At 72.5% G+C, this 57671-nt stretch carries 48 protein-coding genes (2 of these 48 only partly in view); 27 read left to right on the top strand and 21 right to left on the bottom strand.

All coding sequences use genetic code 11. From position 1 onward, the window contains the following. Positions 1-271 carry the beginning of a phosphotransferase gene (locus AB6L24_RS04700; RefSeq protein WP_405652408.1) on the bottom strand. The gene continues 671 nt to the left of window position 1, outside the view, so 271 of the gene's 942 nt are visible here — the first part of the coding sequence; it begins with the start codon at positions 269-271; the stop codon falls past the left edge of the window. A gap of 96 nt (positions 272-367) precedes the next feature. Beyond that, positions 368-1396, bottom strand: coding sequence for a LacI family DNA-binding transcriptional regulator (locus AB6L24_RS04695; protein WP_405652406.1), 1029 nt, complete (start codon positions 1394-1396; stop codon positions 368-370). A gap of 440 nt (positions 1397-1836) precedes the next feature. Here AB6L24_RS04695 and AB6L24_RS04690 point away from each other — a divergent pair, with 440 nt between their 5' ends. The 5 genes from AB6L24_RS04690 (at position 1837) to AB6L24_RS04670 (ending at position 9594) form a co-directional block, all read left to right on the top strand. After that, complete coding sequence (locus tag AB6L24_RS04690) at positions 1837-3075, top strand: extracellular solute-binding protein (protein WP_405657033.1); 1239 nt, start codon at positions 1837-1839, stop codon at positions 3073-3075. An 11-nt stretch (positions 3076-3086) separates the two neighbouring features. Further along, positions 3087-4034, top strand: coding sequence for a carbohydrate ABC transporter permease (locus AB6L24_RS04685; protein ID WP_405652404.1), 948 nt, complete (start codon positions 3087-3089; stop codon positions 4032-4034). After that, positions 4034-4972: a carbohydrate ABC transporter permease gene (locus AB6L24_RS04680; protein WP_405652402.1), complete on the top strand. Its 939-nt coding sequence runs from the start codon at positions 4034-4036 to the stop codon at positions 4970-4972. Before AB6L24_RS04685 ends, AB6L24_RS04680 begins: the two co-directional genes overlap by 1 nt. Before the next feature lie 56 nt (positions 4973-5028). Continuing rightward, entirely contained in the window at positions 5029-6306 is a 1278-nt protein-coding gene (locus tag AB6L24_RS04675; RefSeq protein WP_405652400.1) for a glycosyl hydrolase, read from the top strand. 273 nt (positions 6307-6579) lie between these two features. After that, the gene (locus AB6L24_RS04670) at positions 6580-9594 is read left to right on the top strand and encodes an alpha-mannosidase (RefSeq protein ID WP_405652398.1); all 3015 of its coding nucleotides are present in this window, start codon (positions 6580-6582) and stop codon (positions 9592-9594) included. A 56-nt stretch (positions 9595-9650) separates the two neighbouring features. Here AB6L24_RS04670 and AB6L24_RS04665 read toward each other — a convergent pair whose 3' ends face one another. Genes AB6L24_RS04665 through AB6L24_RS04650 form a run of 4 tightly spaced genes read right to left on the bottom strand, consistent with a single transcriptional unit; the run spans position 9651 to position 13761 of the window. Continuing rightward, the gene (locus AB6L24_RS04665) at positions 9651-12050 is read right to left on the bottom strand and encodes an ATP-binding cassette domain-containing protein (protein WP_405652396.1); all 2400 of its coding nucleotides are present in this window, start codon (positions 12048-12050) and stop codon (positions 9651-9653) included. A gap of 30 nt (positions 12051-12080) precedes the next feature. After that, positions 12081-12497 carry a VOC family protein gene (locus AB6L24_RS04660; RefSeq protein WP_405652394.1) on the bottom strand — a complete coding sequence of 139 codons (417 nt, stop codon included), beginning with the start codon at positions 12495-12497 and terminating at the stop codon, positions 12081-12083. 5 nt (positions 12498-12502) lie between these two features. Further along, on the bottom strand, positions 12503-12982 hold the full coding sequence (locus AB6L24_RS04655) for a helix-turn-helix transcriptional regulator (protein WP_405652392.1): 480 nt from the start codon (positions 12980-12982) through the stop codon (positions 12503-12505). Continuing rightward, positions 12979-13761, bottom strand: coding sequence for a FadR/GntR family transcriptional regulator (locus AB6L24_RS04650; RefSeq protein ID WP_380844988.1), 783 nt, complete (start codon positions 13759-13761; stop codon positions 12979-12981). The genes AB6L24_RS04655 and AB6L24_RS04650 overlap by 4 nt, the downstream gene beginning before the upstream one ends. 256 nt (positions 13762-14017) lie before the next feature. On the opposite strand from AB6L24_RS04650, the gene AB6L24_RS04645 reads away from it, so the two are divergent. The 9 genes from AB6L24_RS04645 to AB6L24_RS04605 all read left to right on the top strand — a co-directional run bounded on the left by AB6L24_RS04645 (position 14018) and on the right by AB6L24_RS04605 (position 22795). Then, on the top strand, positions 14018-15100 hold the full coding sequence (locus AB6L24_RS04645; RefSeq protein WP_405652390.1) for a sugar ABC transporter substrate-binding protein: 1083 nt from the start codon (positions 14018-14020) through the stop codon (positions 15098-15100). Further along, positions 15097-16707 carry a sugar ABC transporter ATP-binding protein gene (locus AB6L24_RS04640; protein ID WP_405652388.1) on the top strand — a complete coding sequence of 537 codons (1611 nt, stop codon included), beginning with the start codon at positions 15097-15099 and terminating at the stop codon, positions 16705-16707. Before AB6L24_RS04645 ends, AB6L24_RS04640 begins: the two co-directional genes overlap by 4 nt. Continuing rightward, complete coding sequence (locus AB6L24_RS04635; protein ID WP_405652386.1) at positions 16700-17746, top strand: ABC transporter permease; 1047 nt, start codon at positions 16700-16702, stop codon at positions 17744-17746. The genes AB6L24_RS04640 and AB6L24_RS04635 overlap by 8 nt, the downstream gene beginning before the upstream one ends. 47 nt (positions 17747-17793) lie before the next feature. Further along, positions 17794-19215, top strand: coding sequence for an L-fuconate dehydratase (locus AB6L24_RS04630; RefSeq protein ID WP_405652384.1), 1422 nt, complete (start codon positions 17794-17796; stop codon positions 19213-19215). Continuing rightward, entirely contained in the window at positions 19212-19967 is a 756-nt protein-coding gene (locus AB6L24_RS04625; protein ID WP_405652381.1) for an SDR family NAD(P)-dependent oxidoreductase, read from the top strand. Before AB6L24_RS04630 ends, AB6L24_RS04625 begins: the two co-directional genes overlap by 4 nt. Then, positions 19964-21028 carry an aldo/keto reductase gene (locus AB6L24_RS04620; protein WP_405652379.1) on the top strand — a complete coding sequence of 355 codons (1065 nt, stop codon included), beginning with the start codon at positions 19964-19966 and terminating at the stop codon, positions 21026-21028. The genes AB6L24_RS04625 and AB6L24_RS04620 overlap by 4 nt, the downstream gene beginning before the upstream one ends. Beyond that, on the top strand, positions 21025-21339 hold the full coding sequence (locus AB6L24_RS04615) for an L-rhamnose mutarotase (protein WP_030360825.1): 315 nt from the start codon (positions 21025-21027) through the stop codon (positions 21337-21339). The genes AB6L24_RS04620 and AB6L24_RS04615 overlap by 4 nt, the downstream gene beginning before the upstream one ends. Continuing rightward, a complete protein-coding gene (locus tag AB6L24_RS04610) occupies positions 21336-22202 on the top strand; it encodes an amidohydrolase family protein (RefSeq protein WP_405652376.1) in 867 nt (288 codons plus the stop codon). The genes AB6L24_RS04615 and AB6L24_RS04610 overlap by 4 nt, the downstream gene beginning before the upstream one ends. A gap of 230 nt (positions 22203-22432) precedes the next feature. Then, the gene (locus tag AB6L24_RS04605; protein WP_405652374.1) at positions 22433-22795 is read left to right on the top strand and encodes a DUF805 domain-containing protein; all 363 of its coding nucleotides are present in this window, start codon (positions 22433-22435) and stop codon (positions 22793-22795) included. 1 nt (position 22796) lies between these two features. Here AB6L24_RS04605 and AB6L24_RS04600 read toward each other — a convergent pair whose 3' ends face one another. The 3 genes from AB6L24_RS04600 to AB6L24_RS04590 all read right to left on the bottom strand — a co-directional run bounded on the left by AB6L24_RS04600 (position 22797) and on the right by AB6L24_RS04590 (position 26243). Then, entirely contained in the window at positions 22797-24239 is a 1443-nt protein-coding gene (locus tag AB6L24_RS04600) for a lipase maturation factor family protein (RefSeq protein WP_405652372.1), read from the bottom strand. Between the two features lie 76 nt (positions 24240-24315). After that, positions 24316-25005, bottom strand: coding sequence for a response regulator (locus tag AB6L24_RS04595; protein ID WP_405652370.1), 690 nt, complete (start codon positions 25003-25005; stop codon positions 24316-24318). Beyond that, positions 25002-26243 (bottom strand): sensor histidine kinase, encoded by a 1242-nt coding sequence (locus tag AB6L24_RS04590; RefSeq protein WP_405652368.1) that lies wholly within the window; start codon positions 26241-26243, stop codon positions 25002-25004. Before AB6L24_RS04590 ends, AB6L24_RS04595 begins: the two co-directional genes overlap by 4 nt. 132 nt (positions 26244-26375) lie before the next feature. Here AB6L24_RS04590 and AB6L24_RS04585 point away from each other — a divergent pair, with 132 nt between their 5' ends. Then, the gene (locus tag AB6L24_RS04585; RefSeq protein WP_405652366.1) at positions 26376-27287 is read left to right on the top strand and encodes an ABC transporter ATP-binding protein; all 912 of its coding nucleotides are present in this window, start codon (positions 26376-26378) and stop codon (positions 27285-27287) included. Continuing rightward, on the top strand, positions 27284-28141 hold the full coding sequence (locus AB6L24_RS04580) for an ABC transporter permease (protein WP_405652364.1): 858 nt from the start codon (positions 27284-27286) through the stop codon (positions 28139-28141). The genes AB6L24_RS04585 and AB6L24_RS04580 overlap by 4 nt, the downstream gene beginning before the upstream one ends. Positions 28142-28159: 18 nt before the next feature. Here AB6L24_RS04580 and AB6L24_RS04575 read toward each other — a convergent pair whose 3' ends face one another. Next, the gene (locus tag AB6L24_RS04575; protein WP_405652362.1) at positions 28160-29356 is read right to left on the bottom strand and encodes a S1 family peptidase; all 1197 of its coding nucleotides are present in this window, start codon (positions 29354-29356) and stop codon (positions 28160-28162) included. Between the two features lie 386 nt (positions 29357-29742). Here AB6L24_RS04575 and AB6L24_RS04570 point away from each other — a divergent pair, with 386 nt between their 5' ends. The 4 genes from AB6L24_RS04570 (at position 29743) to AB6L24_RS04555 (ending at position 35153) form a co-directional block, all read left to right on the top strand. Beyond that, positions 29743-30741, top strand: a complete 999-nt coding sequence (locus AB6L24_RS04570; protein ID WP_405652360.1) for a hypothetical protein — start codon at positions 29743-29745, stop codon at positions 30739-30741. A 95-nt stretch (positions 30742-30836) separates the two neighbouring features. After that, positions 30837-32081 carry a DUF6777 domain-containing protein gene (locus tag AB6L24_RS04565; RefSeq protein WP_405652358.1) on the top strand — a complete coding sequence of 415 codons (1245 nt, stop codon included), beginning with the start codon at positions 30837-30839 and terminating at the stop codon, positions 32079-32081. Between the two features lie 80 nt (positions 32082-32161). Beyond that, a complete protein-coding gene (locus AB6L24_RS04560; RefSeq protein ID WP_405652356.1) occupies positions 32162-34285 on the top strand; it encodes a SpoIIE family protein phosphatase in 2124 nt (707 codons plus the stop codon). A 7-nt stretch (positions 34286-34292) separates the two neighbouring features. Next, entirely contained in the window at positions 34293-35153 is an 861-nt protein-coding gene (locus tag AB6L24_RS04555) for an Fpg/Nei family DNA glycosylase (RefSeq protein ID WP_405652354.1), read from the top strand. A gap of 226 nt (positions 35154-35379) precedes the next feature. Here AB6L24_RS04555 and AB6L24_RS04550 read toward each other — a convergent pair whose 3' ends face one another. Further along, positions 35380-36054, bottom strand: coding sequence for a zf-HC2 domain-containing protein (locus AB6L24_RS04550; RefSeq protein ID WP_405652352.1), 675 nt, complete (start codon positions 36052-36054; stop codon positions 35380-35382). A gap of 89 nt (positions 36055-36143) precedes the next feature. Beyond that, positions 36144-36659 (bottom strand): hypothetical protein, encoded by a 516-nt coding sequence (locus AB6L24_RS04545; protein ID WP_405652350.1) that lies wholly within the window; start codon positions 36657-36659, stop codon positions 36144-36146. Between the two features lie 291 nt (positions 36660-36950). Here AB6L24_RS04545 and AB6L24_RS04540 point away from each other — a divergent pair, with 291 nt between their 5' ends. Then, on the top strand, positions 36951-38228 hold the full coding sequence (locus AB6L24_RS04540; RefSeq protein ID WP_405652348.1) for a CapA family protein: 1278 nt from the start codon (positions 36951-36953) through the stop codon (positions 38226-38228). On the opposite strand, the gene AB6L24_RS04535 is transcribed toward AB6L24_RS04540, so the two are convergent. The 3 genes from AB6L24_RS04535 to AB6L24_RS04525 all read right to left on the bottom strand — a co-directional run bounded on the left by AB6L24_RS04535 (position 38179) and on the right by AB6L24_RS04525 (position 40916). Continuing rightward, positions 38179-38796: a dihydrofolate reductase family protein gene (locus AB6L24_RS04535; RefSeq protein ID WP_405652346.1), complete on the bottom strand. Its 618-nt coding sequence runs from the start codon at positions 38794-38796 to the stop codon at positions 38179-38181. The two genes, AB6L24_RS04540 and AB6L24_RS04535, sit on opposite strands and share 50 nt — an antisense overlap. A gap of 36 nt (positions 38797-38832) precedes the next feature. Next, complete coding sequence (locus AB6L24_RS04530; RefSeq protein ID WP_405652344.1) at positions 38833-40278, bottom strand: amino acid permease; 1446 nt, start codon at positions 40276-40278, stop codon at positions 38833-38835. A gap of 167 nt (positions 40279-40445) precedes the next feature. After that, complete coding sequence (locus AB6L24_RS04525) at positions 40446-40916, bottom strand: universal stress protein (RefSeq protein WP_405652342.1); 471 nt, start codon at positions 40914-40916, stop codon at positions 40446-40448. 284 nt (positions 40917-41200) lie between these two features. Between AB6L24_RS04525 and lysX the strand changes: the two genes are divergently transcribed. Both lysX and AB6L24_RS04515 read left to right on the top strand, forming a co-directional pair. Beyond that, entirely contained in the window at positions 41201-44500 is a 3300-nt protein-coding gene (gene lysX / locus AB6L24_RS04520) for a bifunctional lysylphosphatidylglycerol synthetase/lysine--tRNA ligase LysX (RefSeq protein ID WP_405652340.1), read from the top strand. Positions 44501-44724: 224 nt separating this feature from the next. Further along, complete coding sequence (locus AB6L24_RS04515; RefSeq protein WP_405652338.1) at positions 44725-45570, top strand: polysaccharide deacetylase family protein; 846 nt, start codon at positions 44725-44727, stop codon at positions 45568-45570. Between the two features lie 36 nt (positions 45571-45606). Here AB6L24_RS04515 and AB6L24_RS04510 read toward each other — a convergent pair whose 3' ends face one another. Continuing rightward, entirely contained in the window at positions 45607-46269 is a 663-nt protein-coding gene (locus AB6L24_RS04510; protein ID WP_405652336.1) for a class F sortase, read from the bottom strand. Between the two features lie 340 nt (positions 46270-46609). Between AB6L24_RS04510 and AB6L24_RS04505 the strand changes: the two genes are divergently transcribed. Further along, positions 46610-47104, top strand: coding sequence for a hypothetical protein (locus tag AB6L24_RS04505; protein ID WP_030360803.1), 495 nt, complete (start codon positions 46610-46612; stop codon positions 47102-47104). Positions 47105-47211: 107 nt separating this feature from the next. On the opposite strand, the gene AB6L24_RS04500 is transcribed toward AB6L24_RS04505, so the two are convergent. The 3 genes from AB6L24_RS04500 to AB6L24_RS04490 all read right to left on the bottom strand — a co-directional run bounded on the left by AB6L24_RS04500 (position 47212) and on the right by AB6L24_RS04490 (position 49703). After that, positions 47212-47736, bottom strand: coding sequence for a hypothetical protein (locus AB6L24_RS04500; protein ID WP_405652334.1), 525 nt, complete (start codon positions 47734-47736; stop codon positions 47212-47214). A 548-nt stretch (positions 47737-48284) separates the two neighbouring features. Beyond that, entirely contained in the window at positions 48285-49049 is a 765-nt protein-coding gene (locus tag AB6L24_RS04495; protein ID WP_405652332.1) for a DUF4239 domain-containing protein, read from the bottom strand. 15 nt (positions 49050-49064) lie between these two features. Beyond that, on the bottom strand, positions 49065-49703 hold the full coding sequence (locus AB6L24_RS04490) for a hypothetical protein (protein WP_405652330.1): 639 nt from the start codon (positions 49701-49703) through the stop codon (positions 49065-49067). Positions 49704-49968: 265 nt separating this feature from the next. Here AB6L24_RS04490 and AB6L24_RS04485 point away from each other — a divergent pair, with 265 nt between their 5' ends. The 3 genes from AB6L24_RS04485 (at position 49969) to AB6L24_RS04475 (ending at position 54177) form a co-directional block, all read left to right on the top strand. Then, a complete protein-coding gene (locus AB6L24_RS04485; protein ID WP_405652328.1) occupies positions 49969-50976 on the top strand; it encodes an SCO0930 family lipoprotein in 1008 nt (335 codons plus the stop codon). Positions 50977-51199: 223 nt separating this feature from the next. Continuing rightward, entirely contained in the window at positions 51200-52012 is an 813-nt protein-coding gene (locus AB6L24_RS04480; RefSeq protein WP_405652326.1) for an SAM-dependent methyltransferase, read from the top strand. After that, positions 52009-54177 carry a putative bifunctional diguanylate cyclase/phosphodiesterase gene (locus tag AB6L24_RS04475; RefSeq protein WP_405652324.1) on the top strand — a complete coding sequence of 723 codons (2169 nt, stop codon included), beginning with the start codon at positions 52009-52011 and terminating at the stop codon, positions 54175-54177. The genes AB6L24_RS04480 and AB6L24_RS04475 overlap by 4 nt, the downstream gene beginning before the upstream one ends. A 183-nt stretch (positions 54178-54360) precedes the next feature. Here the strand turns inward: AB6L24_RS04475 and AB6L24_RS04470 are convergent, their stop codons facing one another. Together AB6L24_RS04470 and AB6L24_RS04465 are read right to left on the bottom strand one after the other, a co-directional pair. After that, entirely contained in the window at positions 54361-57195 is a 2835-nt protein-coding gene (locus AB6L24_RS04470) for a hypothetical protein (RefSeq protein WP_405652322.1), read from the bottom strand. 164 nt (positions 57196-57359) lie between these two features. Next, positions 57360-57671, bottom strand: the final stretch of a protein-coding gene (locus AB6L24_RS04465) for a LysR family transcriptional regulator (RefSeq protein ID WP_030362550.1). Its footprint extends 564 nt past the window's final position; only the last 312 of its 876 coding nucleotides appear in the window; its start codon lies off the right edge, out of view — the gene reads right to left on this strand; its stop codon occupies positions 57360-57362.

Below are 57671 nucleotides of genomic sequence, written 5' to 3'. Positions count from 1 at the left end.
ACTCCAGGACCATCGCGGCGCGGGCCTCCTCCGGCTCCACCACGGCGGGCAGCACGTGAAGGACCTCGGGCACCGGCACCCGGGCCCGGCCCGCCGCCATCACCGCGGCCTCCACCGCGGGCGCGGCCCCGCCGAGCCGCGCGACCACACGCCCGCCACCGGCGAGTTCGAGCAGCGCCGTCTCGTGGGAGAACCCTCCCGCCAGCGGGCGCGCCCCGACCACCGCACGGCCGAGCGCCTCGCTGATCCGCAGTGTCTCCGTCCGGTCCATGGCCCCAGTCTCCCCGACGCCACAAGGCCCGCGACCCGATGCCACAAGGCCCGCGAGGCGCCCGCACGCCACGGGACCGCCGGGCTCCGCCCTGCCTCACCCGGACACCGGCCCCCGCACCACCCCCGTGCTCTCCCGCTCGATCAGCCGCGGCAGCGGCACCTGCACCGTCTCCGACGGGCCGTCGTCGAGGAGCCGGAGGAGTTCGCGTGCCGCCGTCCGGCCGAAGGACACCGTGTCGCGGGACAGCGCGGTGAGCCACGGGTGCACCATCCGGCACAGCGCCGAGTCCTCCCAGGCCACCACCGACACATCGTCCGGCACGCCGAAGCCGAGGGAGGCCGCGGCGGCCACCCCGGCCACCGCCATCACGTCGTTGTCGTACACCAGGGCCGTCGGCGGTGTCCCCGAACCGAGGACGCGGCGCGTGACCGCGGCGCCCTCGGAGTCCGAGTAGTCCGTGGTCACCGAGCGCACCTCGGTCAGGCCGCGCCGGTCGGCCTCCGCCCGCAGGGTGCGGATGCGGCGCTCGGTGTGCGCGAGGCCGGGCAGGCCGGCGATGTGCACGACGCGGCGGTGGCCGAGGGCGTGCAGGTGGCCGACGACGGACGCCATCGCGCCCGCGTCGTCGGCCCAGACGGTGGACAGGCCCGGGCGCGGCGCGCTCTCGGGGTCGGGCACACCACCGGTGACGACCGCCGGAATGCCCAGCTCCGAGAGCAGCGCGGGCCGAGGGTCGTCCGTGCGCGGGTCCACGACGAGGACCCCGTCCACGCGGTGCTCGGCCCACCACCGCCGGTACACCGCGCACTCCGCCTCGACGTCCTCCACGACCTGGAAGAGCAGCCCGAGTTGGCGCTCGGCCAGGACCTCCTGGACCCCGGAGATCAGCTGGAGGAAGAACGAGTCGACGCCGAGCGTGGCCGCGGGCCGCGCCACCACCAGGCCGACCGTCGCCGCGCCCTCGCCGGACAGGGCGCGGGCCGCGGTGCTCGGGCGCCAGCCCAGCTGCTCGGCGACCCTGCGCACCCGGTCGCGGGTGATGTCGGAGACGCCGGGACGGTCGTTGAGCGCGAAGGAGACGGCGCTCTCGGAGACTCCGGCGCGCCGTGCGATGTCCTTCATGGTCGGCCGGCGTGCCGGTGACCGCTTGCCTTGCACGCGTTGCCCCTTTCCGCCTGCGGCGTTACGCAGGGTCCCTGCCGCGGTACACGCATGCTTTGCCGGGTACGCACGGCGGCTCGACCTCGTACGTACTAATGCGCTTGAGCCCGGTCAGCCTAAAGCGCATTAGCTGTTCCTCGCAAGGGATTCAACCACCCCTTCTGAGCTGCGAGTTCGTACCCGCGAACAGGATCCGGAACAGCAAATCGTCACCAATCCATTGACTTTTTACTTCCGCTCCATGCAGGGTCTGCCTCGGCACGATTCGCCGCGGCCTGCGCCGCGGACCGAGGTCGTGACCGCCCACGCCGGGCCGAGCAAAGGAGCCGTTCACCGTGCGTCATTCCCGGATATCCAGAAGCCCCCGCAGGGCGGTCGTCGCCGCCGCGCTCGCCGCCGTGATGCTGCCGCTGAGCGCGTGCGGTGGCGGCGACGAGAGCGGCTCGTCCGACGCCTCCGGCAAGGTCGAGGGCGAGATCACCTTCCAGACCTGGAACCTGAAGGCCAACTTCAAGTCCTACTTCGAGGGTCTGATCGACGACTTCGAGCAGAAGTACCCGGACGCGAAGGTGAAGTGGGTCGACCAGCCCGGCGAGGGCTACGCCGACAAGATCAGCGCCGACGCCGCCGGAGGCACCCTGCCCGACGTCGTGAACGTCTCGCCCGACCTGGTGGCCCCGCTCGCCAAGGCCGGCATCGCCCTCGACCTCGACAAGTCGGCGGGCAAGTACGAGAAGGAGTACCTGCCGGGCGCCTGGAAGAGCCACCAGGTGCCGGGCCTGGAGGGCACGTACGCCTTCCCCTGGTACCTGAACACCGGGCCGCTGTTCTACAACAAGCGCCTGTTCAAGGACGCGGGCCTGGACGCGAACAAGCCGCCGAAGACCTACGACGAGCTGTTCGACGACGCCGAGGAGCTGGCGAGGAAGAGCAAGGGCAAGGTCGCCACCCTCGCCAACGTCCCGACGATCGAGGACTTCGGCCGCTACGGCGTGCCCCTGATGAACAAGGAGGGCACCGGCTTCACCTTCAACGACGCCAAGGGCGTCGAACTCCTCACCCAGTACAAGGAGTTGTACGACGCCAAGGCCCTGGACGGGCAGGCGCTCACCGCCACGCCGGAGTCGACGGGCAAGAAGTTCCTCACCGAGGCCGTCGCCATGAACCCCGGCAGCGCCCTGGACCTGGAGAAGTTCAAGAAGGACGCGCCCCGGCTCTACCAGAACATCGGCATCACGCCGCAGATCAGCAGCACCGGCAAGGACAACATGTACGTGATGGGCGTGATGGTGAACACCCGCACCAAGCGGACGCCCGCCGCCGTCGCCTTCGCGCACTTCGTCACCGACGCGCAGCGCCAGATGTCCTTCGCCAAGAAGGTCGCCATCTTCCCCAGCACCAAGGGCTCCCTGGACGACCCGTACTTCACCAAGCAGGACGGCTCGGACGAGACCCGGGTGCGCATCGCCGCCGCCAAGTCCCTGAAGACGGCCGTGAACTACACGCCGGTCCTGTTCAGCGAGCAGATGAAGATCGAGCTGCGCAACGCCGTCGCCCGCGCCCTGCAGGGCAAGCAGAGCCCCAAGGAAGCGCTTGACAACGCTGTCAAGGCCTGCGACCGGCTGCTGAAGCAGAGCTGAGCCCTGAGCACATGAAGAGCACAGCAGCCGCCCCCGCGCCGGTCACCACCAGCCCCGCCAGGGCCCCGAAAGCCGCGTCCCCGCGCCGCATCCGCCGTCAACTCGTCACCAGCCCCTGGCTGTTCGCCGCACCCGGCCTCGCCGTCGTCGGCGTGTTCATCCTCTACCCGTTCGTCAGCACCATCATCAACTCCTTCACGGACAAACGGCAGTTGGTCGAGGGCAAGTACGTCGGGCTCGCTAACTTCCGCGAGCTGCTGCACGACGACATGTTCTGGATCGGCCTGCGCAACAGCACGCTGTACGTCCTGGTGGTGGTGCCCGCGCTCGTCGTGCTCCCGCTGCTCCTCGCCCTGCTCGTGCAGAAGCAGATCCCCGGCATCACGTTCTTCCGGTCGGCCTTCTACACCCCGGTGGTCGCCTCCATCGTCGTGGTCGGCCTGATCTGGGTGTGGATGCTCGACGAACGCGGCCTGGTGAACGCCGTCCTGGAGGCGGTGGGCGCGGGGAAGGTCGGCTTCCTCAGCGACCAGTGGCTGCTGCTGTTCTCCGCCATGGCCGTCACGGTCTGGAAGGGCCTCGGCTACTACATGATCATTTATCTCGCGGCGCTCGCCAACGTGCCCCGCGAACTGCACGAGGCCGCCGCCGTGGACGGGGCCGGGCCGGTGCGCCGCTTCCTCTCCGTCACCGTCCCGGCCGTCCGCTCCACCATGGTCCTGGTCGCCGCGCTGTCCTCCGTCGCCGCCTTCAAGGTCTTCTCCGAGGTGTACCTGATGGCGGGCCCGACCGGCGGACCCGCGGGCGAGGACACCACCCTCGTCATGCTGGTCCAGCGCACCGGCACCGGCCTCACCGGCCGCGTCGGCTACGCCTCCGCGATCTCCGTGGTCATCTTCGTCGTCACCGTCGCGCTGATGCTGCTCGTGCTGCGCGCGGACCGGAAGGAGGACAAGTGATGCCCGCGCCGACGACCACCACCGAGGACGCCCCCGAGCGCACGGCGGACCCGTCCGAAGCGACGCCGCGTGCGCGCGGGCGGCGCCGGCGGGTCACCGACGAGAACGGGCGCCGCATGCCCCTGTGGGAGCTGGTGCTGCGCTACACCCTGCTCCTCGTCATGCTCGCCCTGATGATCGGGCCCTTCCTGTGGCAGCTCTCCACCTCGCTGAAGGGCCCGCACGAGAACATCTTCAGCTCCCCGCCGAGCTTCCTGCCCTCCGACCCGACCCTGCACAACTACGAACGCGTCGCCGACACCATCCCCGTCTGGGACTACGCCCTCAACTCCCTGAAGGTCGCCGCCGCGAACGTCTTCACCAACTGCGTGGGCGCCGCCCTCGCCGGCTACGCCCTGGCCCGCCTGCGCTACCGCGGCCGCAAGGCCGCCACGCTCGTGTTCATCCTGGCCATGCTGGTGCCCGTCGAGGGCATCATCATCGCCCAGTTCACGACGATGCGGGACCTGGAGCTGAACAACACCCTCATCGGCGTGCTGCTGCCCGGCTGCATCTCCGCACTCAACGTGCTCCTGATGCGCAACGCCTTCCTCAACGTGCCCTACGAAATCGAGGAAGCCGCCTTCGTCGACGGGGCGAACGTGTGGCAGCGGTTCTTCCGCATCGCCCTGCCCGCCGTGAAGGGCACCCTCGCCGTCGTCGCCATCTTCGCCTTCATGGGCGCCTGGGACGACTTCCTGTGGCCCCTCATCGTGCTCAGCGACCCCGACAAGTTCACCCTCACCATCGGCCTCAACTACCTGCACGGCACCTTCGCCAACGACGAACGCCTCGTCGCCGCGGGCACCGTGATCGCCGTGCTGCCGCTGATCGTGCTCTTCGCCTGCCTCCAGCGGTACTTCTTCCGCGGCGTCGGCGAGGGCGCGGTCAAGGGCTGAGGCCCGCGGCACCCCGCACCCGTTCCCGCACCAGCGCCCCAAGAACCAGGATCCGCATGACGTCTGACGACCAGCGCGGCGCGGCCCCCGCCGCACCGCCCCGCTTCGGCGCCAACTACACCCCGAGCCAGGGGTGGTTCCACCACTGGCTGGACTTCGACCTCGACGCCGTACGCCGTGACCTCGACGCCGTCGCCGCCCTCGGGCTCGACCACGTCCGGGTCTTCCCGATCTGGCCGTACTTCCAGCCCAACCGCACCCTGATCCGGCCGCGCGCCGTCGAGCAGCTCGTCGCCCTCGCCGACGCCGCCGCCGAGCGCGGGCTCGACGTGAACGTCGACGGGCTCCAGGGCCATCTGTCGAGCTTCGACTTCCTGCCCGCGTGGACGCAGACCTGGCACCGGCGCAACCTCTTCACCGACCCGGACGTGGTGTCAGGACAGCGCGCCTATCTGCGCACCCTCGCCGCCGCGCTCGCCGACCGGCCCAACTTCATCGGCATGACCATCGGCAACGAGATCAACCAGTTCGCCGCCGGGCCGCACCCCGACCCCGACCGCATCACCCCGGAACAGGCCGACGCCTGGCTGCGCGACGTCCTCGCCGCCTGCGAGGAGGGCGCCCCCGGGCGGCTGCACCTGCACGCCGAGTACGACGCCGCCTGGTACCAGGACGACCAGCCCTTCACGCCCGCCCAGGCCGCCCGGCTCGGCGCCGTCACCGCCGTCCACTCCTGGGTCTTCAACGGCACCGCCCAGCGGCACGGGCGCGACGCCGCCGTCACCGGGCAGCACGCCGCCTACATGATCGAGCTGTCCAAGGCCTGGGCCCTCGAACCCGGCCGGCCCGTCTGGCTCCAGGAGGTCGGCGCGCCCGCCCCCCTCATCCCCGCCGCGGACGCCGCCGCCTTCACCGAGGCCACCGTCGCCGCCGCGCTCGACTGCGGGGACGTGTGGGGGGTCACCTGGTGGTGCTCCCACGACGTCTCCCGCTCCCTCGCCGACTTCCCCGAACTCGAGTACAGCCTCGGGCTCCTCACCAACGACGGGCGCGTCAAGCCCGCCGGGGAGTCCCTCGCGCGGCTCGCCAAGGAGTGGCGCGACGGGCGTCCGGCGCCTGCGCCCCGTCCCACCGCGCTCGTCGTCGACGTCGGCCCCGACTTCTCCCGGCGGTCCGTCTGCGCGCCCGGCGGGGACGTCTTCGAGGCCTTCGCGCGGCTCGTCGCGGACGGGGTGCGGCCCGCGTTCGTCCTCGCGGAGCGGGCGGAGGACGCGGCGCACCTCGCCGCACGGGGCATCGAGGAGGTGGTGCGGCCGCCCGAGGTCCTGGGCTGAGCGGGGCCCTGCCGGGGGCTCCCCAACCCCACCCCTTCCCGAAACTGGGGCTCTGCCCCAGACCCCGCTCCTCAAACGCCGGAGGGGCTGATTTCAGCCCGTCCGGCGTTTGAGGACGAGGCGCGAAGCGCCGATCAGCGGGGGTCCGGGGGCGCAGCCCCCGGGTTCGGGAAGGGGCGGGATCAGGGAAAGCCCCGCAGGGCCCACCCACCCCACCACCCTCCGCAGCCACCCCGAACCTCAGCCACCCCGAACAACACGGGAGAACCCCACATGCACGACGACCGCCGCCTCGTCGAGGGCCGCCTCAAGCGTGTCCTCGACGAGCGCATCCGCCCCGCCGTCTACCCCCACTCCGTCCCCCTGGACATCGCCGTCTGGAACGCCCCGGACGAACCGGTCCCCGTGGCCGAAGGCCTGGCAGCCACCCCCGAGCCGATCGAGGCGGGCGCCCGCTGGGGCAAGCCCTGGGGCACGAGCTGGTTCCGGGTGACGGGCACGGTCCCGCAGGAGTGGGCGGGGAAGACCGTCGAGGCGATCCTGGACCTCGGCTTCGACGAGAACATGCCGGGCTTCCAGTGCGAGGGCCTGGTGTACCGCCCGGACGGCACCCCGGTGAAGGGCCTGAACCCCCGCAACCAGTGGGTGCGGATAGCGACCCCGGCGGCGGGCGGCGAGGAGGTGCGCCTGCACATCGAGGCCGCGTCGAACCCGGTGATCCTCGACTACCACCCCTTCCTGCCGACGCAGCTGGGCGACAAGGAGACGGCGGGCAGCGAGCCGCAGTACCGCCTGGAACGCATGGACCTGGCGGTGTTCGACGAGACGGTGTGGCAGCTCGTCATCGACCTGGAGGTCCTGGGCGAGCTGATGCAGGAGCTCCCGGAGGACTCCGGTCGCCGCCACGAGATCCTGCGGGCCGTCGACCGCGCCCTGGACGCGGTGGACCTCCAGGACGTGAACGGCTCGGCGGCAGCCGCCCGCGCCGAGCTGGAGGGCGTGCTCGCCGCCCCCGCGCACGACTCGGCGCACCGCATCAGCGCGGTCGGGCACGCCCACATCGACTCCGCCTGGCTGTGGCCGCTGCGCGAGACGGTGCGCAAGGTGGCGCGGACGACGTCGAACATGACGGCGCTCCTCGAGGACGAGCCGGACTTCGTCTTCGCCATGTCGCAGGCGCAGCAGTGGGCGTGGATCAAGGAGCACCGGCCCGAGGTGTGGGCGAAGGTCAAGAAGGCCGTCGCCGACGGGCGGTTCGTGCCCACCGGCGGCATGTGGGTCGAGTCGGACACGAACATGCCGGGCTCGGAGGCGATGGCCCGTCAGTTCGTGCACGGCAAGCGGTTCTTCCTGGACGAGTTCGGCGTCGAGAACGACGAGGCGTGGCTGCCGGACACCTTCGGCTTCGCGGCGGGCCTGCCGCAGATCATCAAGGCGGCGGGCGCCAAGTGGCTGCTCACGCAGAAGATCTCGTGGTCCCAGACCAACAAGTTCCCGCACCACACCTTCCAGTGGGAGGGCATCGACGGCACCCGGATCTTCACGCACTTCCCGCCCGTGGACACGTACAACTGCTCCATGAAGGGCAGCGAGATCGCCCACGCGGCCAAGAACTTCAAGGACAAGGGCGTCGCCCGGCACTCGCTCGCGCCCACCGGGTGGGGCGACGGCGGTGGCGGCACCACCCGCGAGATGATCGCCAAGGCGGGCCGCCTGCGGAACCTGGAGGGCTCGGCCACCGTCCAGTGGGAGACCCCGGCGGCGTTCTTCGAGAAGGCCGAGGCCGAGTACCCGAACGCGCCGGTCTGGGTCGGCGAGCTGTACCTGGAGCTGCACCGCGCCACCCTCACCAGCCAGGCCGGCACCAAGCAGGGCAACCGCCGCAGCGAGCACCTGCTCCGGGAGGCGGAGCTGTGGGCGGCCACGGCCGCGGTGCGCGCCGGATTCCCGTACCCCTACGAGGAGTTGGACCGGATCTGGAAGACGGTGCTGCTGCACCAGTTCCACGACATCCTGCCCGGCTCGTCGATCGCCTGGGTGCACCGCGAGGCCCGCGCGACCTACGCGGCGGTCGCCGCCGACCTGAACGGCATCGTCGCCGCGGCCCAGCGCGCCCTCGCCGGTGACGGGGCGAGCACCCTGGTGTTCAACTCCGCGCCGCACACCCGCGACGGGGTCCCCGCGGGCGGCGCCGCGCTGCCCGTGGCCGCGGGCCAGTCGGCCATCGCCGCCCGCGCGGACGGCGGTTACGTCCTCGACAACGGCCTGCTGCGGGTCGAGATCGACGGGCGCGGCCTGGTCGTGTCGGCGTACGACATCGAGGCGGGGCGCGAGACCGTCGCCCCCGGGCAGGCCGTGAACCTGCCGCAGCTGCACGCCGACTTCCCGAACATGTGGGACGCCTGGGACGTCGACGAGTTCTACCGGAACTCCGTCACCGACCTCACGGACGCCGAGGAGGTCGCGCCCGGCGACGGCGCATCGGTCCGGGTCGTGCGCGCCTTCGGGTCCTCGCGGATGACGCAGGTCCTCACCCTCGCGCCCGGCGAACGGCGCCTGGACATCGACACCGAGGTCGACTGGCACGAGACGGAGAAGTTCCTCAAGCTGGCCTTCCCCCTCGACGTGCACGCCGAGCGGTACTCCTCGGAGACCCAGTTCGGGCACTTCCACCGGCCCACCCACACCAACACCAGCTGGGAGGCCGCCAAGTTCGAGGCCTGCAACCACCGCTTCGTGCACGTCGACGAGCCGGGCTGGGGCGTCGCCCTCGTCAACGACTCGACGTACGGCCACGACGTCACCCGCGACGTGCGTGACAGCGACGCGGGGACGACCACGACGGTGCGGGTGTCGCTGCTGCGCGCCCCGCGCTTCCCCGACCCCGAGACCGACCAGGGTGTGCACCGCTTCCGGCACGCGCTCGCGCCCGGCGCCACCATCGGCGACGCGGTCCGCGAGGGCTACCGGATCAACCTGCCCGAGCGGACCCTCACCGGCGGCGCGCCCGTCGCCCCGCTGGTCGGCGTCGACAACGACGCCGTCGTGGTCACCGCGGTCAAGCTCGCCGACGACGGCAGCGGCGACGTGGTCGTCCGCTTCCACGAGTCCCGGGGCGGGCGGGCCAAGGCCACCCTGGCCATGGGCTTCCCGGCTGGTTCGGTCGCGGTGACCGACCTCCTGGAGCGGCCGCTGGCCGATGCGGCCGCTCCGGAGCTCGCGGACGGCGAAGTGACCGTGTCGCTGCGGGCGTTCGAGCTGGTCACGCTGAGGTTCACGCGCGGCTGAGCGGGGCGGAGCCTGGCTGCGGACCGCGCGGACGACGGCGGTTCACAGCCAGGCCCTCACGCGCCCACGTACGCCGCGAGGTGCTCGCCGGTCAGCGTGGCACGGGCGGCGACGAGATCGGCGGGCGTGCCCTCGAAGACGATCTCGCCGCCGTCGTGGCCCGCGCCCGGGCCCAGGTCGATGATCCAGTCGGCGTGCGCCATGACCGCCTGGTGGTGCTCGACCACGATGACCGACTTGCCGGAGTCGACGAGGCGGTCGAGCAGGCCGAGCAGCTGCTCGACATCGGCGAGGTGGAGGCCCGCGGTCGGCTCGTCGAGGACGTAGACGGGCTGGTCGCCGCCCTTCTCCGCCAGGTGGGCCGCCAGCTTCAGGCGCTGCCGCTCGCCGCCCGACAGGGTGGTGAGCGGCTGGCCGAGGGTGAGGTAGCCGAGCCCGACGTCGGTGAGGCGGCCGAGGATCTTGTGCGCGGCCGGGGTGTGCGCGTCGCCGGAGCCGAAGAACTCCTCGGCCTCGGTCACGGACATCGCGAGCACCTCGCTGATGTCGCGGCCCCCGAGGTGGTAGTCGAGCACCGAGGCCTGGAACCGCTTGCCCTCGCAGTCCTCGCAAGGCGTGGCGACCCCGGCCATCATCCCGAGGTCGGTGTAGACCACGCCCGCGCCGTTGCACGTCGGGCAGGCGCCCTCGGAGTTGGCGCTGAACAGCGCCGGCTTCACGCCGTTGGCCTTCGCGTACGCCTTGCGGATCGGGTCGAGCAGCCCGGTGTACGTCGCGGGGTTGCTCCGCCGTGAGCCGCGGATCGGGGTCTGGTCGATCGACACCACGCCGGCGTCGGCCGGGATCGAGCCGTGCACGAGGGAGCTCTTGCCGGAGCCCGCGACGCCGGTGACGGCGACGAGCACCCCGAGGGGCACGTCGACGTCGACGTCCCGCAGGTTGTGCGCGCTCGCGCCGCGGATCTCCAGGGTGCCGGTGGGCTCGCGCACCGTGTCCTTGACGGCGGCCCGGTCGTCGAGGTGGCGGCCGGTGACGGTGTCGCTCTTGCGCAGCCCCGCGACGGCGCCCTCGAAACAGACCGCGCCGCCGCCCGTGCCCGCGCCGGGGCCGAGGTCCACGACGTGGTCGGCGATGGCGATGACCTCCGGCTTGTGCTCCACGACGAGCACCGTGTTGCCCTTGTTCCGCAGCCGGAGCAGCAGTTCGTTCATCCGCTGGATGTCGTGCGGGTGCAGGCCGATGGTCGGCTCGTCGAAGACGTACGTGACGTCGGTGAGCGAGGAGCCGAGGTGGCGGATCATCTTGACGCGCTGCGCCTCACCGCCGGACAGCGTGCCCGCGGCCCGGTCGAGCGAGAGATAGCCGAGCCCCAGCTCCACGAACGAGTCGAGCGTCCCCTGGAGCGCGGTGAGCAGCGGCGCCACCGACGGCTCCTTGAGACCGCGGACCCAGGTCGCCAGGTCCCTGATCTCCATCGCGCAGGCGTCGGCGATGCTGACGCGCTTGATCTTGGAGGACCGCGCGCCCTCGCTGAGCCGCGTCCCGTCGCACTCGGGGCAGGTCGTGAAGGTGACCGCCCGCTCCACGAACGCCCGGATGTGCGGCTGCATCGCCTCCTTGTCCTTGGACAGGAACGACTTCTGGATCTTGGGGATCAGGCCTTCGTAGGTGAGGTTGACGCCGTTGACCTTCACCTTGACCGGCTCGCGGTAGAGGAAGTCCTGCATCTCCTTCTTGGTGAACCGGCGGATCGGCTTGTTCGGGTCGAGGAACCCCGACTGGGCGTAGAGCCCCACCGTCCACACGTTGTCCGACTTCCAGCCGGGGATGGTGAACGCGCCCTCGGCGATCGACTTGGAGTCGTCGTAGAGCTGGGTGAGGTCGATGTCGGAGACCGCGCCCCGGCCCTCGCAGCGCGTGCACATCCCGCCGACGCGGTTGAAGGTCGCCTTCACGGTCTTCGTCCTGTCCGCGCCGCGGTCCACGGTGATCCCGCCGCTCGCCCGGACCGACGCGGTGTTGAAGGAGTAAGCGCTCGGCGGGCCGATGTGCGGCTTGCCGAGGCGGCTGAAGAGGATGCGCAGCATCGCGTTGGCGTCGGTGGCGGTGCCGACCGTGGAGCGCGGGTCGGACCCCATGCGCTGCTGGTCGACGGTGATCACGGTGGTGAGCCCGTCGAGCACGTCGACCTCGGGCCGCGCGAGGGTCGGCATGAAGCCCTGCAGGAAGGCGCTGTACGTCTCGTTGATGAGCCGCTGCGACTCCGCCGCGATCGTGCCGAACACCAGCGAGCTCTTGCCCGATCCCGAGACGCCGGTGAACACCGTCAGCCTGCGCTTGGGGATCTCGATGGTGACGTCTTTGAGGTTGTTCACGCGGGCGCCGTGCACGCGGATCATGTCGTGGCTGTCGGCTTCGTGCGGCGCGCTCGACCGGCGGTCCGTCCTGGTGGCCATGGTGGTCCTGTCTCCTTGCTGCCGGGCTGTCTACTGCTTGCCGGGCTGGTTGAAGCGCAGCATGTTCCCCGCGGGGTCGCGGAAGGCACAGTCGCGAACGCCGTACGGCTGGTCCATGGGCTCCTGGAGGACTTCGCCGCCCGCCGCGCGGATCCGCTCGAAGACGGCGTCGACGTCGTCGGTCCGGAAGATCACGCCGCGCAGCAGGCCCTTCGCCAGGAGTTCCGCCATGGCCTGCCGGTCGGCGGGGGAGGCGTTCGGGTCCGCGAGCGGCGGCTCCAGGACGACCTCCACGTCCGGCTGCGCGGGCGAGCCGACAGTCACCCAGCGCATGCCCTCGAACGCGACGTCGTTGCGCACCTCCAGGCCGAGCGCGTCCCGGTAGAAGGCGAGCGCCTTGTCGTGGTCGTCGACGGCGATGAAGGCTTGGGAGAGCGTGATGTCCATGCCGTTCACGCTACGGGCGGGGGCTGCGGTGCGCTTCTCGATTCCTGATCGGTCGTGGGCCGACCGTTCCTGACCGGCCTGGTGTGGATCTTGGCGATGCAGGCGGGCACGGCGGCGCCCTCGTCGTGGGGGCGGGCCCGGTACGCGGACGGGCTCTCGCCGACCAGCTCCGTGAACCGGGAGCTGAACGACCCGAGCGACGTACAGCCCACCTCGAAGCAGACCTCCGTCACCGACAGGTCGCCCCGCCTGAGCAGGGCCTTGGCCCGCTCGATCCGGCGCGTCATCAGATAGCTGTACGGCGTCTCGCCGAAGGCGGCGCGGAAGCTGCGCGAGAAGTGGCCCGGCGACATCAGCGCGAAGCGCGCCAGCTCCGGCACGTCGAGCGGCTGTGCGTACTCACGGTCCATCCGGTCACGGGCTCGGCGCAGCCGGACGAGGTCCTCCAGGTTCACCGGACCACCATCCCACAGGGGCGTGCTCATGCCCCCGGATCTTCCGCCCCCGCTTCTCCCCCCGCTTCCCCTTCCTGCCCTGCCTCAAGCCGCCCCCGCAGCCACTCCTCGACCTCTCCCACATGCGCCGCCGCCGCGGCCCGCGCCGCCTCCGGGTCCCTGGCGACCAGCGCCCGGTGGATGCGGGCGTGCTCACGGCGGGTCCGCTCGAAGGCGCCCTCCTCCTGGTAGCCGCGCCACACGCGGGCCCGGAACGTGCGCGAGGAGAGGCCTTCGAGGATCGCGGCCATCGTGTCGTTCCCCGCGGCGTGCGCGACGGCACGGTGGAAGGCGAGGTCGTGGGAGAGGATCTCCTCGGGGTCGTCGGTGGCGTTCATGGCCGCGAGGTGTTTCTCCACGTCGGCCAGCTGGTCGGGGGTGATGCGGGCGGCGGCGAGACCGGTCGCCGTGGACTCCAGGACCCGGCGCACTTCGAGCAGCTCCACCAGGCGCGGGCCGCGGGACAGATCGGCGACGACGCCGAAGGTCTCCAGGAGGTCGCCGGCCTCCAGCTGGGTCACGTAGATGCCCGAGCCGTGCCGTGCCTCCAGGACGCCGAGCACCGTCAGGGCCCGGATCGCCTCCCGCATGGAGCTGCGCGAGATGCCGAGCCGGGTGGCCAGGTCCCGTTCCGTCGGCAGCCGCTGGCCGGGCTCGAGGCGGCCCTCGCCGATCATCGTCTTGATCTGGTCGATGGCCCGCTGGGTCACGGTGCCCTTCTGCGCGGGGGCCGCGTCGCCCTGCGGGGCGGGCGCGGTGCCCTGGTGCACGGGCGGGGCGCTCTGGGCGCTGTGGTCCACGGACCGCTCCTTCACTTGCCGGGTGTCGCGCAGTTTAGCCACAGATGTGGTCGGACCACTATGGCTGAAAACCCGGGAAACTTGCCGTGTAGGGGTGTTGTGGGCGCCAAGTGGTCTGATAAATATTCGCCCACGGTCACTCGACCCACTTTTCGGTCCCGTGACTCGACCCAGCTTTCAGTCCCGTGATGAGTCCCCCTTGATTCGCTCGATGAGGAGCCGTCAGATGGTCGGCAGTACAGTGCGGAACAGCCCCCGGAGGAAGCGGCGCGCCCAGGGCGTCCGCGTGGGAGCCGCGGCGGCCTGCGCCGCGCTCGCGCTCACCGCCTGCGGCAGTACGAAGGACACCGGGAAATCCGGTGGCGACGGCGGCGGCGAGGGCAAGGTCGGCGTGATCCTGCCGCTGCTGACCTCGCCGTTCTGGCAGTCGTACAACGACTACGTGCCGAAGATGGCGAAGTCCGAGGACGTCGACGCGCTGAAGACCGTCAACTCCAACAGCGACCCCTCGCAGCAGATCACCGACATCAACAACCAGCTCAACCAGGGCGTCAAGGGCCTGGTCGTGGCCCCGCTCGACAGCGCCGCGATATCCGCGGGGCTCGACCAGGCGGAGCGCAAGGGCGTGCCCGTGGTCGCCGTCGACGTGGCGCCGGAGAAGGGCAAGGTCGCGATGGTCGTGCGCGCGAACAACGTCGCGTACGGCCAGAAGGCCTGTGACTACCTCGGCAAGCAGGTCAAGAGCGGGAAGGTCGTCCAGATCATGGGCGACCTGGCCTCCGTCAACGGACGTGAGCGCTCCAAGGCCTTCCGGGACTGCGTCAAGGACAAGTACCCGAAGCTGAAGGTCCTGGAGATCCCCGCCAAGTGGGAGTCGGACACCGCCGCGTCCAAGCTGGACACGCTCCTGAACTCCAACTCCGACATCAAGGGCATCTACATGCAGGCGGGCGGCGTCTATCTCGCGCCCACCCTCCAGACCCTGAAGTCCAAGGGGATGCTCAAGAAGGCGGGCACCAAGGGCCACATCACGATCGTGTCGAACGACGGCATCCCGCAGGAGTTCGACGCCATCCGCAAGGGCCACATCGACGCGACCGTCTCCCAGCCCGCCGACGCCTACGCGAAGTACGGCATGTACTACATCAAGGCCGCGATGAACGGGAAGAAGTTCAAGCCGGGCCCCACCGACCACGACTCCACGATCGTGAAGCTGCCCAGCGGCATCCTGGAGGACCAGCTGCCCGCGCCGCTCGTCACCAAGCAGAACGTGGACGACGCCAAGCTCTGGGGCAACTCGGTCAAATGACGACGTCAGCGATCGGGCCGGTCGCCGGGCACGGGGGCGTTCCCCTCGTCGAGGCGACCGGCATAGCCAAGCGGTACGGACCCACCGTGGCCCTCCAGGACGGCCGCCTGACCGTCCGGGCCGGTGAGTCCCACGCCCTCGTCGGCCGCAACGGCGCGGGCAAGTCCACCCTCGTCACCATCCTCACCGGCCTCCAGGCGCCGGACGCCGGCACCGTCCTGTTCGACGGCGAGCCCGCGCCGCCGCTCGCCGACCGCGACGCCTGGCGCCGCAAGGTCGCCTGCGTGTACCAGCGGCCCACCGTCGTCCCGGAACTCTCGGTCGCCGAGAACCTGTTCATCAACCGCCAGCCCCAGGGCCGCGGCGGATTCATCAGCTGGCGCCGCCTCAAGGCCGAGGCGGCGCAGGTCCTCGACACCTGGGACGTCCACGTCGACCCCGACGCCCGCACCGCCGACCTCAAGGTCGAGGACCGGCAGATGGTGGAGATCGCGCGGGCGCTCAGCTTCGGCGCGCGCTTCATCGTCCTCGACGAGCCCACCGCGCAGCTCGACAACCGGGAGATCGAGCGCCTCTTCACCCGCATGCGGGCGCTCCAGGACTCCGGCGTGACCTTCCTGTTCATCTCGCACCACCTGCAAGAGGTGTACGAGGTGTGCCAGACCGTCACCGTCCTGCGCGACGCCCGCTGGATCACCACCGCCCCCGTCGCCGAACTCCCGCGCGCCGCCCTCGTGGAGGCCATGGCGGGCGAGGCCATCACGGAGAGCAAGGCCCGCACCAAGCCCGACGTCCCGGCCGACGCGCCGGTCCTGCTCGACGTGCGCGGGCTCACCAGCACCTCGTACGAGAACGTCGATCTCACCGTCCGCAGGGGCGAGGTCGTCGGCCTCGCCGGCTCCAGCGGCAGCGGCAAGATCAACCTCGCCGAGTCGTTCGCCGGCCTGCACACCCCGACGGCAGGCACCGCCCTCCTCGACGGCGCACCCCTGTCGTTCGGCGACGTGCCCGCCGCGCTGCGGGCCGGAGTCGGCTGCGTACCGCGCGACCGGCACGGCGAGGGCCTCGTGTACGGCATGTCCATCGGCGACAACGCCACCATGAGCGTCCTCTCCAGCCTCGGCCGGTACGGCTTCGTCGGCCCCGACCGCAAGCGCGCCTTCGCGGACGGGCTCATCGAGCGGCTCGACATCCATGCCGAAGGGCCCGACCAGCCCGTGTCCGACCTCTCCGGCGGCAACGCGCAGAAGGTCGTCATGGCGCGGGCCCTGGCGTCCGACCCCCGGCTGCTCGTCCTCATCAACCCCACCGCGGGCGTCGACGTGAAGTCCAAGGAGTCCCTGCTCGCCCGCGTCGACCACGCCCGCGACGACGGCACCGCCGTCCTGGTCGTCTCCGACGAACTCGACGACCTGCGCCGCTGCGACCGCGTCCTGGTCCTCTTCCACGGCCGCGTGGTGGCGGAGCATGCGGCGGGCTGGCACGACCACGAACTGATCGCGTCGGTGGAGGGCGTGGGCCACACGGGCCCCGTCAGGGGCGCGGGGAACGGCGCGACCAGCCCTCACCGGCCCGCGGCAGAAATACAAGGAGACCACCATGGCTGACATCAAGGCCCCCACGGCTGCGAAGACGGCCACCCCCCTCACCCCGACCCGCCCCCGCGAGTCCCGCTCGGCGAAGAGTATCCTCCTGCACCGGGCCAGGGAACTCGCCCTCGTCCCCGCGCTGCTGCTGCTCATGGTGTTCGGCGCCTTCGTCAACGACTCCTTCCTCACCGAGCGCAACCTCATCTCCATCCTGGGCGCGTCCGCGGCCCTCGCGATGGTCGTGCTCGCCGAGTCCCTGGTCCTGATCACCGGCAAGTTCGACCTGTCCCTGGAGTCGGTCGTCGGCATCGCGCCCGCCATCGGCGCGCTGCTCGTCCTGCCCGCCGCCCAGGCCGGATTCGGCACCGACATGCCCACGGCCGTGGGCCTGATCGCGATCGTCCTGGTGGGCGCGGTGATCGGCGCCTTCAACGGCGTGCTCGTCGTGAAGCTGAAGCTCAACGCGTTCATCGTCACGCTCGCCATGCTGATCGTGCTGCGCGGCGTCCTCGTCGGCGCCACCGAGGGCAAGACCCTGTTCGGCATGCCGGAGCCGTTCTTCACGCTCGCCACCTCCACGTTCCTGACCGTGCCGCTCTCGGTGTGGATCGCGGCGGCCGCCTTCGGCATCGCGGGCCTCGTGCTCAAGTACCACCGGGTGGGCCGCGCCCTGTACGCCATCGGCGGCAACCCGGAGGCCGCGCGGGCCGCGGGCATCCGCGTCGACCGCGTGATGCTCGGGGTGTTCGTGGTCGCGGGCGGCCTCGCCGCCGTCGGCGGCCTGATGCAGACCGGCTACGTCGGCGCGATCAACGCCAACCAGGGCACGAACATGATCTTCACGGTGTTCGCGGCCGCGGTCATCGGCGGCATCAGCCTCGACGGCGGCAAGGGCACCATGTTCGGCGCGCTGACCGGCGTCCTGCTGCTCGGCGTCGTACAGAACCTGCTCACGCTGGCCCAGGTGCCGTCCTTCTGGATCCAGGCCATCTACGGCGGCATCATCCTGGTCGCCCTCATGATCGCCCGCGTCACCACGGGCCGCGCCCAGGACTGAGGTCCCCGCCCCGCCTGGCTCCCCGTTCCTTTCCGGAAAGGCCTCCTGTGTCCCCAACTCCCGGCCGCGTCACGGCGGTCGACACCTACGACATCCGCTTCCCGACATCCCGGGAACTGGACGGGTCCGACGCGATGAACCCGGACCCGGACTACTCGGCCGCCTATGTGGTGCTGCGCACCGACGCCGAGGACGGACTCGAAGGACACGGCTTCACCTTCACCATCGGGCGCGGCAACGACGTGCAGGTCGCCGCGATCGACGCCCTGCGCCACCACGTCGTCGGCCGGTCCGTCGACGAGCTCTGCGGGGACCCGGGCACCCTCAACCGCGACCTGATCGGCGACAGCCAGTTGCGCTGGCTCGGACCCGAGAAGGGCGTGATGCACATGGCGGTCGGCGCCGTCGTCAACGCCGTCTGGGACCTGGCCGCCAAGCGCGCCCGCACCCCGCTGTGGAAGCTCCTCGCGAACGCGGACCCCGAGTGGCTGGTCTCCCAGGTCGACTTCCGCTACATCGCCGACGCGCTCACCCCCGAGCAGGCCCTCGCCCTGCTCAGGGCGGGCCGCACCGGCGCCGACGCCCGCGAGGCCACACTGCGCGTCCGCGGCTTCCCCGGCTACACCACCTCGCCGGGCTGGCTCGGCTACAGCGACGAGAAGCTTACCCGGCTCGCCCGCGAGGCCGTCGCCGACGGCTTCACCCAGATCAAGCTGAAGGTCGGCGCGGACCTCGACGACGACATCCGCCGCTGCCGCACCGCCCGCGCGGCCATCGGCCCCGACATCCGCATGGCCATCGACGCCAACCAGCGCTGGGACCTCGACGAGGCCGTGCGCTGGACCCGCGCCCTCGCCGAGTTCGACCCGTACTGGGTGGAGGAGCCGACCAGCCCCGACGACGTCCTCGCGCACGCCGCGATCCGCAAGGCCGTCGCCCCGGTGAAGGTGGCCACCGGCGAACACGTGCAGAACCGCATCGTGTTCAAACAGCTCCTCCAGGCGGGCGCCATCGACGTGCTCCAGCTCGACGCGGCCCGCGTCGGCGGCGTCAACGAGAACCTCGCGATCCTGCTGCTCGCCGCCCGCTTCGGGGTGCCGGTGTGCCCGCACGCGGGTGGCGTGGGCCTGTGCGAGCTGGTCCAGCACCTGTCGATGTTCGACTTCGTCGCGCTGTCCGGCACTACGGAGAACCGCGTCATCGAGTACGTCGACCACCTCCACGAACACTTCGTGGACCCCGTCGTGATCCGCGACGGCCACTACACCGCGCCCACCGCGCCCGGCTTCTCGGCGACCATGCACCCCGAGTCCCTGGCGGAGTTCACCTACCCCGGTGGGGCGTTCTGGGCCGCCGACCTCGCGCGCCAGGCCGAGGTCGCGGGCACCACGGCGACCGCGGCACCGGCGGCGCAGCCGGCGAAGAAGACGGCCAAGAAGAAGACGGCACAGAAGGGGGCAGCGGCATGACGGACTTCACCGGCCTCAGGGCTCTGGTCACCGGCGGCGCGTCCGGCATCGGCCGGGCCGCGGCGGAACTCCTCGCCGCCCGGGGCGCCCAGGTGGCGGTGCTCGACCTCGACCCGGACGGCGTGGAGGAACCGCTGCGCGGATACGCGGCCGACGTCACCGACGACACGGCGGTGCGGTCCGCCGTCGCGGTGGCCGTCGCCGACCTCGGCGGCCTCGACGTCCTGGTCAACAACGCGGGCATCGGCGCCCAGGGCACCGTCGAGGACAACGACGACGCGCAGTGGCACACCGTCCTCGACGTCAACGTGCTCGGCATCGTCCGCACCACCCGCGCCGCCCTGCCGCACCTGAGGGCGTCCGCGCACGCCGCGATCGTCAACACCTGCTCCATCGCCGCGACCGCGGGCCTGCCGCAGCGCGCCCTGTACTCGGCGTCCAAGGGCGCCGTACTCTCGCTCACGCTCGCCATGGCCGCCGACCACGTACGCGAAGGAGTGCGCGTGAACTGCGTCAATCCCGGCACCGTGGACACCCCGTGGGTCGGCCGCCTCCTGGACGCCGCCCCCGACCCGGCGGCCGAGCGCGCCGCCCTCGCGGCCCGCCAGCCCACCGGGCGCCTGGTCGGCGCCGACGAGGTCGCCGGAGCCATCGCCTACCTGGCGAGCCCCCTGTCGGGCGCGACCACCGGCACCGCGCTCGCCGTCGACGGCGGCATGCAGGGCCTGCGGCTGCGGCCGGTCGCCCGGTGAGCGGCATACGCGCGGCCGCCGGGGCCGAGGGGAGCGGCGGCCCGGGGGAGCGGACCCTCGGCCGCAGTGGCGTCAAGGTCAGCGCGCTGTCGTTCGGCGGTGCGGGCATCGGCAACCTCTACTCGCCCGTCAGCGACGACGACGCGGCCTGCGCGATCGGCTCCGCCTGGGACGCCGGCCTGCGCTACTTCGACACCGCCCCGCACTACGGCCTCGGCCTGTCCGAACGCAGGCTGGGTGCGGCCCTGCGCGGGCGCCCCCGGGACGCGTACACGATCTCCACGAAGGTGGGGCGGATCCTGGAGCCGGTCACCGGCGCGGTGAGCGGCGACGACCTGGCCGACGGCGGCTTCGCCGTGCCCGCCGCGCACCGGCGGCGGTGGGACTTCAGCGCGGACGGCGTGCGCCGCTCCATCGAGTCCAGCCTGGAACGCCTCGGCATCGACCGCGTCGACATCGTCTACCTGCACGACCCGGACGAGCACGGCGATGAGGCCTTCCGCGAGGGCTACCCGGCCCTGGAACGGCTGCGCGCCGAAGGCGTCGTGGGCGCCATCGGCGCGGGCATGAACCAGGCCGAGATGCTGACCCGCTTCGTCCGCGACACCGACGTCGACGCCGTCCTGTGCGCGGGCCGCTACACCCTGCTCGACCACCAGGCACTCGCCGAACTGCTGCCGGCCGCGAGCGCGCGCGGTGCCTCGGTCGTCATCGGCGGCGTCTTCAACTCCGGGCTCCTCGCCGACCCGAAGGAGGGCGCGCGCTTCGACTACACCGAGGCGCCCGGCGAACTCCTGGACCGGGCCCGCTCGTTGCAGTCGCTCGCCGCCCGCCACGGCACCACCCTGCGGGCCGCCGCGCTCGCCTTCCCCTTCGGCCACCCGGCGGTGGCGAGCGTCCTCGTCGGCATCCACGCGCCGGGCCAAGTGGCAGACACCGCCGAGAAGTTCGCGGCCGACGTGCCACCGGAGTTCTGGAAGGAGGCCCGGGCGAAGGGCCTCCTCCCGCCCGAGGTGCCCGTGCCCGGAGAGGGCCTTCCCGGAGAGGTCGCCGCACCATGAGAGTCGCCCTGCACACCAAGGTCCGCGCCGACCGGATCGAGGCCTACGAGGCCGCGCACCGCGAGGTCCCCGCCGAGCTGACCGCCGCCATCCGCGCGGCGGGCGCCACGTCCTGGACGATCTGGCGCAGCGGCACCGACCTCTTCCACGTCCTGGAGTGCGACGACTACGCCCGCCTCCTCGCCGAGCTGGAGCGACTGCCCGTGAACGTGGCCTGGCAGGCGCGCATGGCGGAGCTGCTCGACGTGGTCCACGACTACTCGGGTGACGGCGCGGACGCGGGCCTGCCCGCCGTATGGGAACTGCCATGACGCAGCCGGTCGTCGACGCCCACCACCACGTGTGGGACCTCGACGTGCGCGACCAGGACTGGATCACCGGGCCCGCCCTCGCCCCGATCCGGCGGACCTTCACCGCCGACGACCTCGCGCCGCACGCGCGCGCCGCCGGAGTCGTCGCCACCGTCCTCGTGCAGACCGTCACCGTGGCCGAGGAGACCCCGGAGTTCCTGGCCCTCGCGGCGGACAGCGACCTGATCGCCGGGGTCGTCGGCTGGACCGACCTGACCCGCCCCGACGTCGCCGACACCCTGGCCGCCCTCGCCGAACTCCCGGGCGGCGCGCACCTGGTGGGCATCCGCCACCAGGTCCAGTCCGACCCCGACCCCCAGTGGCTGCTGCGCGCGGACGTGCGGCGCGGCCTCGCCGCCGTCGCGGACGCGGGACTCGTGTACGACCTGGTGGTGCGCCCCGAGCAGCTGCCGATGTGCGCCGAGGCGGCCGCGCGCCTGCCGCACGTCACGTTCGTGCTCGACCACCTGGGCAAGCCGCCCATCGCCTCCGGCGCCCTCGAACCCTGGGCGTCGTCCCTGCGCACCCTCGCGTCCCTGCCGAACACCGTGGCCAAGCTGTCCGGCCTGGTGACCGAGGCGGACTGGGCGTCCTGGACGGTGGCAGGGCTGCGGCCGTACACGGACACCGCCCTGGCCGCGTTCGGCCCCGGGCGGCTGATGTTCGGCTCGGACTGGCCGGTGTCCGGCCTCGCGGCCACGTACGGTGAAGTCATCGACGCGGTGGGGGAGTTGACGGCCGAGCTGAGTGCCGCAGAGCGGGCGGAGGTGTTCGCGGGGACGGCGCGGCGGGTCTATGGGCTGCCGGGGCAGGGGCTGGACTAAGGGAACTGACGTAGGGGGTGGTGCGTTCGCCCGCGAGTGCGCTCCGCTCCGGCAGGGTGCGGCCGGACCCGACGCGGGCGTAGGCGAAGGCCGCCTTACTCCTGTCATCCACAGCCGTGCGAAGCGGACCCGCCCGGACCCGTTGACCGCCCCCACCCCCAGCCGTACGTTCGCGTCCTTGGCGCGGTCCACGGGGGACGCGCCCCATCGCGGGTACACAGGGGGACGCGATGCACTGGTATGTGGACGTACTCAAGAAGTACGCCGTCTTCAACGGGCGCGCGCGCCGCGCCGAGTACTGGATGTTCACGCTGATCAGCCTCATCATCAGCCTGGCGCTCTTCGGCATCGACATGGTGCTCGGCATCTCACCGGTCCTGGAGGCCCTCTACAGCGTGGCGGTGCTCCTGCCCGGCATCGCTGTCAGCGTCCGCCGCCTGCACGACACGGACCGCCAGGGCTGGTGGCTGCTGCTGGCCCTGATCCCGCTGATCGGCCTGATCATCCTGATCGTCATGCTCGCCAAGGACAGCACGCCGCCCAACCAGTACGGGCCGAACCCGAAGGAAGTCGCGGCGGCACCGGCCTGGTAGCTCACCTCTCCGCCGACGCGGCCGCGTCGAGCCGCGTCGGCGGCAGGAACTCCCGTACGTACGTCCGCTCCCAGCACGCACCCGTCACGCGCAGCTCACGCCACGTCGTGAAGCGGTAGCGGTACAGCCGGGCCCGCACATGGAGCGGCGGCCGGTCGGGGAAGGGGCAGCGGCGCAGCAGCCGCAGCGTGTCCCGGTCCCCGGCGAGCAGCCGATCCACCAGCGGCCCGAACCACGGCTGCGCGTAGCCGGGCGACAGCGCCGCGAACCACATCATCCAGTCGAGCCGCAGATGGTACGGGGCGAACGGGCGCGGCCACCGCCGTACGTCGCCGGGCTTGCCCTTGAACTCGTACTCCCGCCACGGCGAGTCCAGCCGGGGCACCGCATCCGGCGTCCCCTCGATCACGACCTCGTGCCGCACCCGGCTGACGCTGCCGAACGCGCCGTAGGCGTTGACCAGATGCAGCGGGTCGAAGGAGCAGTTCATGATCTGCCGCCGGGAGAGCAGATTGCGGGCCGGGCGGTAGCTCAGGGCGAGGAGCCCCGTCGTCACGGCGATGACCAGGATCTCGTACCAGAGCGGGGGAGAGGCGAGGTCCGCGGGCGGGGCCGCCGCGTCGCCGAACAGGCGCCGGAAGTCGACGGCGCTGAGGGCGAGCGCGATCGTCAGCCAGTTCAGCCAGGAGAAGTTGCCGGACAGGACCAGCCACAGCTGGGTGGCGGCCATCAGGAGGGCGGCGCCCGTCGCGATCGGCTGCGGGGTGAAGAGAAGGAAGGGCACGGCGAGTTGGGTGACGTGGTTGGCGGCCGCCTCCACGCGGTGCAGCGGCCGGGGCAGCCGGTGGAAGAACCAGCTCAGCGGGCCCGGCATCGGCTGCGTCTCGTGATGGAAGTACAGACAGGTCAGCCTGCGCCAGCACGGATCGCCGCGCATCTTGATCAGACCCGCGCCGAACTCGACCCGGAACAGCACCCAGCGCAGCAGGAACAGCACGAGCACCGGCGGCCCCACGTCGTCCCCCGCCAGGAACACGGCGAGGAAGCCCACCTCCAGGAGCAGCGACTCCCAGCCGAAGCCGTACCAGGTCTGCCCCACGTTCACGATGGACAGATACAGCGCCCACGGCACCAGCCACAGCAGCATCGCGCCCCACAGCGGAAGCAGCCCGTCGGCCCCCGCGAGCAGCGCCACCGCCACCGCGCAGCCCGCCCACGCCCACAGCGCGAAGAACCGGTCCGAGTAGTGGAAGTGGAAGACGCTCGGGGCCCTGCGGAACGGCACCCTCGCCACGAACCGGGGCACGGGCAGCATGCCGCGCTCGCCGATGAGCGCGCGGAACTGCAGCGCGGCGCCCAGGAAGGCGACGAGGTAGACCGCGGCCAGGACCCGCTGGAACACCAGACGGCCCAGCCAGTAGGAGTCCGCCGTGAACCACTCCACCCCTCCATTGTGACGGGGAGTGAGGCCGGGCGCCGCTCAGCGGATCCCACGGGCCGCTGCCGCCCTGCCGTCCGGTTCAGCGGGGCGGCGCGACCAGACCCGTCTCGTACGCGATGATCACGAGCTGCACCCGGTCCCTGGCGTCCAGCTTGGACAGCAGGCGCGTCACATACGTCTTGGCGGTGGCGACGCTGATGTGCAGCCGCTCGGCGATCTCCGGGTTGGACAGGCCGCCGCCCACGAGGGTCAGGACCTCGCGCTCACGGTCCGTGATGCCCGCGACGTCCCGGGGCGGCGGCGCGGCCGTGGGACGGTCCGCGAACTCCTTGATCAGGCGGCCGGTGACGCTCGGCGCGATCAGGCCGTCCCCGGCCGCGACGACCCGGACGGCGGCGAGGATCTCGTCGAGCGCCATGTCCTTGACGAGGAACCCGGAGGCTCCGGCGCGCAGCGCCCCGTAGACGTAATCGTCGTCGTCGAACGTCGTCAGGACGACGATCCGGGTGGTGTCGGTGGCCTGTGTGATCAGCCGGGTGGCCTCGATGCCGTCCATGCCGGGCATGCGGATGTCCATGACCACGACGTCGGGGCCGAGTTCCTCGGTGAGCCGGACCGCCTCGGCGCCGTTCCCGGCCTCGCCGACGACTTCGAGGTCGTCGGCCTCGGTGATGACCATCTGCAGCGCGGTGCGCACCAGGGGCTGGTCGTCGGCCAGGACGACGCGCACGGGCCGAGGGGCGTCGGCCCGCGCCGCGGGCGCCGTCATCGCACACCCGCGGGCACGGGCAGCCGCGCGGCCACGCGGAAGCCGCCCTCGGGGCGCGGCCGCGCGCTGAACTCGCCGTGCAGCAGGCCGACCCGCTCGCGCATGCCGAGCAGGCCGTAGCCGGTGGAGTCCCCGGCCGCGTCCCCGGCCGTCCCCGCCCCGCCGTCGGCCGCCGCCTCCCCGCCGGGTCCGCCGTCGAGGACCTCGATCGCCAGCTCGTCGTCGCGGCGGTCGACCGTCACGCGGCAGGAGCGGGTGCCCGCGTGCCGGACCACGTTGGTGACGGCCTCCTGGATGATGCGGTACGCCGACACGTCGATCTCCGGCGGCACCGGCCGCAGCTCGCCGAGCCAGCGCACGTCGACGCGGACGCCCGCGGCCGTGGTGGTCCTCGCGAGCCGGTCCACGTCGGCGAGGCCGAGGCCCGGGTCGAGCGGGGCGCTCTCCTTGGCCCTGCCCGGTTCCGGGGTGCGCAGCGCGCCGAGCATGCGGCGCAGTCCGGAGAGCGTCTCGCGGCTCGCCGTCTCGATCTCGCCGAGGGCGCCCCGGGCCCGCTCGGGCTGGGTGGCGATGACGCGGCGTGCCGCGCCGGACTGGAGCGCGATGATGCCGATGCTGTGCGCGACCATGTCGTGCAACTCGCGCGCGATGCGGAGCCGTTCGGCCGTGACGGCCTGGGCGGCGGCCTGCTCGCGGAGTTGCTCGGCGTGGCGCCGCGACTGGTGAGCCGCGTCGCCGAGGAGCCAGGCGACCACGGCCGTCAGCGCGACGGTCAGCTCCGCCGATGTCCCGGCCACCCAGCCGAAGGCCAGCCGCGTGAGCAGATATCCGGCGAGCGTGCCGAGCGCCAGGGACAGCGCGGCGATGCCGGTCCTGCGCGGCCTGGACGCGGCGATGACGTACACCGCGACGTCGGCCGCCACGAACTGCAGGAGCGGGATCTCGGCCACGCTCAGCGTCGTGGACGCGCCCGCCGCGGCGAGCAGGATCAGACAGAGCCCGGACAGGGGGCTGCGCTGCAGGCGGTGGCCGCCCGCGAAGGCCAGTGCGGTCGCCAGGGCGAGCATCGCCAGGCCGTCCCAGCGGAAGAACAGGACCCCCTGCTGCGCGGGTTGGGCCTCACCCGGCAACCGGAACCGGAAGAGGAACGTCAGCGCCGACCCCACCAACCAGGCCAGCGCCGTCCACGTATGCGGCGGCACGCGCTTGAACGGGGGCTGCGGTGGTGTCACGGACATGTCGGCATCGTAATCGCGTGATCAGCGGCGGGAATCGGCCCACGGGTGTACAACCAGGGTCGACACCGGGCGGCCCGGATTGTCGGCGGCGGGCCGATGCCGGACGGGCCCCGTCCCCGGCACCGTTGACGCATGATCGAAGTCAAGGACCTGACCAAGCGCTACGGCGCGACGACGGCCGTCAAGGACCTCACCTTCACGGTGCGGCCGGGATCCGTCACGGGCTTCCTCGGGCCGAACGGCGCCGGCAAGTCCACGACCCTGCGCATGATCCTCGGCCTGAACGAGCCGACGGGCGGCACCGTCACCGTCGGCGGCCGCTCCTTCCGCGACCGGCCGCGCGGCCTGCGCCACGTGGGCGCGCTGCTGGACGCGGGCGACGTGCACGGCGGCCGCAGCGCCGCCGCGCACCTCGCCGTGCTCGCCCGCAGCAACCGCATCCCGCGCCGCCGGGTGGACGACGTCCTCGCGGAGGTCGGGCTCGCCGGGGCGGCGGGACGGCGCCGCATCGGGGGGTTCTCGCTCGGCATGCGGCAGCGCCTCGGCATCGCCGCCGCCCTCCTCGGCGACCCGCCGGTGCTCCTCTTCGACGAGCCGCTCAACGGGCTCGACCCGGAAGGCGTGCTGTGGGTGCGCGGCCTGTTCCGGCGCCTGGCCGCCGAGGGCCGCACCGTCTTCGTGTCCAGCCATCTGATGTCGGAGATGGAGAACACGGCCGACGAGCTGGTCGTCATCGGGCGCGGCGAGCTGATCGCGGCCGAGAGCCTCACGCGGTTCGCGGCCCGGGGCACCGGGGCGAACGTCACCGTGCGCACACCGCGCGCCGCCGACCTGGCGGACGTTCTGACCGCCGAGGGCGCCGTCGTCCACCGGGACGGGCCGCTGCTCACCGTCACCGGCCTGGACGCGGCCCGCGTCGGCGACCTCGCCTGCCGCCACGCCCTGCCGCTGCACGAACTGGCCCCACGCTCGGCGTCCCTGGAGGAGGCCTTCATGGAACTCACCGCCGGCAGCGTCGACTACCTCGCGGGAGAAGCGCGATGACCTCAGGAACTGTCTCAGGGACCGCCCCCGGCGCGGCCGGGATGACCAGCGAGCCCACCGCCCGCTTCCGCGACCTCCTCGCCGCGGAGTGGCTGAAGCTCTGGTCGCTGCGGTCCACACCGTGGGCGTACCTGGTCACCGCGCTCGCCGTGATCGGCTTCAACGTGGGCCAGGCGTACGACACCTACCGCTACTGGACGGACGAGAGCGCGGGCGACGCGGACAAGTTCATCCGCGACGGCATTCCCCTCGCCGAGGCCTTCACGTCCAACGCCGTCGTGATCCACCTCCTCGCGGCCGGAGCCATCGGCGCCGCGGCGGTGGCGGGGGAGTACGGCACCGGGCTCATCCGGACGACGTTCGCGGCCGTCCCCGACCGCCGCGCGGTGATGGCGGCCAAGGCCGCCGTGCTCGCGGGGGTGACCACCGCCTTCGGCGCGTTCGTCGCCCTCGTGTCCTTCTTCTCGACGCAGGCGATCCTGTCCGGCCGGGACATCGGGGTCGGGATCGGCCATCCCGGCGCCGTGCGCGTCGTCGTGGCGTCCGCGCTGCTCACGCCCGTCGCCGCGCTGGTCGGCATGGCGCTCGGCACGCTCCTGCGCCACATGGGCAGCACCCTGGTCGCCACCGTGGCGGCGCTCCTGGTGCTGCCCATGGTCATCAGCCCCGACCGCTACTGGTCGGCCCTCATCGCCCACTCCCTGCCGTACCCGGCGTGGCGACGGCTCACCGAGCCCGGCGCGCACTTCGAGGCGTACCCGTGGTCGGAGGGCGGCGCCTGGACCGTGTTCGCGCTGTGGGCGCTGGGCGCCGTGGCGGTCACCGTGTTCAGCGTGAACCGGAGGGACCAGTGAGGGGAGTCGCGCGCGGCCTCAGTTGGTGTTGAGCGTCAGGCCGTAGTACCGCAGCGTGTCGTCCAGCGGCTGGAAGTAGGACGAGCCCTCGTCGTTCACCCCGCCGCAGGACTGGTTCGTCGGGCCGCCCGAGGTCATGCCCTGGGCCTGGTTGCCCGCGATGTACGCGCCGCCGCTGTCGCCGCCCTCGACGCACACGGTGGACCGGCCGAGGCCCCTGACCACGGTGTCCGGGCCGCCGTTGCGGTCGGTGTAGGTGACGGTGACGTTGTAGGCGTTGACCCTGCCGCAGGTCCAGCCGGTCGTCGAGCCGGACTTGCAGAGGCTCGCGCCGACCGCCGCGCGCTGGCTGCCGCGCACCGCGACCGAGGCGCCGTTGCCCCAGGTGCCGACCGACGTCGTGATGGAGGAGCCCGAGTCGACCGTCGCCAGGCCCATGTCCACGCTGTCACGGCCGAGCGCGAAGCGGGTCGTCGAGCCGGAGGCGAACTTGGAGCCGTTGAAGTACAGGCCCGGGTTGCCGGTCACGCAGTGGCCCGCCGTGACGAGGTACTGCCGGCCCGAGGAGTTCTTCGCCCCGAATCCGACCGAACACCACGAACCGGGATTGTTGTTGATGTTCATCCGGCTGCCCGGGGCGACGGCCGCCTTCGCCTGGAGCTCGCGGTCGCTCTTGACCACGCGGACGGCGTCCCCGTACCCGCGGGCCTTCTTCAGGAAGGCGCGCGCGGCCGGGGTGGAGGAGTCGGTCACGGTCACCTTGACCGTGTCGGAGGCCAGGTCGGCCTCCCAGGAGGCGACGCCGCTCGGGACGCGCTTGGCCGCCGCGGTGTCGAGGGCGGCGGTGATGCGGGCCAGTTCGGCCTCGCCGCGGCCGGGTATGCGGGCGGTCAGGCCGCCGGCCTTCACCTTCTTCGCCTCGCGGGCGGCCGTGACGTTGACCGTCAGGTTGCCCTTGGCGTCGAAGAAGGCGCCGTCCGTCCGGACGCCGTCCTTGCGCAGCCCGTCCAGTCTCCGCTGCTGGTCGGCCTGTTCGTCGAGGTGTCTCACGGCGGCGGACTCGCTCACGCCGAGGGTGTCCGCCAGGGCCTCGATCATGCGCGGTTCGTAGCGCGGTGCGGGGGGAGCGTCGGCTTGCGCGCCGGTGGCACCGGTCGTGGCCACCAGGGCTCCCGCCGCCGCGACGGCGAGGAGGTAATGCCGAGCATGCGCCATCTGAATGCCTTTCAACTGAGTGGGGGATCATGGGAGTTCGGTGCACCGGGGTGGGGTCATTCGGCGCACCGAACCGCCATCGGCGCGGTACGCGGGATTTCCCGGTCCGGGCCGTGGGCGAAACCCTCCCGTCGGTCCGGGCGGTCACACAAGGCATGGCGGGGCACGGGGTCTTAAGGCGAAAGACGTAAACACTTAATGCGCGAACTCGGGGAAAGCGATGGTGTCGGAGAGCGACGCCGACGCAACGATCAGTGCTCGTCCAGAGGTTGGCGAGGGCGAAAGGTGCTGCGGAAGCGGCGCTTCGGATATTGACTTACGCGGCCCCGGCGGGGTTTGGTAGCGGGGCCGTGGGTCGTCATCTGTCATGCCGGGAGGCGGAATTCGTGACGGATACATCCGGGCTGTCGCCGAGCAACTCGAACAACTCGAACAAGCCGAACGGCCTGGAAACCGGAACTGAATCGGCTCTTTCGGTGGAAAGCCCCGCTCCGTTCGCCGCCGCCCTGCGCGAGGCGGTACGTCGGCGCGGGCTCCCCCTGGACCGCATCTGCGAGCGGCTGAGCGCCCGCGGCATCCGGCTCACCCCCGCGACCCTCAGCTACTGGCAGCGCGACCGCACCCGGCCCGAACGCTCCGACTCACTGCGCGCGGTGGTCGCCCTGGAGAGCATCCTCGACCTGCCGCCCGGCGGGCTCTCGGCACTCCTTCCGCCCCAACGCCCGCGCGGGCGGCGGGTCGCCCGCACCGACGAGCACGCGACCCGCCGGCTCTACGGCCAGGAGTCCTGGCAGGAGCAGGCGCTCGGCGAGTCCTTCGCGGACTTCAACCGGGACATCGTCGTGCTCCACACCCGCGAGGTCCTGCACCTGGACCGGCGCGGCTGCGTACGCCGTCTGATCGTGAATCACCTGGTCCGCGCCGTCGCCGACGGACCCGAGCAGATGATGAATCTGCACTTTCTGGACGATCCCGACGGCGGTCTGCCCGAGGCGACCGTGCACTGCGGGCTGCTCGAGTCGCTGCGGCAGGATCCCGCGTCGGGCGGGGTGATGCTCCAGATCGGCTTCGGCCGTCCGCTGACGCTCGGCGAGACCATGGCCGTCGACTACGAGATCCGGGCCGCCCCCTACGACCGCCCGACCGGCTTCCACGAGCGCGGCATACGCGGCAACCAGGACTCCTACCTCCTGCACGTGTACTTCCCGCACGACCGCCACCCGGCGCTCTGCCACGCGTACTACCGGGAGAACTCCTCCGCACCGCAGCGCAAGGTGCGCCCCCTGGCCGTGGACACCACCGGCACCGCCCACATGTACGCCGCGCAGTGCCGACAGGGCATCTACGGCATGAGCTGGCGGTGGCCGGACGACGGCGTGGCCTAGGGCCTGTCCGATGGGTCGGCTCCGTTTGCGGGGCCCCGCCGCGCCCGCCAGACAATGAGGGACGAAATGCCCCGGCAACAGGCGGGAGACCCCCCGTGCGCGCAGCCACCAGAACGTGGGCCACGGCCCTCGGGATATCCGCGGCGCTGGCCGTGGCGGGATGCTCCGGTTCGGACAGCGGCGGCCAGGAGAAGAAGAAGCAGGCCGACAGCGGTCGTGAGCTGTTCCTCGAACCCGTGGCCGCCCAGGGCCCCGACCCCTTCACGGACTCCACCGCACGGGCCGCCGAGACACCGCCTCCCGTCACCCGTTCGCCGCAACCGTCCCCCAGCGGTTCCTCCTCGCCCGCCGACCAGGGCGTGCGCTCCCTCGCGGGCGGCACCCCCGGCCTGTACGGCGGCACCCAGCGCACCGGCAGCTGCGACGTCGGCCGCCAGGTCCAGTACCTGACCGCCGAGCCCGCGCGGGCCCGGGCCTTCGCCGGGGTCGTCGGCATCGCACAGGACCGCGTCCCCGCCTACCTGAGGGGCCTGACCCCCGTCGTGCTGCGCGCGGACACCCGCGTCACCAACCACGGCTACCGCGACGGGCGCGCCACCGCCTTCCAGTCCGTCCTTGAGGCCGGTACCGCCGTCCTCGTCGACGACCGCGGCCTGCCCCGGGTGCGCTGCGCCTGCGGCAACCCGCTGCGGCCCCCGGTCGCCTTCCGGCAGACGCCGACCCACAGCGGGCAGCAGTGGCAGGGCTACCGGCCCACCAAGGTGGTCGTGGTCACGCCCGCGCCCCGGCCGGTCACCGTGATCGTCATCGTGAACATCGTCAACAACACCTGGATCGAGCGGCGGACCGGCGACGAGCACTGCAGGGACGACCGGCCCGTGCCGCCCCCGAAGCCGTCGCCCCTGGAGCCCACGGACTCCACGGATCCCTTGGATCCGTCCGGTCCCTCGGACTCCACCGATCCGTCGGACGCCACCGACTCCACCGACTCCACGGATCCTTCGGACTCCGGCGACCCGGACGACACCCGCGACCCCGACGAGTTCCAGGACCCGTCCGACAGCACGGACGGCACGGACAGCACGGACCCGGGGGACCCCTCCGACCGCTCTGACACCACTGACACCACCGACCCGTCGGACGCCACGGACCCGGGCGACCCCACAGATCCCACAGATCCCTCAGGCCCGTCCGACCGTGTCCCCGGCCCCGCCACCCCCGACCAGGGCGGCACCTCCGTCGACTGCCCCACGCCGGGCACGGGCGACCCCTTCGGCGGCCCCCAGACCCCGCTCCCGCCCGGCTGCCCCACGCCCCCGGCCGGCGCCCGCGGCCGCTGACGGGCGGCCGCGCGCGGGACGCGCCGCAGGTCGGCGGCCGTCCACATGCGGCCGTCCGAGGGTCGGCCTAGCGTTGGCCCATGGACGCGGGCACGGGAGGTGTCGAGGCAGCGATGCGGCGCTGCGGCGGCGGCTCCGCATCCCCTGCCGCCGGTGCCGCCTGCTTTCTCGACACCTACGGCGCCGGGCTCGGGATGGGCAGCTTCGAGTGGGACCTCAGGAGCGGTGAGCTCCTGCTGGACGACGAGGGGCTCGCCCTCTTCGACCTGCGGCGCGACGAGTTCGACAACCGGCCGCAGAGCCTCGCCGTGCGGGTGCCGCCGGGGGAGGCGCACCGCCTGGACGTCCAGGTGTCGCAGGCCCTCAAGAGCGGCGACTGCGGCTACGGCGCGTACTTCCGGGTGCGCCTGCGCGACGGCAGCCTGCACTGGCGGCACACCCAGGGCCACGTCCTGCGCGACGGCTCCGAGCGCCCTCAGCGCATCGTGGGCATCCTGCGCGACGCCACCCGGGAGCTGAGCGACAGCACCGCGCACCGCGAGCGCGTGGAGGCGGAGGCGGACCGGCGCCGCCGCACCAGCGTCGTCCAGGGCACCACGGCTGCGCTCGCCCACGCCAGGACCGTCGCCGACGTCATCGACGTCCTCAGCGACGCCCAGGGCCTCGCGCACCTCGGCGCCTCGCACCTGGTGATGGGCCTGGTCGAGGCCGGCCGGATCCGGCTCGTCGCGGAGGGCCCGCCGGAGGGCTATGTGCCCGGCACCCGCCTCACCCGCGTCGACGAGGCGTACCCCATGAGCGAGGCCGTGCGCACGCTCTCGCCGCGCTACATCGAGACGCCGGAGGAGTTCGCCGCCTCCTACCCGCTGCTGTGGCCGCACATCGAGCACCTCGGGATCGCCTCGGCCGCCTATCTGCCGCTGATCGCCCAGGCCAAGCCGCTCGGCGTGCTCGGCCTGCTCTACCAGGACCGCACCGGCTTCACGCAGGAGGAGCGCACCGTCCTGGTGGCCCTCGGCAGCAGCATCGCGCAGAGCCTGCAGCGGGCCATGTTCTACGAGCAGGAGAAGGACCTCGCCCAGGGCCTCCAGCAGGCGATGCTGCCCCGCTCCATCCCCGGCGTGCCCGGCGCCGACATCGCGGTGCGCTACCGCAGCGCGGCGGTCGGCCGGGACATCGGCGGCGACTGGTACGACGTCATCCCGCTGCCCGGCGGCCGCGTCGGCGCCGTCATCGGCGACGTCCAGGGCCACGACACGCACGCCGCCGCCGTCATGGGCCAACTGCGCATCGTGCTGCGCGCGTACGCCGCCGAGGGCCACACGCCCGCCACCGTGATGGCCCGTGCCTCCGGCTTCCTGCACGAACTCGACACCGAGCGCTTCGCCACCTGCCTGTACGCGGAGACCGACCTCAGCACCGGCGTGGTGCAGCTCGTGCGCGCCGGGCACATCGACCCGCTCCTCCGCCTCACCGACGGCACCTGCCGCCGGGTGCCGGTCGAGGGCGGTCTGCCGCTCGGCCTCTCCGCCGAGTTCGGGCGCCTCGACTACCCCGTCACCACCCTCGAACTCGACCCCGACCAGATGCTGCTGCTCTACACCGACGGCCTCGTCGAGGAGCCCGGCGCCGACCTCGACGACGGCACCCAGGCCCTCGCCGAGATGGTCTCCGTCGGCCCGCGCGACCTGGAGGACCTGGCCGACCTGCTGTGCGGCCGGGTGGACGACGGGCGGGGCGACGACGACGCCGCGCTGCTCCTGCTGCGGCGCCGCGTGATGGACGCGCCGCGCTCCGGTGGCCGGCTCCAGCAGCACGTCGCGCCGAACGACCCGGAGGCCCTCGCGGAGGCACGGCACATGATCCGGGCCGCCGTGCGCGCGTGGGGCGCGCGGGACCGTGCCGACGAGATCGAGCTGGCCGCCGACGAGCTGATCACCAATGCCCTCATGCACACCGAGGGCACCGCGATCGTCACCCTGCGGGTGGTGTCCGGCGCCGACCGGCGGCTCCGCGTCGACGTCGAGGACTCCTCCAGCGCGCTGCCGCGGCTGCGGGCGGCCTCCGACGACGGGGTGTCCGGGCGCGGGCTGCTGCTCGTGGACCGGCTCGCGGACGTGTGGGGTGTGGACTCGCGAGGTGTCGGGAAGTGCGTGTGGTGCGAGTTCATCGTGCCCACGCGCGACGGTACGGGTGAGGGGTGAGGCGGTCGTGCCGGAACTGCCGGAGGTCGAGGCCCTGCGGGACTTCCTCGCCGAGGAGCTGACCGGGCGTGAGATCGTGCGGGTGCTGCCGGTGGCCATCAGCGTCCTGAAGACGTACGACCCGCCGGTGACCGCGCTCGAAGGGCGCGAGGTGACGGGCGTCGCCCGCCACGGCAAGTTCCTCGCCGTCGACGCGGGCGGGCTGTGGCTCGTCACGCATCTCGCCCGCGCGGGCTGGCTCCAGTGGAAGGACCCGCTGCCGAGCGGCGCCCCGCGGCCCGGCAAGGGCCCCCTGGCGCTGCGTGTGGCGCTCGCGACCGGCGCGGGCTTCGACCTCACCGAGGCCGGCACGCAAAAGCGCCTCGCCGTCTACGTCACGGACGACCCGGCCGCGCTGCCCGGCATCGCCCGCCTCGGCCCCGACCCGCTGGCGGCGGACTTCACCCTGGAGCGGTTCGCGGGGCTCCTCGACGGTGAACGGCGCCGCATCAAGGGCGCGTTGCGCGACCAGAGCCTGATCGCGGGCATCGGCAACGCCTACAGCGACGAGATCCTGCACGCCGCCCGCATGTCGCCGTACAAGCTCGCGGGCAGCCTCTCCGAGGAGGAGACGCGACGGCTGTACGAGGCCTTGCGGGCGACGCTGGACGAGGCCGTGACGCGCTCGCACGGGCTCGCCGCGGCGCGATTGAAGTCCGAGAAGAAGTCCGGCCTGCGCGTGCACGGACGGGCCGGGCAGCCGTGCCCCGTCTGCGGCGACACGATCCGCGAGGTCTCCTTCGCGGACTCCGCCCTCCAGTACTGCCCCACCTGCCAGACCGGCGGCAAGCCGCTGGCGGACCGCCGCATGTCGCGACTCCTCAAGTAGCCCGCGGACAGGCGGACTCGGAGACGCGGCGCGCCCGACGAGATGATCTCCGAGACGCAGCCCGCCGACAGGCAGCCCGTGCGACACGCAGCCCGCCGACAGGCAGCCCGGCGCCCTGCGTACCGGTGCCGAACAGCACCCTTCGGGGCCCGCCGCACCGGCCGCGCCGTCCGCCGCCGGTGCGCGAGCGGGCAACCCCGCTCCCCTGTGCCGGGGTTGCCCGGACCTATCGCGGCCGCAGCGTGAGCAGCCGCTCCCCGCCCTCGTCGCGGACCTCGAACCGGTCGATCCGCTCCCGCGGCAGCGCGGTGCCGCCGCGCGTCTCCCACTCCCGCTCCGCCGTCCGCCCGGGCTCCGCGGGACCGGGCGCCCGCCACGTCGTCACGACCTCCCGGGACCCGTCGTCCCCGACGGCGACCAGCTCGCACACCCGGCGGCCCGCGCCCCCGTCCCGCACCTGGATCCCGACCTCCGTGCCCCACGCCCGCTCCCGCGCGGTGAGCACGGCCGCCATCCCGCTGCGCCCGTCGTGCGCCGCGACCCGTACCGTCCCGTCGTCGCCGCCCGCGCTCAGGACCGCGGCCGCGGGCCCGACGACGGCGAGGACCACGCCCGCGGCGACGGCGCCGAGCCACCGCCGGCGGCGGGCCCTGCGCAGGCGCCCGGTCTCGTCGACGAGGCGGTCGAGCAGTCGGGGTCCGGGGGCCGCGGCCGGGTCGAAGACGTGCGTGAGGGACCTGCCGTGGGCCTTGAGCAGCCGTGCGGGCACGGCGAGTTCGGACACCCGCTCCCGGCAGTGGACGCACTCCGTGAGGTGGTCCTCGAAGCGGAAGGCGTCCGCCTTGTCCAGGACGCCGAGCGCGTAGGCGCCGGCGTCACGATGCCGCTCCAGGGACCTCATGGCGTTCCTTGTCGGTGAGGGTGCTTCTCGCCCTCCCGTACGCAATCGGCCGGCGAATCACTCAAGGGCACACGAGATCGAGTGCCGGGTCAGAAGAGCTGGATGGCCAGATGCCCGAGCGGCAGGCCGAGCCGCCACGCGGGGGTCCACACCTTGGGCCCGTCGTCCTCGCCGACGACCGAACCGCCGCCGGGCACCGCGTCCAGGTCCGGCGCGAGGAGTTCCGTCTCCTCCAGCCAGCGCCACGCCGCCTCGGCGAGCACGAGGTCGGGAGCGGGGCCGCGCGCCGCCATCGCGTCGGCGGTGACGCCGTCCATGCGCTCGCGGACCCACTCCTGCCAGGGCTCGTCGTGCGCCGTCAGGGAGAGCCAGGTGTCGAGCTGCGAGACCACGCGGATGCAGGACAGCTCGCCGCGGGTGTCCGACAGGAAGATGGTGAGCGCGAGCGCGTCACGGCCGGCCCGGTACTCGAAGGACGTGGGCGGCATCAGGTCGCCGGTGCGCAGCAACTCGTCCGCGATGTACTCGGCGTACAGCCAGGCCATCGGGACCGTCAGCTCGTCGCCGCCGGGGCCCTGGGTGCCGTCCGTGCTCTCGTGCAGCATCACGCTCCGCCTTCCTGTGCTCCGTGTACGCGTCACCGGCTTCTGGCCCCCCGACCCGGAACACGGATGAGGACAGCCGATTACCCAACGGGGGTGCTGAGCAAGGCGCTTTACGGATCCTTGACCTTGGGTGCGGTTTCGCCGCAGGTGAGGGCGGCTGTGTTCTTCGGGTCACATCACTCTGGGTTTAAGTCCGTTTCGGTGAATTGCACGGCATTGCTCCTTGACTCACCCTTGTATTCGTATGTGGATCGTTTTTACCGAAAAACTCCCCATACGGAAGTCCGGTCGATGACACAGCCCACACGCCCCGCCCGGCCCGGCCACCTCACGCTCAGCAACCGACGCGGCCGCAGCACCCGGCACAACCGCCGCACCCGCCAGGCGCTGGCCGTCCTCACGGCGGCCCTCCTCGGCGCCACCGCGGCCTGCGCCGCCGAGCAGCCGTCCGCCGGGGGCGACAAGGAGCAGCGGCGGGCCCCCGTGGCCCGGCACCCGGCGCCCGCGCCGTCCGCCGCGGGCGGTGGCGCGGGGGACGCGCGGACCTTCACCCTGGTCGCCTCCGGGGACGTCCTGCCGCACGCCTCGATCATCCGAAAGGCGAACGCCGACGCGGGCGGCGAGGGCTACGACTTCACGCCGATGCTCGCGGGCGCGCGGTCCGTGGTCGCCAAGGCGGATCTGGCGATCTGTCACATGGAGACGGTGTACGGCGCGAACGGCGACTACACGGGCTACCCCTCCTTCAAGTCGCCGCCGCAGGTGGCCACCGCGCTGAGGGCCACCGGCTACGACTCCTGCTCCACCGCGTCCAACCACACCCTCGACGACGGCGCGGCCGGCATCCACCGCACCCTGGCCGCCCTCGACCGTGCGGGCGTCAAGCACGCGGGCTCCGGCCGCACCGCCACCGAGGGCCGCTCCCCGGCCTGGCTGCGCGCGGGCGCCGCGAAGGTCGCCCAACTGGCGTACACGTACGGCACGAACGGCATCCCGCTGCCCAAGGGCAAGCCCTGGTCGGTCAACCTCATCGACCGGGACCGGATCCTGGCCGACGCCCGCGCCGCCCGGAAGGCGGGCGCGGACGTGGTGGTCGTCTCGCTGCACTGGGGCAGCGAGTGGCAGGACGCTCCTGATCGCCAACAGCTGAGCCTCGGCAGGCAGTTGACGTCCGCGCGCACCGCGGGGCGGCCGGACGTCGACCTGATCATCGGCACCCACGCACACGTCCCGCAGGCCTACGAGAAGGTCAACGGGACCTGGATCGTCTACGGCATGGGCGACCAGATCGCGGGCGACATGATCAACCACGCGGGCGCCCAGGACCCACGCGGCAACCAGGGCACCGCGGGCCGCTTCACCTTCGCCGCCCCCGAACGCCCCGGGGAGCGCTGGCAGGTGCGGAAGGCCGAGTTCGTGCCGTTCTGGTTCGACACGGCCGCGGGCCGCGTCGTCAACCTCAACGCGGCCCTCGCCCGCGGCGCGGACGTCGGCGACGTCCGCGACCGCATCCGCCGGATCACCCTGAGCCGGGGGGCCGCCAAGGACGGCCTGGTGATGGGCCGTTGAGGCGCTGGCGGCGCACGCGGTGGCGCAGATAGAGCACCTGTGAGCCGAAGGTGCGGGTCTCGACGAGCTCCAGGTCCACCCGGCGCTCGTGCCGGGGGAAGTACGGGATGCCGCCGCCGACGAGTACCGGGTGCACCATGGTCCGGTACTCGTCGATCAGATCCGCAGCCGCGGCCTCGGCGGCGAGGGTGGCGCCGCCGATCGCGATCTCGCCGTCGCCCGGCTCGGCCCGCAGTCGCTCGATTTCCTCCGCCACGCTGCCGGAAGCGAGCACGGCCTGGCCCCGCACCGCCGACAGCGTGGTGGAGAACACCACCTTGGGCAGCGGATTCCACAGGGCGGCCCACTCGCGCCCCGCGTCGTCGAGCGCGGGGTCCTGGTCGGCGGTCTCCCAGTACAGCATCGTCTCGTAAAGCCGGCGCCCCAGCAGGTGGACGTCGACCCCGCGGATCTCGTCGATCCAGAAGCGGAAGACCTCCGGGTCGGGCTCCGTCCACTCGAAGCCGCCGTCCGGCCCGACGATGTAGCCGTCGAGCGAGACGCCCATCGAATAGGTCACGCTGCGCATCGCAAGTCCTCCTCGGCGACGGGTCCGGCCGTGCGGCTACGGCGCATTCTTCTCCGTCGCGCCCCGCTCCGCCCGCGCGAGCTCCGACTTGCGGTAGGAGTACGCGAAGTACACCACCAGGCCGAGCGCGAACCACACGGCGAAGCGGGCCCAGGTCTGCCACTCCAGGAACGTGATGAGCCAGATCGAGAAGACGACGCCGATCGCGGGCACCACCGGCATGCCGGGGCAGCGGAACGTGCGCGGCAGGTCGGGCTGCTTGTAGCGCAGCACGATCACCGCGACGCAGACCACGACGAACGCCAGCAGGATGCCGATGTTGGTCAGCTCGGCGGCCTCGCCGATCGGCAGGAACCCGGCGATGGCGGCGGACGCGACGCCCACGATCCAGGTGACGCGGGTCGGCACGTGCCGGGTCTCGCTGGTCTTCGCGAACCACTTCGGCAGCAGCCCGTCGCGGCTCATCGAGAACCACACGCGCGTGCAGCCCAGCATGAACGTGAACATCACGGTGAGGATGCCGATGATCGCGCCGACGGCGATGACGTCCGCGAGCCCGCCGAGGCCCGCCGCCTTGAACGCGGAGGAGAAGCCGCTCTCCGGGTCGATGTCCTTGTAGTCCTGCATGCCGGTGAGGACCAGGCAGGCGAGGACGTACAGGACCATCGAGACGGCGAGCGAGTACAGGATCGCCTTCGGCATGTGGCGCTGCGCGTCCTTGGACTCCTCGGCGGCCGTGCTCATCGCGTCGTAGCCGAACACCGCGAAGAACACGGTGGCCGCGCCCGTGAAGGCGCCGCTGACGCCGAACGGGAAGAACGGCGAGTAGTTGCCCGTCTCGATGTGGAAGAAGCCGACGCCGATGACGAGCAGGACGACGAGGACCTTCAGGACGACGACGACCATCTCGAAGCGTGCCGCGTTCTTGATGCCGAGAGTGAGCATGTACGCGATGAACAGGCACAGGACGGCGGCGAACAGGTCGACCTTGTGGCCGTCGCCGGTGCCGGGCGCGCCCAGCATCCAGGCGGGCAGCTCCGCGCCCATCTCGCCGAGCAGGAAGTTGAAGTAGCCGGAGATGCCGATCGCGACCACCGCGACGATCGCCGTGTACTCCAGGATCAGGTCCCAGCCGATGAACCACCCGACCAGCTCGCCGAGGACGGCGTACCCGTAGGTGTACGCCGAGCCCGCCTTCGGGATGAGCCCCGCGAACTCCGCGTAGGAGAACGCGGCCGCGGCGCTCGCCACGCCCGCGATCAGGAACGAGATGAGGACCGCGGGGCCCGCCTTCTCGTTGGCGACAGTGCCCGCGAGCGTGAAGATCCCCGCCCCGATGATGCCGCCCACGCCGATCGCGGTGAGCTGCCACAGGCCGAGGGTGCGGGTGAGCTGCGAGCCCGCACCGCCCGTCCCGGTGTCCTCGATCGCCTCGATGGGTTTGCGGCGCAGGACGCCCTGCCCCGCTCGTAGTCCGGCCATGAGCCTCACCTCTTCGCTGGCGGCGGTCGGCTGATGGCCGATCATGATGGCCCAGCGGCCGGAGGCGGGGAAGACGCCACGCACCCGGCGCGCGCCCGGGCGCGCGCCGGGGACGAGGTTCGCCCGGTCGGCCTACGACGGCCTCGCGAGGTGTCCCGGGGGGAGCGCTACGGCACCACGGTGACCGGCCAGCGCCCCGCCTTCACCAGGCGCACCGCGACCGAGCCGACGATGCGGTGTCCCGCCTGCTCGGACGCGCCGACCACGACGGCGTCCGCCTTGAGCTCGTCGGAGGCGGAGACCAGGCCGTTGTAGGGGTCGCCGCGGAAGGTGTGGAACTCCCAGCGCACGTCGAATATCCCCTTCACGCGCTCCGTCGCCTCGCGGATCTCGGCGATCAGGTTCTCCGCGATCGCCTCGGTGGTGTCCGCGACGGGCGCGCCCAGGGCTGCGCCCGCTGCGAGGACCGGCTGGACGTACACCACCGCGAGCAGCGCCCGCTGCCGCCGCGCCAGGCCTCCGGCATATGCCGCTGCGCGCAGCGAGGAGTCCGAGCCGTCGACCCCGACGACGATCACCTTCGGCCCGTCGGTGCCGCGTTCGAACTGATGGCCCTGCGCAGGAGCGTCTTCCGTCACCCTCCGAGGCTAGCCCAGGTCCCTGGGGTCAGGGTCCTGGGGGCCTCGGGGGCTGCCCCGTCACGGGCACGGGCCCGGGGTGCGGGGGCCCGTAAGGGGCGCGGGGAACTGCGCGCTCGGCGCGCGACATGCCGCAGACGCGTCTGCCGAGTGACCACGCAGACGCGTCTGCGGCTCTTCTCGGGCTGGTCGCGCAGTTCCCCGCGCCCCTTACGGGGTCGCACGTCGACCCCGAGCGGGCGGCCGACGGGCGGGCACGGCCCAGGGTTCCTAGAGTCGGGTGCATGAGTGAGTCCGCGGCCGAGCCGGGCGCAGCCCCCCGCGCGGCGGAGCGACGCCGCACCCTGGCCAGGGTCCCAGAGGGCTTCGCTCTCTTCTTCGGCGCCCTGGGCCTCTTCTGCGCGGTCCTCGCGATCCTCGCGCCCCTGCGCCACCTGCTGCGGCCGGTGATCCGCTTCCTCGACCTGATCACCGTCCCCGTCAGCGCGAACCTCGCGTACGCCGTCTTCCTCTTCCTGCTCGCCGCCGCCATCGCGGCCCGCAAGAAGGTCGCGTGGTGGCTCGTCGTCATCTACCTGGGCCTGCTGCTCGCCTTCGACGTGCTCGGCATCGCCCTCGGCTACTGGGCCGAGTCGGTGCCGTCCCTGGTGGTGTGCGGCGTCGCGCTGGTGTTCCTGGTCCGGGCGCGCGGCGAGTTCTACGCCGACTCCCGGCGCGGGGCCGTGCGCCGGGCCGTGGGCGTGCTCGCCGCCGGGCTCGGCGTGGCGGTGCTGCTCGGCTGGGGGCTGGTCGAGCTGTTCCCGGGGACGCTGCCGCGCGGCGAGCGGCTGCTGTGGGCGGCGAACCGGGTCTTCGGCGGCCTCATCCACGGCCACGACTACTTCGACGGCGCGCCGCCGCGCCCGCTGTTCTTCTTCCTCGGCCTGTTCGGCGCGCTCGCGCTCCTGAACGCCGCGATGACGCTGTTCCGCTCCCAGCGCATGGAGGCGGCGCTGCACGGCGACGAGGAGCCCCGCATCCGCGCCCTGCTCGGCGCCTACGGCGACCAGGACTCCCTCGGCTACTTCGCGACGCGCCGCGACAAGGCCGTCGTCTTCTCGCCCAGCGGCAAGGCGGCCGTGACCTACCGCGTCGAGGCGGGCGTCTGCCTGGCCAGCGGCGATCCCGTCGGCGACCGCGAGGCCTGGCCGCGCGCGATCGGCGCCTGGCTGGACGTGGCCCGGCGCTACGCCTGGGCGCCGGCCGTGATGGGCGCCTCCGAGGAGGGCGCGAAGGCCTTCGCCCGCGCCGGGCTCGGCGCCCTGCAACTCGGCGACGAGGCGATCCTGCACGTGTCCGACTTCGACCTGGACGGCCGCGACATGCGCGTCACGCGGCAGGCCGTCAACCGGGTCCGCCGCAGCGGCGCCACCGCCCGCGTCCGCCGCCACTCCACCCTCACCGACGAGGAGATGGAGGAGATCATCGACAGGGCGGACGCCTGGCGGGACACCGAGACCGAGCGCGGCTTCTCCATGGCCCTGGACCGGCTCGGCGACCCCGAGGACGGCGACTGCCTGCTCGTCGAGGCCCTGGACGCCGACGGGCGCCTGCTCGCGCTGCTCTCGCTCGTGCCCTGGGGCCGCGACGGCATCTCCCTGGACCTGATGCGCCGCGACCGCAGCGCGCCCAACGGCGTCATGGAGTTCATGGTCGCCGAACTCTGCGCGGTGGCACCGAAGTTCGGGGTCAAGCGGATCTCGCTGAACTTCGCCGTGTTCCGCTCGGTCTTCGAGGAGGGCGCCCGCATCGGCGCGGGCCCGGTCCTTCGGCTGTGGCGCCGACTGCTGCTGTTCTTCTCCAAGTGGTGGCAGCTGGAGGCCCTGTACCGCTCCAACGCCAAGTACCACCCCGAGTGGTACCCGCGCTTCATCTGCTACGGCGACACCGGCTCCCTCGCCCGCATCAGCCTCGCCTCCGGCATCGCCGAGGGCTTCGTCTCCGTGCCGTCGCTGCGCACGCTCTGGGGCAAGGGCCACACCGAGCCGCGCGGCGTCACCAAGCCCGCCACCACCGAGGGCCTGCCGTCCATCACCGCGCTCGGCCTCGGTGCCGCCGCCGGCGCCGCCCGCGACCCCGTGGAGTCCCTGCCCGAGCAGATCCGCATCCGGCACCGCAAACTCGACCGGCTGCGCGCCGACGGCATCGACCCCTACCCGGTCGGCATCGCACCCCGCACCCATGAACTCGCCTCCATTCACGCTGATATGACGGGCAGTCAAGTCACGGTCGCGGGCCGTGTCATGCTCGTACGCGACTTCGGCGGCGTCGTCTTCGCCGTCCTCCGCGACTGGTCCGGCGACCTTCAACTCGCTTTCACCCGCGACCGTTCGGGATCGGACGTCCTCGACACGTTCACCACGGGCACCGACATCGGCGACCACATCACCGCGAGCGGCGAGGTCGGCCGCAGCGAGCGGGGCGAGCTGACCGTCTTCGTCACCTCCTGGCAGCTCACCGGCAAGTGCCTGCGCCCGCTGCCCGACAAGCGCCGCGGCCTCGCCGACCCCGAGGCCAAGGTCCGCCGCCGCTATCTCGACCTGGTCGCGAGCCCCGCCGCCCGCGACGCCGTGCGCGCCCGCTCCACCGCCGTCCAGGCCCTGCGCCAGGGCCTGCTCGACCGCGGCTACCTGGAGGTCGAGACGCCGATGCTCCAGCAGATCCACGGCGGCGCCAACGCCCGCCCCTTCACCACCCACATCAACGCCTACGACCTCGACCTGTACTTGCGCATCGCCCCCGAGCTGTACCTGAAGCGGCTCTGCGTCGGCGGCATGGAGAAGGTCTTCGAGATGGGCCGCACCTTCCGCAACGAAGGCATCTCCTACAAGCACAACCCCGAGTTCACGATGCTGGAGGCCTACCAGGCCTTCGCCGACTACGACGTCATGCTCGACCTGACCCGCGAACTCATCCAGGGCGCCGCGACCGCCGCCTTCGGCACCCCGATCGCCCGCAAGGCCGACGCCGACGGCGCCGTCACCGAGTACGACATCTCCGGGGCCTGGCCGGTCAAGACCGTGTACGGCGCGATCTCCGAGGCGCTGGGCGACGAGGTCGACGCGGACACGGAGCTGCCCGCCCTGCACCGGCTCTGCGACCGCGCCCACGTCCCGTACACGATCGACGACGGCCGCGGCGACATCGTCCTGGAGATGTACGAACGCCTCGTCGAGGAGCGGACGACGCTGCCCACCTTCTACAAGGACTTCCCCACCGACGTCTCCCCGCTCACCCGCCAGCACCGTGCCGACCCGCGCCTCGCCGAACGCTGGGACCTCGTCGCCTTCGGCACCGAACTGGGCACCGCCTACTCGGAGTTGACCGACCCCGTCGAACAGCGCCGCCGCCTCACCGCGCAGTCGCTGCTCGCCGCCGGGGGAGACCCCGAGGCCATGGAGCTGGACGAGGACTTCCTCGACGCCCTGGAGTACGCCATGCCGCCCACCGGCGGCCTCGGCATCGGCGTCGACCGGCTCGTCATGTTCCTCACCGGCCTCACCATCCGCGAGACGCTGCCGTTCCCGCTGGTCCGCCGCCGCTGAACGCTTCGCTGTGATGGCCGCACCGGATCGTCGGTTGTCCGATGGTCCGCTGCGGCTGGTCGCGCCCGCGCGGCGGAGCCGCAGATCGACAGAGCCCGCGCCCCTTCGGGGCGCTGCCGGAACCGCCCCGCCTCGCGCGTACGCGCTGGTCCCATCGGGTGCATTCGCGCGTCCACGCAGTGTTGCTGAGACCGCCGGGCCTTCGGCCATGCGAGGCATTAGTCATGAAAGACGATCAGCTGCCTCCGGGGCGTCGCGCGCTGTTTCGCGGTGCCGTCGTCGTCGGCCTCGCCGCGGCCACCGGCTGCGCCGGGACCGAGCACGCGAGCGCCCCGGGGCGGGCGGCCGCCTCCGGCACCCCCGCCGCGGGCCCGCAGGCCCTCCGCCCCCGCAAGCCCTCCGCGTACCGGCTGCGCCCCATGACCGGGTACGGGCCCCCGCGCGGCGCCCCCGCGCGTCCGCCGGTGCGCCGCGCGCCGATCCTGCGGCTGCCGGGACGCGTCCGCTCCATGGTCCTGAGCTTCGACGACGGGCCCGACCCGCGCTACACCACGGACATCCTGCGCACCCTGCGGCGGCACGACGCCCGCGCCATGTTCTTCGTGTGCGGCGAGATGGCGGCGGCCCATCCGGACCTGCTGCGCGCGATGGTCGACGACGGGCACGTGATCGGCAACCACACCTGGAGCCACCCGCTGCTTCCCCGCCTCTCGCGCGCGTCGATCCGCCGGCAGATGGAGCGCACCTGCGACATCGTGGACGCCACCGTGGGACGGCCGCCGGAGTGGTTCCGCGCCCCGTACGGCGCCTGGAACCGGGCGGCCTTCGAACTCGGCGCGGAACTCGGCATGGAGCCCCTCGCCTGGACCGTGGACACCCTCGACTGGCGCACCCCCGGCACCGGCACCATCGTGCGCCGCGTCCTCGGCGGCGCGGGCCCCGGCGTCGTGGTGCTCTCGCACGACGCGGGCGGCGACCGCTCGCAGAGCGTGCAGGCGCTGCGGGCCTATCTGCCGGAGCTGCTGGACGCCGGGTACCGGCTCACCGTGCCGAGCCGGTACCGGGTCTAGGCGCCGGGCCGGTGCCGCGCCCAGGTGCCCCGCGCGTCAGCGCACCTCGACGAGGCGGGCGAACACCACGACGTTCCCGTCGTAGCCGTCTCGTTTGGAGAAGCCGCCGCCGCAGGTGATGACCCGCAGCTCGGGCGTGGCGCCGCTCGCGTACACGCGGCCGCCGGGGAAGTTGTTCTTCTCGAAGACCTCGATGCCGTAGATCTCGAAGACGGCCGTGCGCCGGTCCTTGCGCAGGACCTCGACGCGGTTGCCCTTCTTGAGCGAGCCGAGGCCGTAGAAGACGGCGGGCCCCCGCTGGTTGTCGACGTGCCCGACGACCACCGCCGTGCCCTTCTCGCCCGGCGACACCGCGCCGGTGAACCACCCCGCCAGATTGGGGTCGTCGGGCGGCGGCGCGTCCACCCAGCCCTCCGCGTCCAGGCCGACCGCCATCACGGGCGCGTCGACCCGGATCGCCTTGATGCGGACGCGGTCGGCGGGGGAGAACGTCAGCGGCGCGGGGGCGTTCGACCTGGCGGGCGCGCGGTCCGCCGCCGCGGCCGACGCGGGCTGCGGCGGGCCGACGTCGAACTCGCCGGATCCGTTGCGGATGAGCGCAAGACCGGTCAGCAGGACCAGCGCCATGACGCCCCACGGCGCGCGTTTCCGCTGCCTTTCCTCCTCGTCGAATTCTTCCGAAGGCTGGGACGAAGGCATTCTCTATCCCCTCTCAACGCGGCATTTCGGCCGCGTCCATTGCGCGTGGGAAAAACGCTATGCGCAGCGCGCGCGGCGTGCGAAAGGGCGGGAGCGAACGGGTGGCGACGACCGGGGGCCTGCGCCATCCGAGTCGTCGCCCGCAGGAAATTTCTGACGGTCCGTGACCTGCGGCAATATCCGCTCGCGCGGACGCGCTCCGGCGTGTCACCTCACCAGGACGGCCGATTCCCGAAATGCGGCTCCACGCAGGCCGTCTGAGGGTCTATCTGGGAGGCGCTCTCGCCGATCGACCGGGGAAATGGTGTCCCCGGGGCGCCTGCCGCGGAGGAAGATACCCATGCGCAATTCTCGTGCTCTGGCGGCCGTGGTCGCCGCAGGCGCCCTGGTCGGGTTCGCGGCGCCGTCCGCCGCGGCCTGGGCGGAACCGAGCAACATCGTCGCCATGCCCAGCGTCATCGCCAGGGGCGGCCAGCTGACCGTCACCGTCGACGGCAGCTCCTGCAGCTCGCCCGGCAGCTACGTCGAGTCACCGGCGTTCCCGCGGACCAACCTGCACCACATCCAGGGCGGCACCACCGCGAGCGCGACCGTCAAGGTCAACCACAACGCCCACCCCGGGGCGTACGACATCACGGCGAACTGCGGCGGCAAGCCCCTCACCCGGCCCGCCGCCTTCACGGTCATCCACGGCGGTGTCCGCGGCGGCATCGGCGGCAGCACCACGTCCGGGGCGACGCGGACCGACATGGCGATCGGCGGGGCCCTGGTGGCGGCCGCGGCCGTCGGCGGCGGGGTGTTCTGGATGCGCCGCCGTTCCGAGAGCAAGGCCTGACGGCTCCCGCGGCCGGACGGGACGTGACGGCCCGTCCGGCACCCACACGGCCGACCGGCCCGGTGCGTCCCCTTCCGCGCCGGGCCGGCCGCCTGTGCCGGGGTGGGTCAGGACTCGTCCTGGCCGGTGCGCCGCCGGGTCCAGTAGTACGCCGTGCCGAGGACACCCGCGATGAGGGCGCCGCCGAGGGCGAGCTGCTGGCCGTCGAAGCCGCCCGAGCTGCCGCCGACGCCCGCCTTGACGCCCCGGGTGTGGTGCGGGGTGGGGTGGTGGCTGGGGTTGCCGCCGCCGACGATGGTGAGGTCGGTGGTGCCCGACTCCTGGCCGCAGGTGAACGTCACCTCGTACATGGCGCCGGGCTTGGCGTCCCAGAAGACCATCGCGGTGGCCGACGACTGGCCCTTGGGGATGGTGACGTCGTCGAAGACGCCCGACGTCACCTTGGTGTTGTGCTCGCAGCCGTCGACGCTGAGCGTGACCTGGCCGCCCGCGGCGATCGTCGACGGCGTGACCCGGAAGCCGAACGACGTGATGTTCTCCTCGCCCGCGACGGCCGCGGACGCCGGGGGCGCGGTGAGGGCGAGGGCGGTGGCGGTGAGCAGAGCGGCCGAAGCGACGCGTATCGCGCGCATGAGCAATTCCTCCGGGTCCCCGAGGAGCAGCCGCGGACCTTCTTCCGCTTACGCCTGATATGCACCTCGATGTCCCGAACGCTAGGCAGGGCCAGCGGCGCCCGCGATCGGTGTCGTGCGAACGGGGCATTCCTGTGGGCCGGACAGGGGAACGCGGCGGCGTGGCGCGGCGGTGCGGGTGCGGGGATGTGGCACGGCGTCAGGCGGGGGTGAGGGGCGGTCGGGGCCGGGCCGGGCAAGGCGCGGGCGGAAGGTGTACGTCCGGTGCTCGCGGGTCCGTGCGGGTCACACGCCGTGTGCTCGCCGCGCACACATTGGCCCGGCGCACACACTCCCCGCGGGGCGGGGGTGGGGGGTTTGATGACGCATATGCCGCACGGATGGAACGCCACGGGGGAACACGGGGGCGTCCGGCGGCTGGGCCACCGGTACTTCCCCAGGGCCGGTGGCCCCCGCGGTCGCCGGGCGGGATCGGATCCGTGCCTCCCGAAGGGTTGATCCCCGCCCGGCTCAGGCCTGCCCCGCGCCGTCGCCCCTCCTGACAGGGCCTAGTCGCGCATGTCCGGGAACAGCGACTCGAACGGCTCCGCCGTCGCCGCGATGCCGCGGCTGTAGGGGGCGTCGAAGTCCCAGATGAGGAAGAGCAGGAAGGCGATCAGGGCGGAGAAGAGTCCGGCGAGGATGAGTTCGCGGGCGGTGCGGCGGATCTGGAGGGCGAAGATGAGGCCCACCGTGACGAGGCCGCCGGTGATGAGGCCGAACCAGACGACGCCCGGCATGGTGGCCCCCGCGCTGTCGGCACGGGCGCCGCGGGCGTCGTCGGCGAGCGCGACCTGGTCGATCAGGGGCTGGTAGGCCTGGGCCTGGAAGTCGGACTTCGGTTCGTAGTCGGTGACGTCGTCGCGCAGCCGGGTGAGGAGTTCGTCCCCGCGCTCGGTCATCTCGCCACGCTTGGTCATGGCGTCCCACTCCGTGTTCACGACATGGCCGACATACGCCCGTACATCGTCACGGATCCGTTCCCGGGCCTCCTGCGGGTACACCCGGACCCGCTCGTGGACCTCGTGCAGGGCCTGGGCCTCGGCACGCACATGATCCTGGGCGGCGCTGCGGGCCTCCCACACCCCGGCGATGGCGAGGCCGAGGACGATGGCGTACACCACGCCGATCATCATCGTCATGTACTCCATGACGTCCGGCGTTTCCGAAGTGTCGTAGTCCGTGGAGGTTCGTCGGTGCCGGAGCACCACGATGACGAGGACGACGGCGCACGCGGCGGCCATCGCGAGGGTGAGAACAAGCCATTCCGACAAGGGTTCCTCCGGCGGTCAGCGCGGTCGCAGCGCGGCGACGGCGAACACCGCGGGCGCGGTGACGAGCAGGGTGAGCGAGACCAGGGACGGCCCGTCGCGGGGCGGCTGCTTGCGCGGCGGCGCGTGGTACACGGGGTAGGCGACGGGCGGGGGCGACGGGGCGGGGCGGCGGGTCTTGGGTGGGGTCGGGGGCGGGGGTGTGACCTGGGGCGCGACCGCCCGTGGGGGTGTGGGGGACGGTCGGGGCGCGGGAGGCGCCGGGGCCGCGCGGGGTGGTGGCGGAGCGGGTGCCGGGGGTGGTGGCGGCTTCGGCGGTGGCGTCGGGTCGGGGGTCGGGGTGGGGGTGGGTGCGGGGGTCGGCTTCGGGGGTGTCGGCTTGGGGGTGGGCGTGGGTTTCGGGGGATGTGTCGGCTTGGGGGGCTTCGGGGTGGGTTTCGGGGGTGTGGGCTTCGGCTTCGGCGGGGGTGTGGGCGGCGGGGTGCACCCCGGGCCGCTGCCCGCGTGGACGACCCCGCCCTGACCGGTCGACGCGTGCGCGCAGGCGTCGGCGGGCGCCGCCGCGGCGCCTGCCGGTGCGCCGAGGAGCCAGGCCAGGGTGAGCAGCGCGAGGGCGCGCGTGACGGGGGCCGTGCGGCCCCTGGAGGATCCGGGCACGACCGAGATCATGGACCGCGCGCCCTTCGCGCGGGCGTGAGCGGGCGACCAATCGTCCGAACGTGGGAGCGGCCGTACGCGGGTTCGCGCGCCCCTGTGGCGGGCGGGCGCCGTCGCAACCGTTCCGGGGGTGCCGGAATTTTTTTTGAGAGCGCGTTGAACGCTGCGCCCACTCCCGCCCGTACCTAGGGCCATGCGTGACGCAGCAGGCGTCGCCGGGACGCTACTGGCGTCACAACAGCCAAGCACACAGCGGGAGTTGAACATGCAGCATGTATCAGGGGGTTCCCCCAGGGCCTGGCGGAGCGCCTCGCTCGTAGCGGCAGCTGCGGCCATGCTGGCGCTGACGACGGCATGCGGTCAGGAGAAAGGGGAGCAGACCCCCAAGGGCCAGAACGTGGGCAACGAGGCCCCGGTCAAGGACGGGGCGGGCGCGGGCGACGGCTATGGCTCGGACGGTGGCTACGGCGCGGACTCCGGGAGCGGCGCGAGCAAGGCGAAGGCCGCCGGACAGCTGGCCGTGTGGGACAGCAAGAAGCTCGGCAAGGTCGTCACCGACAGCGCGGGCTTCACGCTCTACCGGTTCGACAAGGACACCGCCGAGCCCCCCAAGTCCACCTGCGACGGCGCCTGCGAGACCGCCTGGCCCGTGGTGGCAGCCAAGGGTGCCAAGGCCGCCCCCGGCGTCGACAAGTCGCTGCTCGGCGAGGTCACCCGGTCCGACGGCAGCAAGCAGCTGACCATCGACGGCTGGCCGATGTACCGCTTCGCCAAGGACACCAAGCCCGGCGACGCCAAGGGCCAGGGGGTGGGCGGCACCTGGTACGCCGCCGCGCCCGACGGGAAGAAGGCCGCGCCCGCCGCCGACTCGGGCGCGGACTCCGGCGGCGACGCCGCCCGGCCCGCCGACCTGGCCGGACTCTCCACCCGCAACGACCCGAAGCTCGGCGAGATCGTCGTCGACAAGAACGGCATGACCGTCTACCGCTTCACCAAGGACTCCGCCTGGCCCATGAAGTCCGCGTGCACCGGCCCCTGCCTGGAGAAGTGGCCCGTGGTCAAGCCGGTGGCCAAGAACGACACCAAGGGCATCCTGAAGAAGGGCTTCGTCACCTTCAGCCGCCCGGACGGCCTCAAGCAGCAGACGATCGACTGCTGGCCGCTCTACACCTTCGCCGGCGACAAGAAGCCCGGCGACACCAACGGGCAGGGCGTGGGCGGCACCTGGTTCGCCGCCGCCCCCACCGGCAAGGCGGTGGGCGCCACCAAGTAACCCACCGGCCACGGCGGCCTCCCCCCCACGCCGACCGGTCCGTTCCTTCCGCACCATAGGGAAGGAATGGACCGGTTCTTTGGGCTGTGTACGGCACTTGCCAAAGGCAGTGACCGAGAACGGACGGCCAATTTCCGTTTTGACTCGCTCCGTTGGCTGACGATCAGTAGCCTCACCTTCGAACACCGGCTCGCCTTGACTACGCCTAAGCCTTGGAGTGTTGATGGAGCGTCCCGACTGGGCCCCGCCGGGCATCGACATCACGATGCCGAGCGTGGCCCGGATGTACGACCACTATCTGGGCGGCTCGCACAACTTCGAGGCGGACCGGGAGGCCGCGCGCAAGGCGATGGAGTTCATGCCGGGGCTCCCCAAGATCATGCAGGCGAATCGTGCCTTCATGCGCCGAGCAGTGCGTTTCTGTGTCGACGAGGGCGTCACGCAGTTCCTCGACATCGGTTCGGGGATTCCCACGTTCGGCAATGTCCACGAGGTCGCGCAGCGGGCCGACAGCGCCGCGCGCGTCGTCTACGTCGACCACGATCCGGTCGCCGTGGCGCACAGCCGTGCGGTTCTCGAAGGCAATGACCAGGCCGCGGCGGCCTACGCGGATCTGCGCAAACCCCGCGACATCCTGGGCAGTTCCGAGGTCGGAGGCCTCCTGGACCTCGATCGGCCAGTGGCGCTTTTACTGGTGGCCATACTCCACTTCGTCGAGGACGCGTACGATCCCTACGCGGCGGTCGCCGAACTGCGGGACGCGCTGCCGCAGGGCAGCCTGATCGCCGTGACGCACGCCTCGTACGAAGGGATACCGGTCCCGCAGGAACAGGCCGACGGGACCGTCGGCGTGTACAAGGACATCCGCAATCCATTGATCATGCGATCGCGTGCCGAGATCGCGCGGTTCTTCGAGGGATACGACATGGTGGAACCCGGCCTCGTGCCGATGCCGCACTGGCGGGCCGACACGGAGCTCGCGGAGGAGGACCCCTGGTCCTTCTCCGGGTTCGCCGGCGTGGGGCGCAAGCGTTGAGCGCGGACCAGGACGGGCCGGAGGACAGACTGCGCAGGTTCGCCACGATCTGGAGCCGCGCGCTGTTCCCGGTGACCGCCACCTCGCTCACCCGCCCCGAGTTCGAGAGCCGATTGCTGCCGCTCGCCCGGCAGTTGCGGGCCGCCCTGGAGGAGCGGGTCTTCCGCGCCGCCGCGAGCGAGCACGTGGGCGCGGCGCTGGTCGAGGCGCACTGCACCGAGCCGGAGGCCCTCAGCCGCACGCTCGACGTCGTCGACGCCTATCTGGTCCTGTACTGCGGGGCTGCCGCCGACGAGGGCGCGGTGGCCGAGACCGGTGACCGCGAGGAGCTGCGGGCCCGCTGCTCCCGGATCCAGCACGCCGTCGCCGCCGGGTTCGCCCGGGCGCTGCGCGAGCGCACCCGCACCGAGCAGGAAGCCATATCCCGGGCGGCCCTCGACGCGCGCGGCACCGTCGCCGAGGCCCTGCACGCCAGCGAGGCGCGGTTCCGCGCGGTCTTCCACGGCGCCGCCATCGGCATCGGCATCGCCGACCTCAGGGGCACGGTCCTGGAGGTCAACGACGCCCTGATCCGCATGTTCGGCGGCCTCGAGCACCAGCTGCGCGGCCGCAACGTGGCCGAGTGGACCCACCCCGACGACTCCCCGCACATCTGGCGCCTGTACGAGGAGCTGGTGCGCGGCGACCGCGAGCACTACCGCGTCGAGAAGGCCTTCTACCGCCCCGACGGCACCGTCCTGTGGACCAATCTGACGGTGTCCCTGCTGCGCGACGCCGACGGCGTGCCGCAGTACCAGCTCGCGCTCATGGAGGACACCACCGAGCGCCGCCTGCTCAACCTGCGCCTGCGCTACGAGGCCACCCACGACGCGCTCACCGGCCTGCCCAACCGGACGCTGTTCTTCGAGCGCCTGGAGAAGGCGCTCTCGGCGGGCGAGGGCGCCCGCTTCGGCCTGTGCTACCTGGACCTCGACGGCTTCAAGACCGTCAACGACAGCCTCGGGCACGCGGCGGGCGACCGCCTCCTCGTCGAGGTCGCCGACCGCCTCCAGGCCTGCGCCACCGCCCCCGGCGAGATGGTCGCGCGCCTCGGCGGCGACGAGTTCGTGGCGCTCACCACGGGCCCCGACACCGAGCACGAGGTCGACGAGCTGGCCGGGCGCATCATGAACGCCCTCGCCACCCCGATCCGCGTCGACGGACGCGAGCTGACGGTCCGTGGCTCCATCGGCATCGTCGAGGGGCCCGCGGCCGAGCGCGGCGCCGCCGAGGTCCTGCGCAGCGCCGACATCACGATGTACCGCGCCAAGCACGCGGGCGGCAACCGCTACGAGCTGGCCGACCCGGAGGCCGACGCCCGCGCCATCACCCGGCACGGTCTGACCACGGCCCTGCCGGTGGCCCTGGAGCGCGGCGAGTTCTTCATCGAGTACCAGCCGCTCGTGCACCTCGGCGACGGCAGCGTGCGCGGGGCGGAGGCCCTGGTGCGGTGGCTGCACCCGCAGCACGGCGTCATCAGCCCGGACCGCTTCATTCCGCTCGCCGAGCACACCGGCCTCATCGTGCCGCTCGGACGCTGGGTCCTCGAGCAGTCGGTACGGCAGGCGCGCGCCTGGGAGGCGGCCACCGGGGCGGACCAGGCCCCGGGCCCGCTGCGCGTCAACGTGAACCTGTCGCCCTGCCAGCTCACCCACCCCGGCCTGGTCTCCGACACCGTCGAGATCCTGGAGCGCGCGGGCCTCGCGCCCGGCTCCCTGTGCCTGGAGGTCACCGAGTCCGCGCTGATCGGCGCCGACGACGACCTGCTCAAGCCGCTGCGCAGGCTCGCCGAGATGGGCGTGGACATCGCGCTCGACGACTTCGGCACGGGGTACTCCAACCTCGCGAACCTGCGGCGCCTGCCGGTGAGCATCCTCAAGCTCGACCGCGCCTTCACGCAGGGCATGCAGCACTTTCCCGCCGACCCCGTCGACCTGAAGATCATCGAGGGGATCGTGTCCCTCGCGCACAGCCTTGACCTGGCCGTCACCGTCGAGGGCGTGGAGACCGGTGCGCAGGCCGATCAGCTGCGTGAGCTGGGCTGCGATACGGCTCAGGGCTGGTATTACGCGCGGCCCGGGCCGCCGGACCGGCTGCATGAGCTGGCGCTGGCCGACGCGACGTAGCTGGCGGGGTCGCCCTGGCCGGGGGTGGGTTTCTGTTGGCCCGGAGCCGGCCGGGGGCGTGGTTGTGGCGCTGCGGGGTGCCTCTTGGCGCTTTGGGCGCGGCTGCGGGTGCTGTGTGGTTGAGCGCGCAGTTCCCCGCGCCCCTTCGGGGCCCGGGTCCTCGGCCCGGTTCGCCGTGCCCCCTCATGGGCGTTCCGGTGTCGATGGTGTCGCCGATGGTGATGGGCTGGGGTTCTCCACGGGGGACGTGACGTTGTTCGCCCAGGTGGTTGCGAGGACCGTGGCCACCGCCGCCATCGTGGCCACCAGGACGGCGCTCAGTGGTGTGGCCAGTGACGACAGGCGGCGGAAGTTGCGGATGTGGCCCCACAGCAGGTCCGCTCGGCGCACCAGGCGTATCTCCCAGAACAGGGCGAGCCCGAGGGCCAGGACGGTGCTCTGGGCGAGGAGCAGGAACACCGAAAGCGCCACCGGCCCCTGCGGCACCCGCAGCCTCGGCACGAGCAGCAGCACCTGCACCGCCGACATCACCGTCCACAGCCAACCCGCCTTGGCCACGGGCGTGTTGCCCCGCAGCCACGGATACAGATAGCCGTACACGAAGCCGTGCGCGAGCCACACGCAGGTCGGCGCGCCCGCGACGGTCACCGCCTCCGGTACCCCGCTGTAGCCCTGGGCCTGCCATGCCGTCCACACCGTCCACGGCAGCGTGAGCAGCGCGGTCGCGGCCACCGCGGTGCGGCCGTTGTGCCAGGCCGTACGGCCCCCGGAGCCGCCGAGCGCCACGCCCTTGAGCCGCGCCGTCTCGTCCGCCGCGTCCGCCGCGGTGGGTCGGCGCAGGCTCTGCCACTTGTCCTCCCAGTCGCCGGCGGGCAGGGACGTGTCGGCGAGGGTGCCGCGGGACGACGTCAGGAAGCGGTGCCTGCCCTCCGCGAACAGCAGGGCGCGGGCAAGGGAGTTGAGGACCCGGGCGTGCGCGGCGCCGGTCAGGCGGTGCAGCCGCTTCGCGTGCTCCGCACGGGAGGGCGGCAGCAGCAGATGGGCGCCCGCCCAGGCCATGAACAGCGCGGCGGCGGTGGTCCAGTACGGCAGCCAGGTGTCCGGGGCGCCGATCACGGTCGCGGCCGCGGCGAACAGGAGCAGGGTGACGCAGTCGCGTCGGGCGCCGGGGCCGAGGCGGCGCGGTTCGATGCCGGTGGCGTAGAGGTGCGCGACCAGCACGACGACGGCCACGCACCACATGATCTGGGCGCCGGACGCGACGGTGCGCACGCCGTAGATGAAGTCGTCGCCGGGCCACTGGCCCGCGAGTTGGGCGAAGAGGTCGCTGGTGGGCGGGCGCTGCGGCTTGCGCAGGGTCGTCCACCACGGGAGCAGGGCGGTGACGAACACCGCGCCCAGGGCGAGGCGGCCCTTCCAGCCGGGCCGGATCAGCGGCGGAAGCAGCGGGCAGGTCAGCAGGAGCAGGGCGGTCACCCAGGGCACGGGCAGCAGGAAGGCCAGCGGCCAGGAGACACCGGCGGTGCGGTCGTCGGTCGTCCAGGCGTTGGCGGCGGGCGACCACTGGAAGTCCCAGGGCAGGACCTGCAGGACGACGGAGGTGGCCACGGCCGTCCAGGCCGCCACGGCGAGCGGTGCCGCCCAGGGACGCGCGCCGCTCCCGCACAGACCGAGCCGCAGCCCCCCGTACACGGCGCCCGCCGCGAGGGACGCGGTGACCAGACAGGTCACCGCCGCCCGGGTCCAGCCCCCGGCGCCCATCAGCCAGGCCATCAGGACGAGCGCCACGGCGGGAGCGGCGAGCAGGCACAGCTCCCCCCGGCGTGGGAAGCGTCCGCCGCGCAGATGCAGGGTGACGGTGACCGCGAGCACGGGGAGCACGAACAGGACGGTGCCGAGGAGCGTGCCCTGGGTGCGGGACTCCAGGGGCAGGGTCTTGGGGATCAGCGCGTTGTGCGGGTAGCTCACGGAGCCCCACAGCCAGAACAGGACACGCCACTTGGTGGAGTACGAGTGGATGAGCAGCGCCCCGACGGCGAGCAGGAGCGCGGTGACGGTGACCGCGATGGCGGCGCGGGTCCGCCGGGGGCTCGCCGCTGAGCCGCCCGGCGCGGTGAGGAAGGCCGTGAGCGCCCCGCCGGCGACGGCGAGCAGGGCGAGCAGGGACAGCAGGGCCTCGGGGCTGCTGCCGGGGCGGACCTGCCAGACCGGGGGGTCCGTGTCCTTCTTGGGTGTCGGAGCGCGCACGAACTCGGCGGCGACTAGCGTCGACTTGCGCGCGGGCAGCGTGTACTGGACGGTGCGGGCCGTCTGCTGGGAGGGCTGGCCGTACACACTGAATCCCCAGCCGTGCGGGACGTCCAGGCTCCACCGCCAGCGGCCCGGTGGGATGGGCGCAGGACGCCCCTTGATGTCGGGGGACAGCGAGTTGAGAGAGAAGGAGACCACACGGCCGGGCGTGAGATCGGCGAACGTGACGCTGTGCTCGGCCGTGACCGTCACCGTGCCGCGCGCGGACGCCTGGCTGACCGTGCAGCGAATGGGGTAGGCGGTTTCCGTCTCCTTGACGGCGGGCTGCATCGCGACGAGGGTGCCGTATCCACCCGGGATGACGGTGGACACCTGGTGGAAGGAGGTCGGCGCGGACCGGAGCCGTCCGGCGAGCGGGTCCGACTCGCGCAGCCGGAGCCGGTAGCGCGCGGTGACCCGCCAGTCGTTGCCCTTGGCCCGGCTGAAGCGCACGGAGATCTCGCCGCTGCTGCCCTTGCCGGGCAGGATTTTCGGATCCGCCACGGGCAGGCGCGCATTGCCCGGGGGCACGATCATCCCCAGGCCCGACTGCACGCGTTCGTGCGACTGCGCGACCACCTGCCGCCGCGTCGTGTCCCCCCACTCGTCCGACGCCCACACCGCACACGCCACGACCACCGCGCACAGCAGCACCACCACCGCCGTCCGGCCCGCGGTGACCGCCTTGCCGTGTCCCGTCGCAATGCCCCCGCCTGCAGCTGTTGCCATGGGCGCCCCCTCCCGCTCACGGACGGCCAGGTTAGAGCCGGGCGTACACCTGGGGGGACCCGTCGGATGGCGTGAAATACCCAGCGCACAGGGCACGTTGAGGGGAGTGCAGGGGAGCGCGCGCCCCTGCGGGCGACCCTCGTCGGGGGGGGGGCACGTCACGGCTACCTCGCCAGCAACATCCGTTGCAGTTCTCGTGCCGCCCGGGGCGGCGCGACATCGCTGCGGTGGGCCAGCGCGATGGTGCGGCGGAGGCGGGGCCGGGACAGCGGGGTCATGCGCAGACCGCTGCCCGCGCGCTCCGCGACCATGCGGGGCACGACGGCGACGCCGAGCCCCGCGCGCACGAAGCCGAGCACGGCGTCCATCTCGCCGCCCTCGACGGCGAATTCGGGCTCGAAGCCCTCCGCGCGGCACGCGGCGACCGTCAGCTCCCGCAGGTCGTAGCCGTGCCGGAACATCACGAGGCGCTCGCC

Source organism: Streptomyces sp. RK9 (assembly GCF_045070545.1).
GTDB lineage: Bacteria > Actinomycetota > Actinomycetes > Streptomycetales > Streptomycetaceae > Streptomyces > Streptomyces alboflavus.
This window is presented reverse-complemented; position numbering and strand designations above follow the sequence as displayed.

Bases quoted from the DNA above. Each gene is read 5' to 3' on its own strand.
- AB6L24_RS04485 (WP_405652328.1), top strand. From the start codon at position 49,969: ATGCAGCATGTATCAGGGGGTTCCCCCAGGGCCTGGCGGAGCGCCTCG.
- AB6L24_RS04615 (WP_030360825.1), top strand. From the start codon at position 21,025: ATGAGAGTCGCCCTGCACACCAAGGTCCGCGCCGACCGGATCGAGGCC.
- AB6L24_RS04560 (WP_405652356.1), top strand. From the start codon at position 32,162: ATGGACGCGGGCACGGGAGGTGTCGAGGCAGCGATGCGGCGCTGCGGC.
- AB6L24_RS04510 (WP_405652336.1), bottom strand. From the start codon at position 46,269: ATGCCTTCGTCCCAGCCTTCGGAAGAATTCGACGAGGAGGAAAGGCAG.
- AB6L24_RS04515 (WP_405652338.1), top strand. From the start codon at position 44,725: ATGAAAGACGATCAGCTGCCTCCGGGGCGTCGCGCGCTGTTTCGCGGT.
- AB6L24_RS04625 (WP_405652381.1), top strand. From the start codon at position 19,212: ATGACGGACTTCACCGGCCTCAGGGCTCTGGTCACCGGCGGCGCGTCC.
- AB6L24_RS04530 (WP_405652344.1), bottom strand. From the start codon at position 40,278: ATGGCCGGACTACGAGCGGGGCAGGGCGTCCTGCGCCGCAAACCCATC.
- AB6L24_RS04480 (WP_405652326.1), top strand. From the start codon at position 51,200: ATGGAGCGTCCCGACTGGGCCCCGCCGGGCATCGACATCACGATGCCG.
- AB6L24_RS04470 (WP_405652322.1), bottom strand. From the start codon at position 57,195: ATGGCAACAGCTGCAGGCGGGGGCATTGCGACGGGACACGGCAAGGCG.
- AB6L24_RS04500 (WP_405652334.1), bottom strand. From the start codon at position 47,736: ATGCGCGCGATACGCGTCGCTTCGGCCGCTCTGCTCACCGCCACCGCC.
- AB6L24_RS04635 (WP_405652386.1), top strand. From the start codon at position 16,700: ATGGCTGACATCAAGGCCCCCACGGCTGCGAAGACGGCCACCCCCCTC.
- AB6L24_RS04590 (WP_405652368.1), bottom strand. From the start codon at position 26,243: ATGTCCGTGACACCACCGCAGCCCCCGTTCAAGCGCGTGCCGCCGCAT.
- AB6L24_RS04670 (WP_405652398.1), top strand. From the start codon at position 6,580: ATGCACGACGACCGCCGCCTCGTCGAGGGCCGCCTCAAGCGTGTCCTC.
- lysX (WP_405652340.1), top strand. From the start codon at position 41,201: ATGAGTGAGTCCGCGGCCGAGCCGGGCGCAGCCCCCCGCGCGGCGGAG.
- AB6L24_RS04610 (WP_405652376.1), top strand. From the start codon at position 21,336: ATGACGCAGCCGGTCGTCGACGCCCACCACCACGTGTGGGACCTCGAC.
- AB6L24_RS04690 (WP_405657033.1), top strand. From the start codon at position 1,837: ATGCTGCCGCTGAGCGCGTGCGGTGGCGGCGACGAGAGCGGCTCGTCC.
- AB6L24_RS04680 (WP_405652402.1), top strand. From the start codon at position 4,034: ATGCCCGCGCCGACGACCACCACCGAGGACGCCCCCGAGCGCACGGCG.
- AB6L24_RS04535 (WP_405652346.1), bottom strand. From the start codon at position 38,796: ATGCGCAGCGTGACCTATTCGATGGGCGTCTCGCTCGACGGCTACATC.
- AB6L24_RS04550 (WP_405652352.1), bottom strand. From the start codon at position 36,054: ATGAGGTCCCTGGAGCGGCATCGTGACGCCGGCGCCTACGCGCTCGGC.
- AB6L24_RS04605 (WP_405652374.1), top strand. From the start codon at position 22,433: ATGCACTGGTATGTGGACGTACTCAAGAAGTACGCCGTCTTCAACGGG.
- AB6L24_RS04540 (WP_405652348.1), top strand. From the start codon at position 36,951: ATGACACAGCCCACACGCCCCGCCCGGCCCGGCCACCTCACGCTCAGC.
- AB6L24_RS04580 (WP_405652364.1), top strand. From the start codon at position 27,284: ATGACCTCAGGAACTGTCTCAGGGACCGCCCCCGGCGCGGCCGGGATG.
- AB6L24_RS04645 (WP_405652390.1), top strand. From the start codon at position 14,018: ATGGTCGGCAGTACAGTGCGGAACAGCCCCCGGAGGAAGCGGCGCGCC.
- AB6L24_RS04660 (WP_405652394.1), bottom strand. From the start codon at position 12,497: ATGGACATCACGCTCTCCCAAGCCTTCATCGCCGTCGACGACCACGAC.
- AB6L24_RS04545 (WP_405652350.1), bottom strand. From the start codon at position 36,659: ATGCTGCACGAGAGCACGGACGGCACCCAGGGCCCCGGCGGCGACGAG.
- AB6L24_RS04665 (WP_405652396.1), bottom strand. From the start codon at position 12,050: ATGGCCACCAGGACGGACCGCCGGTCGAGCGCGCCGCACGAAGCCGAC.
- AB6L24_RS04675 (WP_405652400.1), top strand. From the start codon at position 5,029: ATGACGTCTGACGACCAGCGCGGCGCGGCCCCCGCCGCACCGCCCCGC.
- AB6L24_RS04575 (WP_405652362.1), bottom strand. From the start codon at position 29,356: ATGGCGCATGCTCGGCATTACCTCCTCGCCGTCGCGGCGGCGGGAGCC.
- AB6L24_RS04505 (WP_030360803.1), top strand. From the start codon at position 46,610: ATGCGCAATTCTCGTGCTCTGGCGGCCGTGGTCGCCGCAGGCGCCCTG.
- AB6L24_RS04655 (WP_405652392.1), bottom strand. From the start codon at position 12,982: ATGAGCACGCCCCTGTGGGATGGTGGTCCGGTGAACCTGGAGGACCTC.
- AB6L24_RS04585 (WP_405652366.1), top strand. From the start codon at position 26,376: ATGATCGAAGTCAAGGACCTGACCAAGCGCTACGGCGCGACGACGGCC.
- AB6L24_RS04685 (WP_405652404.1), top strand. From the start codon at position 3,087: ATGAAGAGCACAGCAGCCGCCCCCGCGCCGGTCACCACCAGCCCCGCC.
- AB6L24_RS04595 (WP_405652370.1), bottom strand. From the start codon at position 25,005: ATGACGGCGCCCGCGGCGCGGGCCGACGCCCCTCGGCCCGTGCGCGTC.
- AB6L24_RS04640 (WP_405652388.1), top strand. From the start codon at position 15,097: ATGACGACGTCAGCGATCGGGCCGGTCGCCGGGCACGGGGGCGTTCCC.
- AB6L24_RS04695 (WP_405652406.1), bottom strand. From the start codon at position 1,396: ATGAAGGACATCGCACGGCGCGCCGGAGTCTCCGAGAGCGCCGTCTCC.